Raw genomic sequence first — 55,941 nt, 5'->3', positions numbered from 1 at the left:
ATGATTTTATTGAGTTTAAGCTCACTATTTGCTTTTATTAACTCAGCAACAAGCTTGTCTGATTCACGAGAAGCGGTGCCATTACCAATCGCAATCAACTCAATTTTATGCTGACGACATAGTTGCTCTAATGTCCGAATGGATTTATCCCAATGATTTTGTGGGGCATGAGGGAATATAGTTTGAGAGGCAAGTAGTTTGCCGGTGCTATCAACAACCGCTAGTTTACAACCAGTACGTAAACCAGGATCTAGACCTAAAGTGGTACGAGGCCCCGCAGGTGCTGCCATTAATAAATCTTTAAGATTCTTAGCAAATACATCGATTGCACCCGTTTCAGCTTTTTCGCGCATTGCAGCTAAAAACTCATTCTCTAAATGCAGACCAAGTTTCACTTTCCATGCCCATTGCACAACAGTTAATAACCATGGGCTGGCAACTTGGTTTTTAATATCAAGGCGGTAATGATCTGCAATCATAATCGCACACATATGTGCCGGGTTTTCAACGCTTGGTTCAGGGTTGATACTCAGCTGCAAAATACCTTCGTTACGTGCGCGCAGCATTGCTAAAGCACGGTGCGATGGGATTTTTTTGAGTGCTTCTTGGTGCTCAAAATAATCACGGTATTTGGCACCGGTTTGTTCTTGGCCTTTGATCAAGCTTGCTTCAATTTGGCCATGTTGGCTGATATGGCGACGGAATTTTGCGAGTAATTTAGCGTCTTCGGCGAAGCGTTCCATTAAGATGAATTTTGCACCTTCAAGGGCTGATTTTGTATCTGCAATAGACGCTTGTGGATTAATAAATTGTTCGCTTTGCTGCTCTGGATCTAATGAAGCATCGTTAAAAAGTGCATCTGCGAGAGGTTCAAGCCCTGCTTCTATCGCTATTTGGCCTTTAGTGCGGCGCTTAGGTTTATAAGGAAGATATAGATCTTCAAGCTCCGTTTTGCTGTCAGCACGGTTAATGTCGGCTTCTAAACTCGCGCTTAATTTATTTTGCGTTTTAATGGTGGCTAAAATAAATGCTCGACGCTCTTCAAGCTCGCGCAAGTATGATAGGCGCTGCTCTAATAAACGTAGCTGAGTATCGTCTAGGCCACCTGTAACTTCTTTACGGTAACGCGCGATAAAAGGAACGGTCGCGCCCTCATCAAGTAACTTTGTGGCAGCGATGACTTGCTGTTCTTGAGCATTTAGCTCGGTGGCTAAACGTGCAGAGATATTGCTCATGCAAAAACCTTATTAAACAATTTTAAAACCAGAACGATAGTTTTGGCGTGATGAATTGCTTGAATAATATCACAGCGTGGCTTAATAAAAAGGCCTTAAAGCATGCTATTTATATACTTTAGGGCCTTTATAATAGGAGAGTTATTTAAATAAACAATCGTACTTAATGAGGGTGCTCAACTTGCTCTAGAACTTCACTAAAACCGTGAGCAATAGGGCTAATATGAACAGGTATATGCAATGTTTTAGCTATTTCACGCGCGGAGATCAAACCGCAAATTTCATTGTGTGCCGTTGTTACTAGTAAAAACATGATACCGTGATGCTCCATGGTTTGTAGTGCATCGCCAATGCAGGCGTAACCTAAACTTTGCATACTCACACCTGTTAAATGAGCGATCGGTGTCATCACATGGCGTAGGCTAACATCTTCGCGTGACACGTTTAGGCGTTGCGCTAGCATCATAATTTTTGAACTTTGTAGGTCTGCACTTGATACAACCCCGAGCAATTTCTCTTTATCGTCAACCACCAAGATAAAGTCAGTGTGTTGGTTGTTGGTTTGCTTTAATGCATCAACAATATTTGTTTCGTAATGCGCTCGTAGTGGATCTTTTTGGGTGAAATTATTCACCATTTTTAAAGCCGGAGACGTTAAATCGATTAAAGGTTGAGTGTCGCTGTAAGTGTGTGACAACACGCCTTTAGAGATATCTTGAGTACGTAATTCTTTGAAATTAGTCATAGTAACCACCAAAAATGTTATTAAATTTAATTAAGTTCTAAAAAATGAATTAAATAGAATAAGCTGGTGGTCCTCGCTGATAAGCGTGATTAAAAGGTTTAGCTAAATGTGCGCCCAAGTAAAACGACTGGGGAGTGTCGGGGAGTGGATGAAGTGCCCCTAGAGACAGCCCGTTGTCATGAGTATCTATGTCAACGTCAAGGTTTGCTTGGTCGGGAATATCACAAGCAATGTAGTTAGCATTGGTGTGCTGCGCTTGATTGTCAAAATCATGCGCAAGTACAGTCAAACTCACACTCATTAAGAGTGTAAATAACATGGCATGACTGCATATGCGATGTAATAAGTTTGACATGAAACGACCTTCTAATTATGAACCCAAGCGCAAAATGCATTACTTGAGTACATTTATGTATAATCTATAACTACACATTAGACAATCAATAATTAACCAAATCTGAATTGTCTGATATTTTTAATTAAATGGATGTATGATTATTTCTGAGCATCAGGGTAGCTAATTTTGTTTACATACCACTGCTTTTTTCCTTGCGGCGTTGGTACTTCAAATTCATCATCTACCTGTTTTTTTAATAATGCACGTGCCATTGGTGAATCAATAGAAATATAATCTTTACGGTCGTAAATTTCATCAGGGCCAACAATTCTAAAGGTTAGTATTTCTGCGTCATCATTCTCAATTTCAACCCACGCGCCAAAAAATACTTTACCAGCCTGTTGCACTGAGTAATCAATAATTTTTAGATCTGGCATGCGTTTACGTAAGTACCTAACTCGGCGGTCTATTTGGCGCAATAAACGCTTATTATATTGATAATCTGCATTTTCAGAGCGGTCACCTAAACTTGCAGCCCAACTCACTATTTTTGTTACTTCAGGGCGTTTTACGTTCCATAAGTGGTCGTGTTCTTGTTGTAGCTGTAAATACCCTTCGCGGGTGATTAAATTGGTTTTCACGGTTTTACTTATCCATCTTAGTGGGATCGCAGGCAAGGTATTAAAATATCACGGGCTTGTCGAGAGGATTTTTATGCTTTCGATAGGTTGTACCTTGAAACGTTCAGTAACAATCTTGTGACTTAATTAGTTTTTTATTATCACGCTTTTCCTTTATATTAACGAGTAACTGTATAAAACAACAAGAATGAAGTTATGGGACACGAAACCACAAAAGTATTGGTCGTAGATGACGATATGCGTTTACGCAGTTTATTAGAGCGTTATCTGGTAGAGCAAGGATTTATCGTACGAACTGCGGGTAACTCAGAACAAATGGATCGTTTGTTGGAACGCGAGAACTTTCATTTAATGGTGCTGGATTTAATGTTACCTGGCGAAGATGGTTTATCGATTTGTCAGCGTTTACGCCAAAAAGAAAACGAAATCCCGATTGTAATGCTTACCGCAAAAGGTGATGAAGTAGATCGTATTATTGGTTTAGAACTTGGTGCCGATGATTATATTCCAAAACCTTTTAACCCCCGTGAATTATTAGCCCGTATTAAAGCAATTTTACGTCGTCGTTCAAAAGAAGTACCGGGTGCGCCTGCCGCGGAAGAAAACGAAATTTCATTTGGTGAGTTCTCACTTAATTTAGCAACCCGAGAGATGAGTCAAGGCGATAAAACAATGTCATTGACGAGCGGTGAATTTGCGGTATTAAAAGCATTGGTGACACATCCTCGAGAGCCGCTTAGCCGTGATAAGTTAATGAACCTAGCTCGTGGGCGTGATTATAGCGCACTTGAACGTAGCATTGATGTGCAAGTGTCTCGTTTACGCCGCATGATTGAAGTAGATGCGGCTAATCCTCGCTATATCCAAACAGTATGGGGCTTAGGCTACGTATTTGTTCCTGATGGTGAAAAATAACCTGAATGAGTATGTTTCCTAAAAGCGCATTTGGGCAAACGGTATTTTTGGTAGCGGCATTATTGTTGATCAATCAAGTCGTGTCGTACATCACCGTGAGTCTGTATGTGGTTAAGCCAACCATTGAGCAAGTTAACCTGATACTTGCTAAGCAAATTAAAACCGTGTTTATTGACTGGGAAGATGGCGTTGAAATAACAGATGAAGTATCGGAAAAGTTTTTTGAAATTACCGGTATAGAAGTAATGACACAACGCCAAGCAATGCGTAGTGGGTTAGGGCAAAGCCGTGAATATCCGATGTTATCGCGCAGTATGTCAGAGCAGCTAAATGGTTCTGCGCGCGTACGAATTAGTCAAACGGGGCCGCTTGTTTATTGGGTTGAAGCTCCGCAGGCGCCCGGTTATTGGGTTAAAGTTCCGCTCACTGGGTTTAAAGATAATAATCTGGAATTCTTAACTTTCTATCTATCAAGTATTGGCTTTTTAAGTGTGCTGGGGGGGTGGTTATTTGCGCGTCATCTAAACCGGCCTTTAAAAGCACTCCAGCAAGCTGCAATCAAAGTGGGTGTTGGGGATTTTTCAACCAAGCTAGAAGAACATGGCTCAACAGAAGTAATTGAAGTAACGCGGGCATTTAATCAAATGTCGCGAGGTATCGCTGCGTTAGAGAACGATCGCCGTTTATTAATGGCGGGTGTGTCTCATGATTTACGTACACCGCTTACGCGTATTCGTTTGGCGACTGAAATGATGTCAGATGAAGAGGATTACCTGCGTGAAGGGATCATTTATGACATTGAAGATATGAACGCGATTATTGATCAGTTCATTGAGTATTTACGTCATCATAAACGTGAAGAGTTAGCGCTTGAAGATTTAAATGCATTAGTGTCTGAAGTCGTACATTCAGAGCAAAAACATCAACGTAATATTACGTTTACTGAAAATCACAGTATCAATAATGTACCATTGAGCATGGTGGCTATTAAACGTGTTATTACTAATATGATTGAGAATGCAATACGTTATTCAGATGATGATATAGATGTGGAAACCACAATCAGTCGTGATAAAAAATACGCGATGGTGGTGGTTAAAGATCACGGGCCAGGCATACCTGAAAGTGAATTAGAATCAGTATTTGAGCCATTCAAGCAAGGTGACACAGCACGCGGTAGTGAAGGCAGTGGTTTAGGGTTGGCGATCATCAAGCGTATTGTTGATATGCACGGTGGTAAGGTTGCCTTAGTGAATCGCCCTGAAGGGGGGTTAAGTGCTGAGGTTTATTTGCCTTTAAAACATGTAACTACAAAAGAAAAGCAGTGATCAGTGTATTGGCTAAGTAATGTTATTTAACCGGGGTTAATGTGGTGATTAACCCCAATTTAGTGATGGTGTTTGCTGGTGTCTACGTTGCCAAAAAGGGTGTGATGACCAACGTTGTTCTTGGTTGTAGAAATAATGTTTATGGTGTAGATAACTGTCCCATATCTGCTCAATTTGTTGCTGATAAGTTTTGATAAAGTATTGGTGTATATCGTTATCTAATGTTTCGATAACCTCAGATTTTTTTATTAATGATGCTAATTGCATAGCACTTGCCATTGCATTAAAAATCCCCTGAGATGATAAAGGGTCAAAGCTAGTTGCGGCATCACCAAGTGCAGCCCATTGTTGACCTACAAAGGTGTCTAAGCGTGTTGAATTGGCACTGGTAATACCGTGTAGATCTAACGTATGTTGATTCCCTTCGAGTAACGCGGCTAATGGTGCATGTTGTTGAGCAAGTTGACTAAATAGAGCTGTGTCACGATTTAAGCCTTTACTGAAAAGGTCAGAGTCGGTTTGAAATGCTAAAACACGGCGTTGATTTGGTAGTGGTGCACTGTACCACCAGCCATTAACGGTTGCACAAATACTCCCTAGTTGATTCTCACTGTTGTTTGCCAAGGTCGCCCAGCATGATATGAGTCGGTCGCTTTGTTGACGATCCGTATATTTTTTTGCAAAGTGAGCTTGGCGGCCTGTTGCATCAATTACAAACTGACTACAAATAGTGATTTCTTTGGGTTCGTCGGAGTTTGTGTGCTCAAGTAAAATGTGCCATGCATTATCATTATATTGACTGCCTCTGAGCCGTGCTGGCCAAATACATTCAACACCACGTTGCTGGGCTTTATTACGTAAAAACAACTCAAATTCTTTACGGTTTAATCGCCAACCAAAGCCATCTGGGTTGCTTAGGTTATCAGTAATGTGAGGCTTTTCTTTTCCCCAGCTAACTTGCATGCCTAGATTGTGTAAATGAATAGCTTGGGTGATGTTTGTGTCTATTAAAGCTTCAAATTCAGTGAGTAAATTAAGCTGTTGTAAAATGCGCTTTGCTGCAGGTGCTAAACATTCACCAATGCGCTCTTCAGGCAATACAGATTTATCAATAAGTGTTACTTGGTAAGAATCACATAACGCAAGCGCAGCAATACAGCCTGCTACGCCTGCACCAATGATCACAATATCACTCGTTAACTCTTTTTTGTTAATCATTGGCATAATGATCCTAACGTCCTTTTACGCGATGAAAGCGATTTGCTTTTTCTGTTACACCTAAATCTATGTTGTGTTGATTTGGTGGCAGATCCGCAGAAAGCGTCGCTTTACTATGTTGTATTGCTTTACTGGCAAGGTTTGTATGTGCTTCTTTATCTTGCTTGTGAGGTAGCATGCCGACTTGCATCATAGTTGGAAATTGAGGGTCACCAAGGGCGCCAACATGTGCTTGCACAATCGCGAGATCTGCAAAGTTTTCAACCATACTGTTTATTTGGTTGGTGTATGTTGCAGGCTGGTCGTGCAAAGGTAAATCATCTAACCAATCTGTTCGATACGCAAATGCCTGTTGGCGAGTGCTATTTGATAGTGATGTATCAAGCACTTGCTTATAACGATATTGGTTCATAACTTGATTAGGCACACGTGCCGGCCAAAAAGTGGGTAAGAAAGGGTCGTATTCAGAGCTGTAGCCATCACGACAGCTAGCTGTATCTGTTTGCCATGGGATAGCCATCCAACGTGTCACACCGCCTGCTACTTGCCCACCAAATAATGGTCCTTGTGCAAGGGTAAAAATATCACTATTCATGACAGGGCCGTAATAATAATGATCGCTTTGTAGATCCGATTTTGCGTGTTTTAACCTAAAAGCTGATTGATACATACCTGCAGTGCGCATAGGCCAAGTCATTTCACAGCCTGGATGAAACGCATCTGCTAGGCAAAATTCCATCGCACCACGAGTGAGTAAGTCAGGCTGTTGTGCCACGGGATAATCATCTATAGTGAGCTGCTTTGGAGCAACGGGGCAACCGGATTGCGGTGTGTAATCATTAATAAAATCGCCTTTTACCCATTGGTCTAAAAACGACAATTGTAAGTTTGAGAGTGTACTATGTTGGCGTTCAGATCCCGTTGGTGGAATACTAATTGCGTCGCCATAGAGCCAAGGCCATAGTTGAGGTGCTTGGGCACCTGGGACATCAAAACGGCGAAAATTATTAGATAACGTACGACGTAGTTCTTGATAGGCTGGAGAAGGGTTGCTTAGTTTTTCTAACCACTGAGGAGTTGTGTAATCAAATTGACCACCCCATCCAAAAGCGCCTGCAAAGCCACCATTAACCCATTGTAAGTCAGTCATTCGAGTAAAAATAGGTTGAATATCATCCGTAAATGAAGGGCGCTGTGGACGTGCAAGCATGCCACTGTTTACTGCAACATCGCGCATTAAATCCCACATGGTACGCACTGATTTTTGCATTGGCGCATAATCAGGCGGTGCACAAATGGCCCAAGCGGGTTCAACTCTTAGAGCAACGCCTTGATAAACAACCTCAGCGATAATAGGGCCATCGGATATATCATCATACCAGCCTTCATTGTTGGCGAAAGTCACCGCGATATCCCCATTCAGGTTACGCGATACGCCATGCCCACCTAGCATGATTAATCGGCCATGTTCATCACTGCGCATCTCGCCTAGATAGACTTTTTCACCCATAAATTTACCAGTAAAGGTGTCTTTATTTTTAGGGGTTATATTTTTGCCGCTTAGGCTGCGTTTACCTCCATTAATGACAAGCTTATCGCGATTTGTAACATTGTTGTTTCGCAGTAAAGATGGCGGTGCATCGGCGGCTTCTGGAATATCTAAAGCAATTTGAAATTCATACCAAGACGCTTTTTGATTCGCAAGTTGGGCGTGCCATGTTATGTCAGTATTATCTAAAGTGAGTTCCTTAATTGCTTTGCCAGCAGCGTTAAAGCCGTAAATTCTAAACTCGGCAGCTTGGCGTTTCATTGCGCCACTTTTGTCGCGGTAAGCGTACTCATCTGAATTTGGTACAGGTTGAGGATGTTGCGGGCCAATGAAATAGTCATCTTTACTGTTACCTACTCGCATCACACCAATAGGAGGGTAAATACCAGCGTACACAATGCAGTCAGAGTTAGTATCTTGTGATTGCTCAGGATTAAACTGACTAATTGCTTTTGGTTCTTGCAGCAGCTGACCATTTGCGGTGTGACGTGCATGAGCGCTGGCTGCGTATGCTGACTTGCGAGCAAGGGCAATGCTACCTAAAGGCTCATGATCAGCTAAAGTGCGCCAAATATTGAAGGCGAGGTTACGACCAAGCTCGGCTTGACCAATTGAGGTAATGTCTTGTTGTGCTAATTCTAAGTGTGCAAGGCAGATATACGGACTTTCTTGTGTGCTCCAGACTTTTTGTGCATCATCAATTGGCATTGTTTTGGGGTTAGTACGCAATTGTACTTCAAAACGAAAGCGAGCATTTCCTTCACGCAATCGTCGCTGTAAATCTAACGCAAGGTAGTCATTATCAACACTAGGTGCGCCTAAATCAGAACTCTCAGGTACTAACCGATATTTTACAATGTGTTGTTCACCAAGTTTAAATGGTAAAATTGCCCAATATTTAGCACTTAGGCAGCTCGCCTCTACTTTTTGCATTGCCTTTAAAATGTTAGATGTTTTCTTATTTTTCGGATCATTTATGTATGCGTCGTAGTCTTTATTTATTACGCCAGCCGTAGTGAATTGGCACATCTGTTGGGCATTTTTGGTAAAGAAGCGATTTATATTTTGAAAAATAAAGTCTGCTGTGTCGCTTTCTCCAACCAGTTTTGGACCCTCTACGGAAAACAGCTTCATCGCCAACCCAAGGGTACTGTGCAAATCAGGTGATGAAGGGGTTGTGTCACTTGAAAAGCGAACCGCGCATTCGTATTCTTGGCCTGCAAATATTCCCACTTTAAATTGCGGGTCAATGTCTGAGTTAATTTTAAACTTGCCGTACACAACGCCATGTTGTTTTCTAAATACGGCACGTTGAGCGGGTTGCTGCCCTTTATCTATGCGAGGAACTTGCCCAAGCCCAACAAACATCTCTGTTAGACGTTGGCAAGCTTGATCTACGCTTTCACCATCTGACCAACATGGTATGTTGTTTGCCGATGGTTTTGCGCCAGAGTGTTGTGTATCGTCTTTTTTAGTCATTACAGCATTCCTTTTTTAAGCTATTCAAATAAATTATTAACGTTGATGTGTAGAGCCAGCATTGATTTGCCTGTGACTGCTACGTAACTTTTGAAAGTTCTTAAATATATGGCTTACTTCCATCGTTGACTCACCCTTACTGGTTGCATGACAAGCAAAGCAGTTATTAGTCGAGTAGCGTTTATTTTGATTTGGATCGCCATAGGTTTGCGTATAGGTTTCCATGGTTATGTTGGCAAGCGCGAGCGAACCTCGTAATTTGTCGTTTGCATTGGGTGGGACAATATTTCCACTGATCCCTTCATTAAATTTGTAACCTTGAGTACTTAACCACACACTTCCAGCATAAAAATAATGTTGCCAACGAGAGTCATGCTTAGTTAGGCCTTGTTTGACGCTATTATTGAGTACTTGAATGTTATTAAAGTTTTCGGCGTCTCTAGTTTGCTGATCTGACGATGCAACGTTTGTATAAGGCGCGCCATTAGGTACGCCAAATTGGTATAAACGAAACGTGTTTGTGGTGGTTTGTTCTGCGGGGTAACTTAGATTTGCATTACCTGCGGTGGTATTTTTTCTGTAAAAAATAAATTTATCATCACTACTAACGATTTTATTTTTTTCATAAGGCGTTGTTACTTTTTTAAATGTACCAGGAGAGCCGTAATAATCAGGTGCTGACGTATGATGCTCAAAGGTAGCCCAAATAAATTCAGGATGGTTCTCAACTACGCCAACAACATGCATGCCTATTAAAGCAACTTCGGTATTGCTGATTGTTTTACTATCCGCTTTGATCATTGCTTTACGGGTGTAAAAGTTAGCGTGTATTTCTTTATCTGTATAAAGGGCGCGTAATTGATCTGTGGCAAGCCATGCTGCCTTTATTTCAACGGATCCCACTGCAAACTCATCACCGCTAGTGATCGGGTTTTTAGCTGCAGATTGAATAAATTCACGGTTTATATGAATTGAATAATAAGCAGGTTGATTACCATACTTAGTAAAAATTTTGCCATGGCTACTGCCTGCTTGCGTTGTGTCCTCTAGGATCAATTGAGAACTTAATTCAAAACCGGTGGGATTGAGTAGGTCATTCCAAGGCTCAAAATAAGGCATCATTTCATTATTTACTTGTCGGTAGTTATCACCAAACATAACCAGATCGTTTGTTTTTTTATCTACTTGGGTTAGATATAAAAACTTTTGCCATGACCACTGATGAAAATCACAATTGCTTGATTTATCTTCGTTATCCACAAATGCAAAATGACTATCTTTACCTTCTTTTGGTGGGACTACGGGAGATTTAAACCATTCTTTTTTTGCAACACACGCTGATGATGACGTGGTGTATTGGGCGTGTGATGGTGTGTTCTCATTGGTGCTAAGTGCCGTAAAACTTGCGAAAGTGAGCGCAAGTACTATGGGTGTTTTAATAACTGAGTGAGTATTTCTTAATACAGGTTCCATGCTCATATTCCTTGATTGTGTAGTAAATTTCTAGGAGAAATGACGGTGTTGCTATTATGTTAATGAAATGACTGTGAACAAAGATAGGTTACGCGCAGGAATAAATCTATTACAAAGTATTGCAGCAGTTTTAAGTATTTTAAATTTCAATTAGTTAAATTAATAAATGTGATGAAAGTTGATGCGAAGAAGTTTTGTTTTATAGCTTAATTAATAGCTTAATTAATTGCTTAATGCGCCAACCGGCTCGGGTTGGCGCTGGGCGTGTTTATAGTGCTTTAAATCGAATTGCAGTGCCGCCGCTGGTGGCGAGTTTTAATGAAATAGTGTCTTTAGCCGATACAATACGCTGTTCAATTTTTATATCGTATGGGTTGTTTTTCCATTCTGCGTTTTTGCCATCGCGGTATATTTGCGCTTCAAATACTTTATCGCCATCCAAAAAGTCGAGCTTAATATCAACCGTGCGGGCATGTTCATCAGTGACAGCGCCTAAATACCAGTCGTTACCAGAATAACCATCGCGTTTACGTTCTTTTCGTGCAAACACTATGTAGTCGCCAACTTCACCTGCAAGCGCAATACTGTGTTGCCAGTCGGTTGGTACATCTTGAATAAATTGAAATGCCTCAGGTTTTGCTAAATAGTTGCGCGGTAAATCTGCGGCCATTTGAATTGGGCTGTACATCACGACATACAAAGCGAGTTGTTTCGCTAGCGTGGTTTGTGGGCGGTTAGTTTTTGCGCCTAAACCATTAAAGTCCATATCAAAAATACCCGGTGTAAAATCCATTGGCCCAGCTAGCATACGTGTAAAAGCAAGCATAGGAATATGTTCAGGTGGATTAGGTGGCGTACCCCATGCGTTAAATTCTTGGCCGCGAGCTCCTTCGCGCGCTATCCAGTTAGGGTAAGTACGACGCAGACCTGTGTCTTTAATTGGCTCATGGGTGTTAATACTGATTTTATGTTTAGCTGCGAGTTTTACACTATGAAGGTATTCGTTAACCATAAACTGACCATCGTGCCACTCATGACGTGCAATGCCATTATCATCGATACGTTTTATATTGCCGCCATCAGCTACATAGCCTGTTTTTACTTGGCTCACGTTCGCTTTTTCATAGAGTGCGTAGGCATCATTCATTTGGTTGCGATAGTTACTGACGTTACCAGATGTTTCGTGATGGCCAATTAGCTGAACGCCTTTTTGTTTGCCGTAACGAGTTAGTTCATCAATATCAAAATCATTATAAGGTTTAGTAAAACTAAATACGTCACCATTGAAAAACCAGTCTCCGTCCCAGCCAATGTTCCAGCCTTCAACTAATACGCCATCAAAACCATATTTGGCAGCAAAATCCATGTAATACTTGGTATTTTGTGTTGTTGCGCCATGTTTTTCACCGCTACCCCACGTTGTTTCGTTGATGTGCATACCCCACCAAATACCAACATATTTACCCGGTTTAACCCATGAAACATCGCCGAGCTTGTTAGGTTCATTGAGGTTTAAAATTATATCTGAATTAATCAAATCAACGGCTTTTTCACCGATTTGAATTGTACGCCAAGGGGTATTAAAAGCACCGTGTTTTTTAACTGCAATACCATCAGACCAAGGGGTTAGGTCTGCCTGAAATGTCCCCGGGCGACGTTGATTAAGCACCATACCTGCATAATCAACTAAAGCCGCCTCGTGAATACTGACATGTACTCCGTCTGCATTTTTAAAAGTAAAAGGGGTATGTACAAGCCCAGCTTGTTGCAATGGTGTGGTGTTATAAACATATTCATAGCGGTTCCAGCCACGCGCAGGGATCCACCACGCGGTTGCTTTATCGGCGTTGGCAATTGCAAACTCGGTTAGCTCTTTAGTGATTTCAATGCTCTCAAAACCCGTTTGTTTGGGCACTTCGTAGCGAAATCCTACCCCGCTATTAAAGGCCTTAAAGCGGACTATGTAAGTGCCACCGTGCGGCGCAGGTTTATTAAAGGTAACCGTTAGCTCATTATGCTTATCTATAATGGTTTGACGCTCGCCCCACGGTTGCTGCCATTGACTATTTACTTGATTGTTAGATGTTTTAGTGATTTTAAAGCCTTCAGCGAAAGAGGCCTGTTGTTTAAAATTAAAACCAAGCGATGAGTTTTGAATAACTTCTTTATCGTTAAAACTGATTTTGTAGCTTGGTGTGGAGTGCGTATCTGATACCGTTATTTTTATTTTCCCATTGGGGGATTGAATTGTTGTATCTTTAGCAAAGCAAGCACTTGAAAGTGTAAGCACAAGTAGCAAAGGTAATCGCATGACTGATCCTTGAGGTTAACGCTATTTTAATCAGTTAGCATAAAGCGCGGAGGCTTTGATTACGAGATGACTGCATACGTATTCAATCTATTAAACAGACTAAATAATATTTTAATTAAGTAACATTTTGCTCATAAAATAGGTCTATAATGAATTAAATCAAATAATAAGATCTTAAGACGATGAAGCTTGTACTCGTAATTGCATTAATTTTTATGGTATTCAAAAGCCATGCAGCCACTATTACAATTTATGATCAAAATCAGCAACCGCTGCCTAATGCCGTTGTATGGTTAACGTCATCAGTGACGATGCTAGATAATGAATTACCAAACGCCCCCTTTATGATGAAGCAACAGGAACGCCAGTTTACGCCACATGTTTTAGTTGTGCCTAAAAACGCTCAGGTTGAATTTCCGAACGCGGATTCAATCATGCACCATGTGTATTCATTTTCTAAAAGCAAATCGTTTGAGCTCAAGTTGTATCGTGAGCAACCACAGGCGCCTATTACATTTGAACAAACGGGTGTGGTGGAGTTAGGTTGTAATATTCATGACTGGATGTTGGGTTATATCGTTGTAGTAGATAGCCCGTTTTATGCCATAACCGATGAGCAAGGGCGGTTATCATTAAACATTCCACAAGGCGAATACACACTCAATGTTTGGCATGAGGGGTTTAGTGATATTAGTTCAACAGAGTCACAAGCGGTGAATGTTTCGAACAAAAATTTGCGTTATCAACTTAAGCAAAAAGTAATACCACGTGTTGCAATTGGTGTAGATGAATTTGATGATTATTAAAAACTCACTAGGTGTTGTCGCTTTAGTTGGCTTATTAAGCGCCACCAATGTAAATGCGCAAATTAAAGGGCTATTACACGTTAGTGCTGTAAAAGGCGATTCGCAATCGAGTTGGCAAGAAGGTGGTGTAGGGCTTTATCGCTATGACAGTGAAAACGATGGCGTGCTACTTTCACAAGGGTTAATTGATTTTAGAGCAGACTTGAGTACTGATTGGTCAGCCCATGGAGTGATTAATGCTTACCAAGATCCTGAGCCTACTTTAGGCTTTAGCCAAGCGTATTTACAATATAAGCCGCTAACTAAAAGTAAATATAAGTGGCATGTGCGCGTAGGTGGATTTTACCCTTTATTGTCACTAGAGAATCCAGATATGGGGTGGATCTCACCTTATAACTACACTAACTCCGCCATAAATTCATGGATAGGTGAAGAAGTACGCACTGTGGGTGTTGAAGCAACCATTAAGCGCCCTGGGCGAAGCTTTAATAGTGCCCACAGCTTTGCATTTGTAGGAGCTACATTTAAAGGTAACGATCCTGCGGGCACATTATTGGCGTGGCGTGGTTTTGCCATGCACGATCGCCAAACAACGTTTAACGAAGGTGTTGCATTTGCGCCAGTGGCTTCTTTAAATACACCCCAATTACAGCATCAAGCAAATCAGGTTTTGCCTTTTGAAGAGGTGGATGGCCGTTATGGTTATTACACAGGGATTCATTGGGATTATTTAAAAAAATCACAATTTCGTTTTTATTATTACGATAACAACGGCGATCCTGCCGCGATCAATTACAGTACTGGGCAATATGCATGGGATACCCGATTCTCAAGCGCTGCATGGCTTTATAAATTTACGGCCAAAACACGTTTGATAACTCAGGCTATGTCAGGCAGTACTGCGATGGGGAAAAATAGAGGTGTTGATAACCGTTTTTATAGTCACTTTTTTTTACTAAGTCATAAAATAGCAGAGCATAGATTATCTATTCGTTATGATTATTTTAAAGTGACTGATAAAGACGATTGGGCGTTTGATCCAAATGCAAGCCATGGCGAAGGAATTACAGCAACTTGGCGTTACCAGTTAACACCACAGTGGCAGTTAGGAATTGAAGGTTCGGCTTTGCGCAGTCAAGCTGATAACCGCCAAGCGATTGGTATAGCATCAAGAATATCACAGCAGCAAGTTTTACTTAACGCACAGTGGCGTTTTTGATGTGAGCATTTTTTAGGTGTCAAAAATTAAAAAAGGGTTCATACGAACCCTTTTTTGCTATTTTATTATTGCTTACTTTTTCTCAAAAGCGCGTTTCATAAAGTTTGGGGTTGCAAGTGCGCCGTGGTGAATACCGTTATTGTAGTATTGCGTACTTTGCGCCAGCTCTGCGGCAGCATCTTCTCTAAAGCCTGCAAATGCTTCACCTTTGCGTGCAAGCGTCACAGACCATAAACCACTTGGGTAAATAGGTTGTGGGAATGGCAATGTTTGCAAATCCTTAAAGCCCACTTCAGTCATTGCGTCACGCATTTCAACAAGTAATGGCATGTGCATAAGAGGGGATTCACTTTGTTGCACCATAATGCCACCAGGGCGAAGAGCATTTAAGCAGCTAGTGTAGAACGCATGGTTAAATAGTCCTTCGCCTGGGCCTACAGGGTCTGTGCCATCAACAATAACTACGTCAATTGACTCAGCAGCAAGTTCTCGCATGTATTTAATACCATCATCAAACATGACTGTTGCGCGTGGGTCTTGGTTTGCTTCACATAACTCTGGAAAGTATTTAAGTGACATTTGTGTCACAACTTCGTCAATATCAATTTGTGTTACCGATTCTACATCTGGGTGTTTAAGTGCTTCACGTAAAGTACCACAGTCACCACCGCCGATGATCACTACATTTTTAGGGTTAGGATGAGCAAGTAGTGCAGGGTGGCTGATCATTTCATGGTAAAAAAAGTTTTCGCGGCTACTTACCATAGTACAACCATCAATAATCATTAGATTACCAAAGTCAGTCGTTTCGTACATTTCGACTTTTTGAAAAGGCGATTGCTTTTCATCTAGCTTTTTATTGATGCGAAGAGAAAACGCACTGCCGTCACGTTCACTAATTTCGGTAAACCAGTTACTTTGATCTAAATTTGCCATGATTGCTATTACACTTTTTGAGTTAAAGACGAAAAAGGGGGCAATTCTGCCAGTGCTTGGCGTTTTGCTCAATGAAATTTTACTGTTCTTGTGAATAATTTAACCTGTGCTTTGGTTAAAGGTCAATTTTTGTTAGCGTAGGGGCTACTGACGTATTAAAATACGCGATTACAGATGCATTAGTTAACACTTGGAAGAATTTGCCATGACTTGGGGTTTAGACACAGCACGCGCTACATATAATGTTGCACATTGGAGTGACGGTTATTTTGATATTAACAGTCAAGGTGAGCTGGTGGCTTTTCCTGATGGCGACCAAACAAAAACGGCGATTTCACTTACAGAATTAACAGAGCAGTTTAAAAAGCAGGGTTTAACTCTCCCTGTTTTGGTGCGCTTTACTGATATTTTACAAAATCGTGTTGATACACTCACAAGCGCTTTTAGTAAAGCGCGTGATGTGCGAGATTATCAAGGTCAATACACCTGTGTATATCCGATAAAAGTAAATCAGCAGCGCTCTGTCGTTAGCAAGTTACTGGCGCATCCAAGTGGGCTTGTTGGTCTTGAGGCTGGTTCAAAGCCCGAATTGATGGCGATTTTAGGTGTTGCAAAATCACCGATTACTATTGTGTGTAACGGTTACAAAGACAGTGAATTTTTACGTTTAGCCTGCATTGGTCAAGCAATGGGCCATAAAGTTAAAATTGTGGTTGAAAAGCTTTCAGAGCTAACAACATTGTTAGCCGAAATAGAAGATTTAGATATTGAGCCTGCCATTGGTATCCGTATTCGTTTAAATTCTGTTGGTAAAGGCAAATGGCAGAACACGGGCGGAGAAAAAGGTAAGTTTGGCTTAACTGCAGGGCAAGTTTTAAGTGCCGTTGACGTTCTTAAGCAGCATAACAAATTACACTTAATGCAAATGGTGCATTTTCATATAGGTTCACAAATTGCCAATATACGAGATATCCACCGTGCTTTACGTGAGTGTTCACGCCATTTTGCTGAATTAACACAACTGGGTGTACCATTAAATACCGTTGATGTAGGTGGTGGCTTAGGTGTGGATTACGAAGGCTCAGGCTCTCGTAGTGCATGCTCTATGAACTACACCGTTGAAGAATATGCGCGTAATGTAGTGAATGCGTTTGCTGAAGTATGTGAGCAGCATGACTTGCCGCACCCTGCAATTATCACTGAATCTGGGCGCGCATTAACGGCGCATCATGCGGTGTTGATCACCGACGTAATTGACGTAGAACAAGCACCTAATCATATTAACCCAAGTGCGCCACAACCAAATAGTGCGCTTGTGCTAGATGAAATGTGGCAGTGTTTACAACGCTTAAACCCACGTATGGCGCTGGAAATTTATCACGATGCAATGCATTTATTCAGCGAAGCTCATGATCAATACGTACATGGCTTAGTGAGTATGTTGGAATGGGCTAAAATTGAGCAATTGTACTTTACAATATTACACCGTGTTCGTGCATCGCTTAGCAATGCGCGCGCTCACCGTGAGGTACTTGATGATCTAAACGAAAAACTAGCGGATAAATTGTTCGTGAATTTCTCATTGTTCCAATCGTTACCTGATGTATGGGGAATTCAGCAATTATTTCCAGTAATGCCGATTGAAAATCTTGATAAACCATTAACGCAACGTGCCATTATTCAAGATATTACCTGTGATTCTGATGGCCAAATTCGCGAATATGTTGAAGGTGCAGGTATTGAAACAAGCTTGCCTATCCCACAGTATATACCAGGGCAGCAATATCATATTGCAATGTTTATGGTTGGTGCGTATCAAGAGATTTTAGGTGATTTACATAACCTGTTTGGCGATACAGACTCTGTGCATGTGGAACTCACAGAGCAAGGTTATCAACTTACTAATGCGATTAAAGGCGACAGCGTTAAGGATGTATTAAAGTTTGTTGACTATGATAGCGCCATTTTAGCAGATAACTTTGCCAATACAGTGCAGCAACTTGATGTCAGTGATCCTGTTAAAGAACAGTATTTAGCAGAGCTTAATGCCGGCCTTGAAGGGTATACTTATTTTGAAGATTAATTACGCCACTGAGTGTTGTGTAATGAGTTGTTGAGCAGTTTTAATGAAAGGAATTAAGTAGTAATGTCTTTGATCCGTTGTATTTTTAGTATTTTATTGTACACCTTAAATACTGTAATTTGGTTTATACCTATTTTTATCTTTGGCCTAATAAAATTACTGCCAATTAAAGCACTGCAAAAAGCAATGAGTTGGGCGGCAAAGAAATGCGCGAGTATGTGGGTTACGTGTAACTCTTTAACTCAGAATGTATTTACGCCCTATAAGTTAAACGTGACAGGTCTTGAACAAGTAAAACTAAAAGACTGGTATTTAATTATCGCTAATCACCAAAGCTGGGTCGATATATTGGTGTTACAGCGTTTACTGAATCGCCGTATACCATTTTTAAATTTCTTTTTGAAAAAAGAATTAATTTACGTGCCTATTTTAGGTTTAGCGTGGTGGGCTTTAGATTTTCCATTTATGACGCGTACCAGTAAAAGTCAGCTTAAGAAAAATCCAAAGCTGCGCGGTAAAGATTTAGAAACGACCCGCAAAGCCTGCGAAAAATTTAAAGAGATGCCTGTTAGCATTGTTAATTTTGTAGAAGGCACGCGTTATACGCCTGCAAAACATCAGCGCCAAAATAGCCCATTTCCGCATTTGCTTAAGCCTAAAGCAGGTGGTATTGCTTTTGTAATGCAGGCTATGGGAGATCAAATATCTAAAGTTGTGAATGTAACAATACAGTATCCTGATGGGATCCCAACATTTGTGGATTTTGCCAGCGGGCGGGTAAAGAGCATCAATGTTCACGTTGAAGTAATGCCTGTGAGTGAAGAGTTAATAGGTGATTATACGGGTGATAATGAATTTAGAGTACGCTTTCAATCAGAGCTAAATCGTTTGTGGCAAGATAAAGAGCAACAGCTTACTCAGCTTGAGCAGCAATCAAAGTAATCGATAAGCAGAATAGCAATTAGCATAAGTAATATAAATGTACTTTCAAGATAATATCAATCAGCTGTGGCTAACTAATAATTAGGTTAGTCGCTATAAACGCAATTTAGGATGCAGCTCATATAGCTGCACGCAGCAAGGAAATTGAATTACCATGACGACTCCAATTCATTTACAGCAGCTAGTTCAACCTTGGTTTGAAGGCATGCCAGAATCTACGTGGTTTAGCTCACTGACTGCCACATCCATAGGTGTTTTTTCCTTACTAGTGGTGTACTTGTTTACTCGTCGTTTAATGTTGCCGGGTATTCAAAAAGTAGTAACAAAGCTATCTCCTGAACGAATTGGCGTACTAGCCCCGATGCTAAACAAGCTCAACCGTCGCTTTGCTGGTATGTTGTGCTGTGTTTTATTTTTAGCAACGTTTGATAGCGTATACCCGGTTAGTGAGCTTGCAGGAGAGGTATTAAAAACTATTGGTCAGACTATTTTAATTATCCATGTGGGCTTTATTATTAGTAGTTTGGTGAGTATTGCTGGTGGTATTTATAACCAACTTGAGTTTGCGCGAGAGGTGCCAATTCAAGGCTTAATTCAGGTTGTTAAATTAATCACCTTTATGATTTGCGCTATTTTAATCGTCAGTATCGTACTAGAGAAATCACCAACATATATTCTTTCAGGCTTTGGTGCTATCGCCGCAGTTACTTTGTTAGTTTTTAAAGATACCATTTTAGGTTTTGTTGCCAGTATTCAAATTGCGGCTAATCGCTTAGTAACTTATGGGGATTGGATTCAAGTTGAAAACTATGGCGCTGATGGTGAAGTGATTGATCTGGGTTTAAATACTGTAAAAGTACGTAACTGGGATAACACGATTACCACCATTCCGACCTATATGTTAGTTGCCGGTTCGTTCAAAAACTGGCGCGGGATGCAAGAATCTGGCGGTCGTCGTATTAAGCGCTCACTTAATATTGATATGAACAGTATTCGTTTAGCTGATGACGAAATGAAGAAAGTGATTGGCCAATCAATTGTTTTAAAAGATTACATTAAATTAAGTACTTTACCCGATCCGGTTTCTAATTTGGGATTATTTCGACGCTACGCGGAAGGTTATTTAAAGCGCCATAGTAAAGTTAATACTGCGTTAACGCTTATGGTGCGTGAATTACAGCCACTGAATCATGGACTGCCAATTGAGTTTTATTGCTTTAGTGAAGATAAGCGCTGGATATCTTACGAGCATTTACAAGCAGAAATTATGGATCATCTGCTTGCAGTACTCCCTCTATTTGATTTACGCCCGTATCAAAGTGTCACGGGGCAGTTTAGCCCCCCAGCAAGTGCACCTACAAGTATCAAACCCACAATTAAAGTGGTAAATAATACTGAAGCAGACCCACGCCAATAAACCCAAGCAGTAGCCACCAAATAGGTGGCTTTGCCATTCTTAGCCATGCAAATGCAGCAATAACAAGAGCAATGTGCCATATGTTATGTACCGCGGAAGTCCAAATTGGCGAATAAAGTGCTGCCGCTAAAAATCCAACAACAGCGGCGTTAAGTACAGCTATACTGCTGGCAAATCGCGGGCGCTGTGCCAGTTGTAGCCAACTTTTTTGAAAGGCGAGCATAAGCAGTAAGCCAGGTAAAAAAATCAATACAGTCGCTATGAGTGCGCCAATGATAGGTTGCGTATCTGTCAGTTGTGCGCCTAAATAGGTGGCAATGGTAAACATAGGCCCTGGCACGGCTTGTGCACTGGCATACGCACTTAAAAATTGTTCAGTGCCTAAACTTGGTAAGCCAGTTTGTAGTAGAGGCAGCACAACATGCCCGCCGCCAAATACTAATGCTCCAGCTTGATAAAATGGCGCAAACAACCCTAACTCTTGCCCTAGAGGAATGAAGCTAATTATTAATAACAACGTAAATAAAGCTAATGCAACCCAGTTTATACCACTTTTTGTCGTGGGAGAGGAGGCAGTGTTTTTTTCTAAATTTAGTAGAGGCCAGATAGCGCCAATCACTGCTGCAATAACTAATACTGCGATTTGCGTTGTCATATTGGGTAGTAAAATTAAGGCTAAGGTGCTGAGCGCAGCAAGCGCTTTAAGTGCCCAGCTAGTACAAAAGCTTTTTGCCATACTAACAATGGCATCGGCAACAATTACAACTGCAAACAACTTTAAGCCTGCGATAATTGCAAAATAAATAGCATCAAATTGATGGGCACTAATAGCCAATAACACCATGATTAGAAATGATGGCAAAGTAAAGCCAATAAATGCAGCAATACCACCCAGTACACCACTGCGCTCTACGCCAATAGCAAAACCCACTTGGCTAGACCCTGGGCCCGGCAGTGCTTGACTTAAGCTGATCAATTGCGCGTAACGTTGATTGTCTAACCAATTTAAATTATCAACAAAGTGACGTTTAAAGTAGCCAAGGTGGGCGGCAGGCCCACCAAAACTCATACAGCCAAGTAAAAAAAACTGCTTAAAAATAGCTAACAACATGATATTTATGATCCTTTGGGTATACGCTATTGCATTATGACAAAATTTTGTGACATTTATATGGTCTTTATCGTTTGTACCTTAGTACAATGGTCATAAGTTACACTTTTGACTGGTCGTTATGCGCCTAATTGATAAAATTTTATTGCTGTCGTTATTCGCTTTATCATTTTTGATGAAGGTATCGGCTGCCCCTATCCCAAGGCTATCGTTAGCCGTTGATCATGCTCCCCCATATAGTCAGATAAGTGAAGAGGGTGATATAACAGGTGCAATAGTTGATATTGCTGAGGCGATTCAAGCACGGGTCCCTTTTAAGATTGAGTTAGTTGCTTGTCCTTTTCCTCGCTGTTTAAAAATGCTTGAGGATGGTGAGGTAAATGCTATGGGCGGACTCATCCGTACCGTAGAGCGTCAAACTCAAATGCATTTTTTAATGCCCCCGTATATGATTTTATCGTCTTCTTTTGTGTTTTACGGTCGTCACGATAGTGAGTTAGCTGTTCAAAACTACGGTGATTTATATGGCAAAAAAGTAGCGGTAATGCGTGGTGCTGCTCACTTTAAGCGTTTTGATCAGGATAAAAAGTTAGAAAAAATTGAAGCATTATCTGAAAAGAATGCAATAGATATGCTTTTAAAAGGCCGAGTCGATTTGGTTGTGGCAGTAGAGGAGACCGCTGAACACTCTATGAGCGTGTTAAATCAACCAATAAATAAATTAAAAAAAATGTCTTATCGTTATGATGATGTTATATATGGTTATTTTGTATTAAGTCGTCAATTTAAAAATACCCCTTTAGCCATCGAAATAGAGCATCATATGAAGTTGTTGGCGCAAAGTGGTGAGCTTACTGATCTTGTGGCACCTTATAACTTACCTCCTATTGAACAGCCAACCCTGGGCTTTTATTAACTCCTTCTTCATAGTTTGTTCATTGATGTGTTTGCATACTTGCTGTTATTGAAATAATTAATAGGCAGGATACATCATGACTATAATCAAACCATTAGTAACAGCCACGGCGTTAGCGCTATTACTTACAGGGTGTGAAACCACCAAAACAGGAACTGGCGCTGCAATTGGTGCTGCAACAGGAGCTGTATTGGGCAAAGCCACCGGTGATCATGATGATAAACGTATTTTTATTGGTGCTGCCATTGGTGCTTTAGCGGGTGCTGCGATTGGTGATTATATGGATAAACAAGAAGCGGCCTTTCGCGATGAGCTCGCAGGCTCTGGCGTAGAGGTTATTCGCGAAGGTGATAATCTACGTTTAGTTATGCCATCTAATATCACCTTTGCCACTGATCAATCTTATATTTCATCTGGCTTTCACAACACTTTGGACGCTATCGCTAAAGTAATGAATAAATATGAAAAAACATATTTAAGCATTGAAGGCCACACCGACAGCACAGGGAAAGACAGCTATAATATGACCTTATCGCAGCAGCGTGCGCAAAGCGTTAAGGGCTATTTAGTGAATCAACAAATTTTAGCAGCACGTATCAGTACTCGTGGCTACGGAGAAACGCGCCCTATAGCAGGTAATGATAACGCCAACGGGCGAGCTCAAAACCGTCGCGTCGAAATTCAAATAGTACCTAATACACAAAGTTAATTTACTGATGAAACTTAAAAGCTGAAAGCTATTTGGATCAATATTCATTGCGGAAGAAGAACCGCCCATTACACTTCCTGTTAATAAAAAGCGCATGATGGGTGGTGTGGGGCTGGAGGTTAGAGACCGGTGGCTACGCGATTAGGTGCAAATTTTAATACTGCCCTTTGAGCCACCTTTTAGCTGTGATTTTTTCAAGTTTTCTTCTGTACTTTTTTTGAGAAAACTCTTCTGTATTTCCATTTAGAACATCAAAGATATCTTCTGAAATTAGCGCACTAATAGCATGGATTGCTTCATGTCGATTCAAACCTTGCCTTGTAAGTTTAGCAATAGTTTCAGGTATGAATTCAACCCCCATAGCTAATTGATTTTCAACTAGGACATGGATTGTTGAATGTAAGCTTAAAGCATCATCAGCCATTTCAAGGCCTAACTCTGAGTGAAAATCACGAACCAGTTCAATTCGTATAGCTTCATCGAGTGCTAACCAATGTTTAGAGTTTACTGGTTGCTCAGGATTGTATTTATCCATAGTTGCCTCGAATGCATAAGTTTGTTTTGCACCTAACGAGCCTGTAAAATAACTCGTTTTTAATTTATTTTTCTTGATGGTTTAACCATAGCGGAGTTCATATTTTGATTCAATCGCAATAATTAGGGGCAGGCACATAAAATTTCTGCATATCCTTTTTTACTTACAACTTTTTACCTTCCAGCTTAACCCCCCCCTTTCATCCCTATTAAATTGCAGCTCACACAGCTTTTGATACAGCGGATTGCTTGTTAATAGTTGTTGGTGAGTACCTGTGGCTATAATTTCACCATGTTCCATCACTACGATTACATCAGCATGTTTTACTGTGGCCAAGCGATGGGCAATAATTAGCGTAGTGCGGTTTTGCATTAAGTGTTCTAGTGCAGCTTGAACGTGGTGTTCGCTTTGTGCATCAAGGGCACTGGTAGCTTCATCAAGTAACAGTATTTTGGGGTCTTTTAATATAGCTCGTGCTAATACAATGCGTTGTTTTTGGCCACCAGATAAACGCACACCTTGCTCACCTAAAAAGCTTTCATAACCGTTTGGTAGTTGCGCGATAAACTCATCAGCGTGGGCATGTTTAGCTGCGGCGTAGACTTGTTCGTCAGTCGCATCTGGGTTGCCATAGCGAATATTGTGCATAACATCGGAGCTAAATAAAATGGGATTTTGTGCGACCATACCCATACTGTTGCGCAGCCGATTGAGCGATAGATCTTTTATATCAATTCCGTGGAATTTAATGGCGCCGGTGGCTGGGTCGTAAAAGCGTTGTAGTAGTTCAAATAAAGTTGTTTTACCGGCTCCCGAGGGGCCAACTATCGCCACAGTTTGGCCTTGCTTAATAGTTAGCGATACATTCTTCAGTGCGCTAACATCAGGACGAGATGGGTAGTTAAACGTAATGTTGTTGAGTTCAATTGCCGCAATATCGGGTTTAGGATGTAGCTTTTCATCAAGGGGCTGGTCAGGGTTAACAATTTCGCTTTTGACGGCCAATAACTCCAGTAAGCGTGCTGCAGCACCTGCTGCGCGTTGTAGTTCACCGTATACCTCGGCAACGGTTGCCACTGACATCGCTACCATAATGGCGTAAAACACAAATGCGCCTAACTCACCACCGCTCATCGTACCTGCAAGTACATCACTGCCGCCAACCCATAGCATTACACTAATAGCGCTGAAAGTTAAAAATATCACTGCGGCGATTAAAAATGAACGCTGCTTAATACGGCTTTTAGCAACGGCAAAGGCTTTCTCGGTTTCTAAGGCGAACGCGTGTTGTTCTCGTTGTTCGTGGCTATAACTTTGCACCACTTTAATATTTTGAATGATCTCACCGGCGTACGTGCTTATATCAGCAATCGCATCTTGGCTAGAGCTGGCTAATTTACGCACCTTTTTACCAAACACCATCATTGGCACTAACACCAAAGGTACACAGGCAACCACGACTAAAGTGAGCTTTAAATTAGTAAATAACAGCATGGCTAGGCCACCAACCAGCATGAGGGCGCTTCGTAGTGCCATTGAAAATGACGAACCAATAATTGATTGCAGCAAGGTGGTGTCGGTTGTTAAGCGTGACATTAGCTCGCCACTGCGGTTTTCTTCAAAGTAGCTAGGGTGCAAAGTCACTATGCGGTTAAACACCGCTTTGCGAATGTCGTTACTAACGCGCTCCCCAATCCACGACATTAAATAAAAGCGGCTAAAGGTGCCAATGGCTAATAGGCTGATCAGCCCTATTAGCACTAAAACAGCCTGCTTTAATTGCTCTTGTGAGCCTGCAATAAAGCCGTGGTCGATTACAAATTTAACTCCTTGGCCAAGAGATAAATTAACTCCCGCGGTAACGAGCAACGCCATAAGCGCCGAAAAAACTACCCATTTATAAGGTTTAATAAACTGAAAAATCGGAATTAAACTACTAAAAGCAGCCTTGTCTTTTTGCTCGGTTTTGCTATTACTCATGCTGGATTCTTTTATGTGAATAGGGTATAGATATGGTTACTTTAATCATAATTTCAATAACCAATTAAAATAACAAATAAGGGACTAGTATGGTAACTCATAACGTAACGGGTCAATTCAATGTAAAACTTAATCCAATTGAGGGCTACGCCAAAGGGATTGACGGCGTAAATTTAGGGCGTATGTCGATTGATAAAACATTTACCGGCGATCTTGATGCAACGAGTACAGGTGAAATGCTTAGCGCAATGACCACGACTCAAGGCAGTGCTGGTTATGTGGCAATTGAACAAGTTGTTGGGTTGCTTGTTGGCAAGCAGGGCAGTTTTGTATTGCAACACTTTGGTACGATGGATAAAGGCCAAGATTCATTAATTTTAAATGTAGTCCCCGACTCTGGTAGTAATGAACTAGCAGGTCTTAGCGGTAAAATGGTGATTCGTATTGAAAGTGGCGTACATTTTTATGATTTTGAATTTCAGTTATAAAAGGTGAAAAAGTGGTTGTGCAAAAAATAATTGAATTTAAAAAGACCCGTTTTTTTGGTGGAATAGATACAGAAGCCCTTAATCAGCGAATATACAAACTAAACCTAGATGGTTGGAAAGTGGTAAATGTAGGGCCAATTACAAATTTTTTTGGTCAAGTTTCCGGTTATGTATTACTTATTGAAAATGATGAGCCGTAAATGTCGCTCGTATTTTGATAAGTTAAGTATTTAATTATAAGGTGTTTTATGTCTGATTTTACTTTAAAAAGCGCATCGTTCGATCCAAAAATTAAATCTTATTGGTTAGTGTTCGCTTTATGTGTAAGCACATTAGGAATTGTTACTATTCCTTTAATTCCCGTCATTGTCTTAATAGTGTGGCTAGTTAGTAGCAGTATTTTAGCCGCAATGTCAGCGGAACTACTTGAGCGCAAGTTAGTCGTTAAACGCGGGATATTTTTTAAAGAAGAAAAATCGATTCCGCTTGAAAAAATAACCGACGTTGGATTAAGCCAAGGTCCACTGATGCGATTGTTTGGTTTATATAGGTTAAGTTTTGAAACCGCAGGGCAGTCAAGCCAAGGTGCATTAGTCTCATTACTAGGAGTGGTTGATGCCAGCGAGTTTCGCGAAGCAATTTTAGCCCAAAAAGATAACCTAGCTGGGGCACAGCCAACGAAAGCTAAAAGTGATGAGCCACAAAACCAAGTGGAGTTACTGCGTGCACTGACTTACAGCGTGAAGAACATTGAACAAATGCTAGTGACGCTGATGGATGAGAAGAAGTAATAACTGACTTATCTATTATCTGCACTTAAATATGGCAACCATAAGTTTTGATAGCATGCGTAAATTTTAGATTTACTTTGTTCAAATGGGCTACCTAAGGAGATTACTCCATTTTTATCCTGAAAGGTCAACATGACTTAATGTAAATTTATAACTCAAAAGTTGTTTAAGTTGGGTTTCGTTGTACTCAACCCAACCCAACTTAAATAACAATTAAAACACTTGGCAAACTTGCTCTGCGTTACAGGTGATCACAGTAACATTTTTGTAGCCAACTCGTGTTAGCGCTTCTGCACCTAGGGTTGCGCGCGCGCCGCTGGCACAGTGTAAATAAATTGGCCGTGCTGGGTCTTTTTCAATTTCCATTAATTTCATTTCGAGTAAACCACGGGGGATATTAATTGCACCGATGGCTGCTTTTGTCGCATGCTCAGCAGGTTCACGTACGTCAATTAATAAGCCGTGATTATCTGCCAGTTCTAGCTTGGCTTGCTCTGCATCAATACGGCGTTGATTTGGAGTGATTATTTTCATTAGATCTGGAATTGAAGTAAGCATTAGTCTGTAAATCCTCGTTTGCGAAAAAAATTTATAAGTGGGCACCACTTAGTAAACGCTGTTTGGATCAGGTTTACGCCTATCAATAGTGTTAACAACATAAACCGACTATCTACAAAGTAGCTCAAAAGCACAGAAATTGTCACCATTGATCCTGCAAGTAGTAAGATCCCATCACTTATTTTCATTATGACCTCTGCATTTAATATTAGTGTTTTCTAATGTTAAATTATATTAGAACTTACTAATGTAAAAGTCTATACTTAAAACATATTTTATTATCGGTTATTAAAATGAATATTGAGCAGCTAGCAAGCAATGCTGAACAAGCCGAGCAGTTTTTAAAATTAATGGCGAACAAAAATCGTCTAATGGTTTTATGCAGCTTGTTACAAGGTGAGTTAAGTGTAGGGCAGTTAAATGAACGTGTACCATTGGCACAATCTGCATTGTCTCAGCATTTAGCGAGTTTAAGAAAAGCAAATTTAGTAGCAACACGTCGTGATGGGCATACTATTTATTATTATTTGATCGACCCTAAAGTTGAGTCGATCATTGGGCTGTTGTATCAATGGTTTTGTGTAACCGATAATAACGCTAAATAAATGTGGCTATTTCATCGAGAGATTTTTTCACAAGTGCGTGGTTCGGCACAGTGGCATCTTCACTTGGGTAACCAGCAATGAGCAGCATATAGGGGCGTTCGTTGTCTTTATCTCGGCCACAAATATCGGTTAAAAAGCTCATTGGCTTAGGGGTATGAGTTAGCGTTGCAAGGCCTGCTCTGTGTAGTGCTTGAATTAAAAAGCCGGTTGCCAGTCCTACAGATTCATGTACATAGTAGTTCGTGTTTTTATCATCAGTACTTAAGCCGCCTTTCTTTTGGCTAAATACCGCAATAAGCCAAGGGGCATGCTCTAGGTAGGGTTTACTAGCATCAGTACCTAATGGTTTTAGTGCATCTAGCCATTCCTCGCCAGCACGGCCTTCATAGAATGAACGTTCTAGTTTTTCAGCTGCTTCACGAATTTGTTTTTTTATATCACTTGAGTGAATAGCAACAAAATGCCAAGGCTGGTGGTTTGCGCCACTTGGCGCCGTGCCTGCTGCCTTGATACAGGTTTCGATAATTTCTTTAGGCACAGGGCGATCGCTAAAGCTGCGAATACTATGGCGGCGCTGGCTGGTGGTTAAAAATTCTGTGGCGCGCTCCAGCATTTGATCATGTGGGTATTCGGTAAAGTCGGTTAGAGGGATGCTTGCATGATCTTTCATAATGATCCTTTATTGTTGTTTATTTGCAAAATGTTTCAAGAGTGTTTCAGTGTTTACACTTGTTTGCAAATGAAACTTTAATGTTAATTGTCCCTAATTCTATTCAGTGTTATAAACATGGCAACAATTAAAAAGTAAAGGACATATAAATGCTTAAAATATCGGAACTATCTAAAACCTATGACAATGGTGTACATGCCTTGCAAGGTGTTAATTTAACAATACCTAAAGGGATGTTTGGTTTACTGGGTCCAAATGGGGCTGGTAAATCTTCACTTATGCGTACAATTGCAACGTTGCAATCAGCAGACAGCGGCAGCATAGAGTTTGATGGGGTTGATGTTTTAGCACAGCCTAAAAACTTGCGTGAGCGTTTAGGTTATTTACCACAAGACTTTGGTGTTTATCAGCGTGTTAGTGCTTATGACTTACTTGATCATATGGCTATTTTAAAAGGCTTAAACAACAAAGCTGAACGTAAAGAGGCCGTTGAAGGGTTGTTAGCGCAAACTAATTTATATGACCACAGAAAAAATGCGGTGAGTGGTTTTTCGGGGGGGATGCGTCAGCGTTTTGGTATTGCACAAGCTTTATTAGGCGATCCTGATTTATTGATTGTTGATGAACCAACGGCAGGACTTGATCCTGAAGAGCGCAATCGTTTTCATAATTTATTGGTTGGTTTAGGTGAAAGTAAAGTAGTGATCTTATCAACGCACATAGTTGAAGATGTATCTGAGCTTTGCCCGAATATGGCTGTGTTAGCAAGTGGACAAATTTTACTAGAAGGTAATCCAATTGAGCTGACTAATACGCTACAGGGCAAAATATGGCACAAGTCGATGAGCCAAGCTGAAGCTGTCGAACTCGAACAGTCGTTACCTGTGATCGCGAAACGTTTGTTTGCAGGAAAAACATTACTTAGTGTATTTGCTGACGACGCCCCGCAAGGTTTTGAGTCAAAACCAGCTGATTTAGAAGACGTCTATTTTTCAACATTGCATAAACATCGCAATAAAGCAGCATAAGGATACTGATTATGTTGTTTAACATGGTACGATTTGAGCTGCGCTATTTTATGCGTCAGCCCTCATTCTATATTACGTCACTTATTTTGTTTTTCCTTACTTTTATGGCGTCGGTGTCTGACTCGGTGCAAATAGGTGGAAGCAGCAATGTAAATATAAATTCTCCTTACGCAATTTTGCAAGTTATCGCGATTATGTCGGTGTTTGCTATTTTTTTAGTGGTCAACTTTGTAGGTAGCTCCGCTATTCGTGATGACGTGAGTAAGCTCAACGAGTTAGTCTTGAGTAAGCCATTAAATATCGCTCAGTATAGAGCGGGTCGATTTATCGGGGCTTATTTGGTCACGCTATTAGTGTTTTCAACTACTATGTTGGGTGTGTGGGTTGGCAGCGGTTTTGGTAGCTTAATGGGCTGGTTAGATAGTGAAATGGTTGGTGAAAATAAACTAAGTTATTATTTAGTGCCTTTCTTTTATATTGCTGTTCCTTCTTTATTTGTTATCTCGTCATTAATCAATGCTGTTGCAATGCGCTTTCGCAGCATGGTGACGCTCTATCTAGTCGCCGTTGCCTTACTTATTAGTTATTTGGTTGGATCGAATATCTTCTCTGATATTCAATATCGCGAAATCTCAGCTTATTTAGATATGTTTGGTATGTCTGCAATGAGAATGCAAATGGAATATTGGACAATAGCACAGCGCAATGTGATGGAAATTACATTAACTGATCAGCTATTACACAATAGGTTAATTTGGGTCGGTATTGCCTTGGTGGCATTAGTAACTGCAGCGCTCAATACATCCCATCACTTAGTGCAAAAGCAAAAAGTGAAAGGCAAAGCTAATAAGGATAATAATACCAATTCTGCAGCCGCTCTTAGTTTTAATATAAAGGCAAAGGCGACGGGAAGTAATGCATGGTCACAGTTTTCTACGCGAACTGTTTTTGAAGTCAAACAAGTTATAAAAAGCTATTCGTTTGGTATTTTACTTATTTTATCTTTAGCGACATTAATTCCTGCGTTAGTAGGTTCAATGGGTGCATACGGAACGGATGTTTGGCCTGTCACCTTTAGAATGGTTGAGCTTATTCAAGGTAGCTTTGGCATATTGATGATGATTGTACTCGTTTATTATTGTGGTGAACTTGTATGGCATGATCGTGAATCACGAATGGCCGAAATTGTTGACGCTTACCCCGTTGCGAATTGGGTGTTCTGGGGCTCTAAATATGTAGCGTTGAGTGCAGTTTTATTATTGTTATGCGCATTTGGTTCTGTGGTGACATTGTTTTATCAAATGATCATGGGCATGGCGAACTTTGATATTGCACAGTATGTAATAAGGCTCGGTTATTTATTTGTACTTGTGCTTGTTTTCCAAGGTGGCTTTGCTTTTTTATTACAGGTAATTAGCCCTAATAAATACGTAGGTATGGGTTTGTATGTGCTTTACTTTATCGCTACTTTGGTGATGAGTAACTATGGTTTTGAGCATAACATGTTTGCTATTGGTAGCACGCCAGATGCGCCTTATTCAGATATCAATGGTTATGGCCATTTTTTAACTGCTGTACATTGGTACAATTTGTACTGGTTAGGTTTTAGTATGATCATTGCCGCACTTAGCTATGCACTTTGGCCGCGTGGGGCTGGGCAAGATTTAAAAGCGCGGGTTAAGTTATTAGGCTATCAGCTTGGCAACTCGGGTAAAGTGGTTATGGTATGTGGAACACTTATTTTTGTTGGTACGGGTAGCTATATTTACTACAACACAAAGGTGCTTAACCCATTTATAACCAGTGATCAGTATGAAGACTTGCAAGAGCAATATGAGCGTGAGTTTGGTCAATTTGTTGATGCAGCCGTGCCTATTCCAACTGATGTTGTTGTTACTGCAAATATCTATCCTCAAGAGCGCCGTATTACAGCAACCGTGGTAATGCAGGTAGAGAATAAATCGCAACAACCTATTACGCGATTATTGGTAAATAAGCCTGATCATACTCATAACTGGAGTGTTGAAGTTGATGGCGGGCAACTAGGCGAGTTGAACGAACTTTACCGTCATGCTTGGTTGGATTTTGCACAGCCAATGCAACCAAACGAAAGCCGTGAAATTGTGATGAGCGTAGAGCGTTATACTAAAGGGTTTGTAGATAGAGGCAGTGATGAACGACTTGTGTATAACGGTACATTCATTGATAACACGGCTTTGTTCCCAAGTTTTGGTTATTCCTTTGGTAAGCAAATACAAGATAAAAATGAGCGTCGTCAAAGAGGTTTACCAGAATTAAAGCGTGGCAATAAAATTGAAGAAACGCAGTATCACAACCAACCTTTGTTTGCGGATAATTATGTAAGTTTTGCAGCAACAATTACCACCGATGAGTCGCAAATTGCGATGGTGCCAGGTTACTTGCAATCACAAAGTACTAAAGACGGTCGCACAACTTTTGTATATGAAATGGATGCACCTATGTTGCATTTCTATAATTTGCTATCGATGGAACTTGAGGTCAAAAAAGAGCTACATAATGGCGTAAACATAGAGGTGTACCATCATAAAGATCATGCTTGGAATGTAGATACGATGATTCAATCTACCAAAGATTCTTTAGATTATTTTTCCAAAGAGTTTGGCCCCTATCAGCATAAGCAAATGCGTATTATTGAGTTTCCTCGCTATCGTAGTTTTGCACAGAGTTTTGCTAATACAGTACCGTATTCTGAAAATATGGGGTTTATTACCGATACGCGTGATCCAGATAATATTAATTTTCCTTACTATGTAACATCGCATGAATTGGCGCACCAGTGGTGGGCGCATCAGGTGATAGGCGCGAACGTTGAGGGCTCTAATATTTTATCTGAAATGCTATCGCAATATGCAGCGATCATGGTGATGAAAGAAAAGTATGGTGAAAACAATCTGCGTAAATTCTTAAAGTACGAACTTGATCGCTACTTATTCGGGCGCACGACAGAACCTTATGAGGAACGTACACTTGCACGCGCCGCAGGGCAGCAATATATCCACTATAACAAAGGTGCCGTGGTAATGATGGCCATACATGATTTGTTAGGTGAGCAGCGCGTAAATGCCGCTTTGCGAGCATTTTTACAAGATTACCAATATGCGCAAGAACGTTACCCAACCACGTTAGACTTTATTGCCTATCTAAAGCGAGGAACGAGTGAGCAAGAGCGGGCATTTATTGAAGATCAGTTTAATGCCATTACGTTATATGATTTAAAAATCAGTGATGTTGATGTACAAGAGGCTGAATCAGCAGGTGAGGAGCACACCATTACATTGACCATTTCTGCAGCGAAGAAACATGCCGATGGTGAAGGTAATGAAGTGGATGTCCCGCTTATACAAATGATAGATGTTGCTTTATTTAGCGCAGATCCTAATGAGATACATGACACAGATACTGTTATCTATATGCAAAAACATGAGATTAAAACGGGTGAAAACACCCTTATATTAAAAGTAACTGAGTTGCCTAAATATGCCGGAGTAGACCCATTTATCAAATTAATAGATAAGAAAAGCGGAGATAACATCAAAGCATTATAAATACAAAAGGCCTCCCAGGAGGCCTTTCTCTTAGGTGTGGGAGCCTATACCAAACTACCTCAATATGCAGGCTTCAGCGTTTCACCGGGGCTTAATATCAAGGCGTTACTTTATAATAATGGTAGTCCCTTTTTAAAAGTAATCTCTTTTAAAAAAGTAATCCCGCAGAGAGTAAGTACGTGTGAATTGCCCAACGACGCTCACATCGTGAGGTGGTTTGGGTATTTAAATCGAGCATGAGTAATCTCTAGTTTACATTATGGGAATGTTAAGCTTTTTTGATTGTTATTAAATCATTGTGTTAGCTAAATATTAGGCTATATTAATTTTATAGTGTGACTTTAAAGTAGTGCAGTTAGCAGTAGTCAAGCTTGTAAAATATACAGAATACCTGTTCACCTCTCCTAAGAGTGAAATCGAAGCCGCATTTACTGCGGCTTTTCTGTTTCTCTAAATTGCGTCAATTCAACAGTCAACCAGTCGTTAGCTGTCAGCTTAGTGCCATCAGTTAGGGTAACTGTGTAGACCTTACCGCTCCATGAGCTTTTACTGGCTAAGTTTTCGATAAAATCATCCGCTGTTTTTGCGTACCGCTGTGCTTTTTTGTATTTCATGGCTAGGTGGTCTGCTGCCTCTTGGCTGGTGTGCTTATCACCATTTCGGATAAAAACAGCATTACTTTTTGCGATGAAGCTAATTAGGTGTTCAACTTCTTGTTCAGGGGTTGCTGCAAAACTTAAATGGCTAAACATTATTAAAATGCAGGCAAAAGGCGCGAGTGTGTTTTTGATTAATTGTTTCATCGTTCATCTCGTTCATGTATTGAAGTGGTTTGGGTATAACAATTTAAATAACGCATGATTATGTAAGTATGGTGCGTTAGGTTCATGATATTGGCAAAAGTTCAGTCCAATAATGAGCAGCCCTAAAGCTTACAGGAGTCTACATTTTTACAACAGTTTCTTACTTATTTTACAGTAAAGGCGAATGTATAATGATGACTTTCCAAACCAACACACAAGGACAAGGCCATGAAGGCTTTTCTAACTACATTATTATTGCTGATACTCTCTGGGTGCTCAGCAGTTACGATTCAGCCACAAAAGATGGCAAAAGTAAGTACCTCGCCAACATATCAAGATAGTCGCCCATTTTTTATGTGGGGACTGGTTGGTGATCAACGTGTTGATGTAAAAAAAGTATGTGGTGAGCAAGCTGTTGTACAGATGCAGTCGCAGCAAACTTTTACAGATGGGGCACTGGGGTTAGTTACCTTGGGCATCTATTCACCTCATACAATTAAAGTGTGGTGTGATGAACAGAAAAACAAAGGAGCGGGGATATGAAAAATATAGCACAATTAATGCTGGGTGTAGCATTTATAGCACTGACGGGTTGTACTAACATCCATTTTGATAACGGTCAGTATGATGACTTGGCTACCAATCATAAAAGTGAGCAATGGCATCATAACTTTGCAGCTGCACTTTATGAAGGATCAGATACTGTTGATTTATCAGATGTTTGCCCTGATTCGCAATGGCAAAGTGTACATACCTATAAATCATTTTCCAATGGCGTGGCTGAGCTCGTTGTGAATGAAGTAGGCCCTGCTTGGTACCCTAAAACAGTAGAAGTAAGCTGCGCTAAGGTACCTTATAAAGTGCAATGATCATTCGTAGCGTAATGCATCTATTGGGTTTAGCCTTGCAGCTTTTATCGCGGGGGCTAATCCAAACACGATCCCAATTAACGAAGTAAAACCGAACGACAGCATAACGGCCCAAGCCGGTATATACGCATCCGGCATACTGGGCATTGATAATGAGATCAATGTTGCAGCCCCATAACCAATAGCAAGACCAATTAAACCACCAAATAACGACAATACTACAGCTTCAACTAAAAACTGGAGCATAATAAACCCTGGGGTTGCGCCAAGTGCTTTGAGTGTACCAATAACACGCGTGCGCTCTGTTACTGATACTAGCATAATATTCATAACACCAATGCCGCCAACAATGAGACTAATCCCGACTATCCCAGCTGTTATAGCGGTGGCACTGCCTGTAAATTTATCAACATTCGCGCGGGCTTTTTCAGCGGTTTCAAATTCAAAGTCATTTTCATCATCATCTTTAAGTTTGTGTAATTGACGTAAAATTCGAGTGATTTTGGCCAGTACCAACTCTTCATCGCTGCCTTCTTTAAGCCTAAACATTATTTGTACATTACTACTGCTGTTCGCGCCTTCTAGTGCGCTCATTGTACTGATAGGAATATTTATATAATCATCTTGATCAAAGCCTAGCAAGCTGCCTTGTTTTTCGGCTACACCGATAATTCTAAACCATTCACCACCGAGCTTAATATACTCGCCAACAGGGTTCTCTGGTAAATTAAGTTTTTCGATGATGGAGGGGCCAATAAAAGCGACGCGACGGCGTTTTTCATCGTCTTCCGCACGAATGAAACGACCAAGTTCAGGGAACGTTCTATAGGCTTTTTGATAATCTTGCTCTGTTCCCATAACACGTGATGAGTGGCTTTTGTTACCATATTCAGCACCACCAGAAAAGCGCCAAGTAAACATTAAAGCGGTAAATGTTTCAGCTTCCTTTACTCGGGCTTTTAAGGTTAAAAAGTCTGTGTAAGTTAGCTTGGCGTTTTTGCCAACCATTTCTTGTTCAATACTGGTAAATGGCTTAATAGAAGTTACATCTGGTGCCATGTCGGCTAATTGATCGTTAATCTGTTTGGTAAAACCCTGCATAACAGCAACCACAGTTATAACTGCGGCCACCCCAATGATGATCCCTAAGCAGGTTAAGGCACTGCGCATTGCGTTGGCCTTAATGGCCATTAATGCAGCTTTAGTGCCTTCTATGATAGCAATGGCGGATTTAAACATTTTGTTTTTCTCCCGTACCTTTGCGTACATCGCTGACAACTTTACCATCGACTAAGCGAATGACACGTTGGCAGTGATCAGCAATCTCTTGTTCGTGAGTTACCAATATAATGGTATGGCCTTCGTTATGTAGCTCATCGAATAAAGCCATAATCTCGGTGGTGGTTTTACTATCTAGGTTGCCAGTTGGTTCATCGCCAAGCAAAATATGTGGCTTAGTCACTAAGGCACGGGCAATGGCAACACGTTGGCGCTGGCCACCCGAAAGCTGGTTTGATAGGTGATTTACTTTATCGCCAAGGCCTACTCGTTGTAATGCTTCGAGTGCTTTTTCTTTACGTTGCTTAGCAGGAATAAACCGATAAACCAAAGGTTGCATAACATTTTCGAGTGCGGACGCACGAGGCAACAGATTGAAGCTTTGAAAAATAAAGCCCACACTTTCATTGCGCTGATGAGCAAGTTCGGTTTCAGTCATGCTTTTTACGAGCTTATCTTTTAAAAAGTAGTCACCGCTGGTTGGTGTATCTAAACAGCCAAGTAAGTTCATTAGCGTTGATTTGCCAGAACCCGAAGGGCCAATAATAGCAACGTATTCGTTTTCTTCAATTACAACGTTTACATCATCAAGGGCCTTAAATATTTGATCACCCATTTTGTATTGCTTGTTAATGTACTCAAGCTTAATGACCGCAGACATTATTTAGCATCCTTGGCGATAGATTGTTTAATTTTTACTGTATCGTTTTCTTTTAACTTACTAACAGGGCGAGCAGGGCCAATCACTATACGCTGACCTTTATCCAAACCACTAGTGACCGCTTGTTCAATATCAGATGAAATACCAACTTTTACGTACGTTTTAGTAACGGTGTTGTCATCATTTAAGCGCCACACAAAATATTTGTCATCTTCTTTTTGTATTGCTTCAATAGGTAGTTTTAAGCCATCAACCGCGATACTTGTCGCAATTTCAGCGCGACAGCTCATACCTGCATATAATTGTCGATCAGTGTTATCCAGCAATACTTTTACTCTGAATGAGAGCCCTTGCGAACCAACTTGGTTTTTAGCCGAAGTACCAATGTTAATGACTTTGCCAGTAAAAGGTTGATTTGGGTAAGCGGCTGCGTATATATCAGTATGTTGGTCGAGTTTAATACCAGCAATATCGGTTTCATCAACTCTTAACTCAGCTAAAATAGCACTAGGATCAGCAACAAGCATAAGATCTGAGCCAATAATATTGGTTGTACCAGCAATCACAGTTTCGCCTTCTTTAATATTTACTGAGGCTAACAAACCGCTCATTGGGGCACGAAATACACTTTTACTGAGTCTATCTTCAGCAATAGATAGTGAAGCTTTAGCTTGATTATAGGCCTCACCTCGCGCTTCAATGTCTATTTTTGCAAGATCTCTTGCGTTTTTCAGATTTTCATACACTTCTTGACCAGCGAGGCCTACATCATAAAGCTCTTTTTGACGCTTTAATTGGCGTTCAATATTCAGCAGGCGAGTTTTACTGTGTTTAATCTCTATTTCGCTGGCACGTAAAACAGCTTTGTTACGTGTTACTTCTGATTCAAATGCGGTGGTATCAAGGCGCATTAGAATATCGCCTTGTTGTACACTCTGTCCTTCCTCAACAAATACTTTGTCTACACGGCCTGTTACCTCAGAGCGCAGCTGTACTTGCGTGTTAAAAACCAAGTTACCAGAGGCCATAATAGAATCTGCAATACTGCCTTGTTCCACGGTTGCAATGTTAACCTCGGCTAGATCTTCATTGCCGGTGATTTGCTTAGATACAATAAGAGCAATAAAAGCGCTGATCGCAAGGGTAACTATAATTGCTTTTTTCATTTTACTTCCTGTTAATACGCAATAGGCAGGCTATTACACCTGCCTTTATTTTTATACTAGAGAGATGATCGCCCAAATACCAAATATGATTACATTTGGTAAAGCAGCAAACAAAATAGCTTTATTCAAACTAAAATTAGTCCAGCACTTTAAACCAATGGCTGCCAGTGCAATGCCCCAAACAGTAAATATACTAATGGCTTCTGTTAGCGAATAGAGAGAGTGACCAAGTGGTAGCCCTAAAATCAATTGATTAATCGAAGCGTAGTTAAAAATACTCATTGAAAGCTGATCCGTACTGGCTGTAAGTACTAAAGCTAATATACCCAAGCTTGAGATAACTGCTGGCATCATGGTCCAAACACCAAAACCATACCAAGCCCCATAGCTATGCTGAGCATCTGGATCTTGTTTGGAAACTAATAAATAGTAGCCGGCAATGAGCGCATTCATGATGATTATGGCAAAAAGGCCACCGCCAATTGCAAACCATACTTGGCTATCAATACTTTGCTCCATACTTTGGCGGATCATTTTTTGCTCACCAATCGTGGCATCAATACTGGCTGCGGCTACTTGCTCTTCTAGAATAAACTGTGAGTCCGCATTGGTATAAAATACGTATGTACTAATAGCAAGTGCTGTAGCTATTAATGTAAAGGCAAGCCAAGACCAGCCTTTTGCGTCTTTTAAGCCATTAAAGGTTTTGCTTGGGCTGATAAAAATATCAACACATGCAGATAGGGCGTTTGATGAGCTCATTGTTATTATTCCTTTATTAATCATTTATAGGTACAAATATTATTGCTATTAATACCTTATTAAGAGGGTAGAATAAAGCATAACTCATGTGTGATGAGAGTTAAATTGTAACGGCTTATTAACACAGGCTTAACGGCAAGGAAGTAAGCAATAACAGTAAGGTAAATTATGACTAACACAGAACGAAAAATAGATGAATTGGTACTTGGTTTTTGGCGGTTATTAGATTGGAAAATCTCTGCGCAGCAATGCTTAAGCTTTCTAGAGCAAGCTATAGATGCAGGTGTAAAGCACACTGATCATGCTGATATTTATGGCGAGTATGGCTGTGAAGCGCAGTTTGGTAAGGCGTTGTTATTAAAGCCAAGCATTCGTGATGATATTAAAATTATTACCAAGTGCGGTATTAAGCCCGCATTTCCAAGCTTGGGGTTGGCGGGTCAGGCAAACCATTATGATTCAAGTGCGCGGCATATTATAGCTTCAGCGCAGCAATCCCTTAAGCATTTTAATACAGATCGTTTAGATGTATTACTTATTCATCGTCCCGATTATTTAATGAATGCCGACGAAATGGCCAAAGCATTTACTACCCTAAAGCAAAGTGGCGATGTGTTGGAATTTGGCGTATCTAACTTTACGCCATCGCAATTAAGCTTATTACAATCACGCTTGGATTTTGAACTAGTCACTAATCAAATTGAGTTTTCACCCTATGAAATGAAAGCGCTGGATGATGGCAGTTTGGATCAATGCCAGCTACTTGATATCAAGCCTATGTGTTGGTCACCATTAGCAGGCGGGCGCATCTTTGCGGATAGCGATGATAAAGCCATTCGCTTGCGCCACGTACTTGAGCAAGTTGGCAGAGAAATTGGTGCAAGTTCAATAGATCAAGTTGTTTATGCGTGGTTATTAATGCATCCAAGCTCACCATCAGTGGTACTGGGCACGGGCAATATCAAACGTGTTGAGTCTGCGGTTGCAGCTAAACAATTAAAACTCAGCCGTGAGCAATGGTATCGGATTTGGCAAGGTTCAACAGGGCATAGTGTGCCGTGAGCATCGCTCACGATGCGTGCTATTTATTCCATCGCAAGAGTTAATTGGCTAGGGTCTTCAGTTGCAATATATAAAGCTTTTAATTTTTTATCGCCATTCTCTGTTTCAGTAAATTCCTGAAAAGAATAGCTTTTTGAAAAACTAGAAATAGTATCAATAGATTTTTGATTACTGCTTTGTGTGTAAGTAAGTTCTAACGCGCAAACCTTTCCTGCACACTCTAGGTCTTGCTGTAAAATGGTAACGTCTTTTAATTCATTTATAATAAATTCGTTTAGCTTATCTTTACGGATCTGGGCAACTTCAGAGTATTCAATATCAGACATGCGTTGCAGCAATAGTGAAGTATCATTTTTAAATACGTCATCTAATGCTTTTTTTGAAACAAATTCTTGGCCATCTTTGGTAGAGACAAACTCATCAGAGAAAACGTTATGGCTTGAAATAGGCGGTTTAGATATCGCTGTCACTTTTTGCTCTATAATTTTGTGTTGATTGACTTCGGCATGAGAAGCTTTATTTAATAGAGTTTTTTTCTCAATTTTGGGCTTAGCATCCTCATTACTTAGGCTGGTTTCATCAGTTGGTTGTGTGTCGTTTAGTGGAAGTTTTGAGGGCTGCCCAGTGCTTAAAATACCAATACCTAAAATGGAGACGATACCAAGAGCAATTAAAATTTTATAATTCATTTTACTATCCTTAGAAAAGAAAGGTATATGCCTTTCTAAATAACCCTTAATTTTACTTTATAACGCAAGTGATACGACCGCCATCAGAGCAAGAGTAGCTAACAGTGTTGCCATCATGCACAACGGTCATACTACCTGACGTGCAGCCACATGTCATGCTTGCATAACTTAATGAGCTCATTGTAATTAGAGTAAGCGCTAAAATAGAGGAAACTTTCTTTGACAAATTCATAATAATCCTTAATAGTGATTTGGAGTTTAAATGTTATCATATTGTTTTTTTTGTAAATATTCTTTTTGCTGGCTGGTTCATATAAAAAAAAGGGCCTTGCGGCCCTTAGTGTTGCAGCAAGTAACACATTCTTTTTTATAAATTAAAATCGACAGAGTAAGCAACGTAAGCTTTTAAATCTGAGCCATCGATATCGTTATCAGACAGGCCAAGTGTAAAGCCATCTTTAGAGATTGAAATACCGTAGTCGATGATGTTGTCATCGCCTATAAAGTCACCTGAGTAATGGCCAACATGCAATGCCATTTCAGTCCCGTTACTACCAATAGCGAAGCCATAATCAGCGGTTAGGTATAAAGAGTCACCGAAGTCAGATCCATCACCACTTGCCGCGGACGTTGCCAAAATAGATGCACCAAAGCTGAAACCGCCCATGCTGAGGCTACCGTAAATTTCAGAAAAATCAGCGTCAGCAGATGATGCCGCATCAGGGTATGCGTAATAAATATAACCGACGTCATAACTGATATTTTCGTTAATATCGCCACCAAAGCCTGCATAAAAATCAAGTTCATAGGTCATTTCATCGGCCCAAGATGCATTGGATACCCAAGTACCTGCGTAAAAACCAGACTCGTTTACATAATCAATACCACCAGATATTGCAGCATCACCATTAGTTTGCTCTTGTCCACGCCATAAGTAGTTTGAAGTTGCTGCTACGTTAGCTGTTACTTCTGCATAAGCTGTTGTTGATGTTGTTCCCATTAATGCAAGCGCGCTTATAGCAATCACTGTTTTTAGTCTAATCATGTTTGGTATCCTGTTGTTATGCTGATTTATTGACTCGTAATTATTTTAGTTGGTTGCAGCCTATTAATTGGCGAGCCCTTTTTAGTTGTCTAATAAGATATTAGCAGTGCTTGTGCCAAGTTGAATTGAAATTGCACATTTATATTTTTATCACTTTAAAAACAAAGAGGTGAATTTTTAGAGGGAAGAGGGTGGGTTGTATTAGGTAAGTATTACGCACTTTCTTGGTGCATAAAAAAACCCGCATGCACAAAACGATTGCAGCGGGTTTTTATCAATTTTAATGTAAATTAGCCAAAGATTGTGCGCATTAGGCTAATTGTTTCATTAACTCCACGGCCTTTTTGCACTTCGCTAATAATAGAATCACGTTTGGCACGAATATGCTCAGGCATATCCTCAGCAGCTAGAGCGCGATCAACTAATATTTCAGCTGATTCTTTACCGCGACGAACCTTTTTTGTGCCAGTGCTAGTTGCACGTTTAGGTTTGTTTAGTAGCTTAATGTAGTTAGAGTTCTCTGGTGTGTTTTTATCAGCATAATAAAATAAACAAGGCAGCAGTGCTTTAATCGCAACAAGCTGTTGGTCTAATTCACTTTCGCCATTTGCCATTTTAAACCAAGACATATTATTAATTGTTTGCACAATATCTTGCCAATAGCGTGCAAAGTCACGGTTATTTAATTTGGTAATAGCCAGAGCTGAACAAAGTGCATCTAAGCGAGTGTTATTAATTGGTGTAAATACATCAGGGCGACGCATTGCTAATAGGCGTGTTGCAGGTGCGAGAGTTGGTTTTTCATTACTTTCGTTAAACGCGAGTAAATATTTAACAACAAATTCTTGATAATCAGCTTCAGTTACTTCGCCTTCAAGCGGTATATGCGCGAGTGCATCATCAAATAATGCAGGCAGATCACCCAGCATCAAATGAAAACCTTTTGCGCTTTTTGTTGAACTAAACCATTCTACATCAAAATTGTAGTTACTAGGATCAAGAGACGAAGTGTGTTTACCGCTAAAAGCGAGTAAATCTTCAGGGATCATATCTTTTAATGTTTGTTCACGAATGCTAGCAATATAAGTTGTAAGGCGTAATTGCTCATCAAGCGCTAATACATCTTTATGTTGCTCTATAAAAACACTCACTACAGGCCAAGGGGCTACACGTAGAGTTTTTAACTGCAAAAAGCTAATCGCTGAAATTAATAAGTCATGGAGCTTTTTTAATACAGGTAATTGGGCGCTTTCAAGTAAGTCATAATTAATACGATCGCGACTAGCGTTGAGCAGTTCGTAACACCAACCTAAAAAGTCTTCAGGATGATTTTCTATTTTCACCGCCATTAGATTAAGGCTGAGCTCTGAAGCCTGCTTTAAGATATTTTGATAAATATGACCTTCTTGATCGCCTAATGCCATTTGTGAAGGTGAAATAAGCAGTTTTTTCATGCCGGACGGTACTCCAAGTATATACATTTTTTAGTTGTTTAATTTTAGCGCAAAAAGCCTAAAAACAACAGGGCTATGCATCATACCTAAGAATAAAGGGGATGCAATCTTGCTAATGCAAATCTACACAAGATTGCGTTTAAAGTGTTTAATCACCATCGTCAAGCGTAAAAAGATGCTCAACAGAGGTATTAAAGTGTTGTGCTATCTTCAATGCAATGATCACTGACGGTGTAAAGCGTGATGTTTCGATTGTGCTAATGGTTTTACGAGACACACTAATCGCATCGGCTAGTTCTTGTTGCGACAGTCCTGCAGCTTTGCGAAATTCAGCTATATGGTTGTGCACATTGACTCCTAATCACGACTTTGCCAAAGGGTTGATATGCCATACACCAAAAGTATAATACCTAGGTAAAATATAGCCATATTTGCATGCGAAACCTCGCTAGGTATTGCATCGTTATTATACAAAACACCAAGAAGGCAAACTCCAAATGCACAACTTGTATGTTTGTAGGCATTAGTGTCAATGGTGTTTAGAAACTCATCATTATAGGCATATTTAAAATACATTTTTAACGGGAAGCCTGCTTTAATTATAAAAATAGCAATTACAACCATATAAAATAAAACGCTAATTCCAAGAATTGTCATCTCTTCTATATCATGGTTAGTTAGTGAGTAAACACTGAGAAGTAAACAAACTATGCCAGCGCTTGTACAAAACCATGCATTATGACTCATAAATTTTTCTTCTGTTTTTATATCCTGTTGTTTCATAATATCCATCCTGTGAAAGTTATACTTTTATATATTTTGTAACCTGTAGGTATCAATGTAACCTAAGGGTATCAGCGGGTCAAGTTTTTTTGTAACCTAAAGGTATCAAAATGTTTCAGTGACTATTCATGTCATTAATATAGACTGAGGAAAATTCATTTTTTACAGGCGGAGCAATGCTTTTGGGTCTTACTCCCGCTATTATAAGAACATCATTTGCACATTCGAAGGATCATCATGAAAACCCTACTCAAAGTAATTGGTGTAATAATCTTGCTGTTCGTAGCTTTAATCGTCGCGGCACCTTTTTTAATACCAACAGACGCAATCTTTAATAAAGTCTCGCTGCAGGTTGAACAAACCACAGGACGTACATTAACGATTAAAGGGGATAAAACATTATCGGTTTTTCCTTCATTAAAGCTTGAACTTGAAGATGTGCATTTTGCCAATATGAAAAGCGGCTCACGTGCAAATATGGCAAGTATGCAGCAACTTGCGATTCACATCCCATGGTTTTCATTATTTGGTGGTGAGCTGAAACTAGAGAAGTTTGTGATCAATGAGCCAGATATTCTACTTGAAACGGATAAAAACGGTAAAGCTAATTGGCAACTATTTGATGCGGTAGCAAAACCTGCTGAGCAACAGCAAAATGGTGATGCAGTTAAATTACCTGAAAATTTTGATATTTCGTTAGGGGAAGTGGCTATCTATGGTGGAAAGTTTGTTTACTTAGATGGAAAAACAGGGGGGAAGCAAGAAATAAACGACCTCGAACTAGCTATATTATTACCTTCACTTCATAAAACACTAGAAGTGAAAGGTGCCATTACCTACATGCAAGAACGTTTTGAGCTTGATGTGACGGTTGATAATCCGGCCAAAGTAATTGAAGGGGATACATTTAATGTAACCAAAAATATTACATCAAAGTTAGTAGATGTCGAATTTAAAGGTTCTATTGCAGGTCAAGGTAAGGATATTCAAGGTCAATTGGCACTTAGTGGTGACTCAGTTAAAGATATCGCCAAATGGCAAGGTGTTGACCTTAATGCGAAAGACAATGCCTTTAACGCATTTAGTGTTAGCGGTAAAATGCGTATGAAAGATGATAGGTTTAATTTATCTGAATTGATTGCTACATTGGATGAATTAGAGGTTAAAGGTAAAAGCGAGCTTAGCTTAGGTAAGCGTTTAGCTGTTAATGCTGATATAGATTTAGGCATGCTTGATTTAAACCCTTACTTACCTGAAGCGGTTGCTCAAACCGAAACTCCAGAATCTTCAAGTGATGCACCAGCACAGCCTATAGTTTGGGATACTACCAAAATAGATTTAAGTGGCTTAAATGCCCTTGATGCAAATATCGTGATCCGTTCAAGTGGTTTAAAAGCAAATGAGATAAAACTTGGTGCAAACCAATTCACAGTAAACCTTAAAAATGCAGTAGCAAAAATTAGTCTTGATAAATTTGCAGCGTATAAAGGTAATGGCAAAGGCATAATAACGGTTAATGCAAAGCAAACGCCTTATAAAATCAGCACTAACTTTTCATTAGCTAAAATAGATGCACAACCTTTACTAACTGATGCCGCAGGTTTTGATAAATTGATCGGTAAAGGCTCACTTAATTGGGATTTATCGACGTCAGGGCAAAGTCAAAAAGACTTTATGGGGGCACTACAAGGTAAGTTAGCCTTTGAGTTTGCTGACGGGGCAATAAAAGGCGCAAATATTGCTGAAATGGTACGCAAAGGCAAAGAGCTTATAAAAGGCAACTTCGGCGCTGTCTCTGAAGGACTCGATACGGGCTTTGATAATTCACAGCAGACTGACTTTTCGGCGTTAACGGGTAGCTTTAATTTTACGAATGGCGTGGGTAAAAATACAGACTTGAGCTTATTGAGTCCATTGGTGCGCATTAGTGGTGAAGGGGATGTCAATTTGCCTGCTGCTACTGTTAACTATCGGTTAGTCACAGGTATCGTCGATTCACTTGAAGGTCAGGGCACGACTGATAATAGCACTGGCTTTAAAGTACCACTGCGTATCAAGGGGCCATTTCACGATGTTAGTATTAGTTTAGATGTGAGTAAAGCAGCTAAAGATGAAGTCAAAGAAAAAGCAAAAGATAAAATCAAAGATAAACTAAAAGGTTTATTTGGCTAACCTTTACTGTATTTATTCGTAGAAAAAACAATCAGGGTATAAAAATACCCTGATTGTTTTATAAACAGCTGTTAAATAGCAAAATATACTCCCCTCCAAGATTACCTAGTGCTGTAATTCTAAATTAATTAAAAAATAACCTATCGCTACCCCTTCAATGCTGGTACAATTGCCCGCCCTTAAGAGACAACACTGTTGTTTTTTGAGTGGTTTTTAATCTAAATGTCTTGATTTTAAACAAATTTAAGACAATTTGTTATAACTACACCGGAGGTCATTAACATGATCCAAATGCAAACTCAGCTGGAAGTTGCTGATAACAGCGGCGCTCGCAAAGTGCAGTGTATAAAAGTCCTTGGTGGTTCACACCGTCGCTACGCAGCGATTGGCGATATCATTAAAGTTTCTGTAAAAGAAGCTATTCCTCGCGGTAAAGTGAAGAAAGGTGATGTTAAAAACGCGGTAGTTGTGCGTACCAGAAAAGGTGTTCGCCGTCCAGATGGTTCTTTGATCCGTTTTGACAGCAACGCGGCTGTTATCTTAAATGATAACTTGCAGCCAATTGGTACACGTATTTTCGGCCCTGTGACTCGCGAGCTTCGTAATGATAAGTTCATGAAAATCGTTTCACTAGCCCCAGAAGTACTGTAAGGAGCCAATCATGGCAGCAAAAATCCGTCGTGATGACGAAGTAATCGTACTAGCAGGTAAAGACAAAGGTAAGCGCGGCAAAGTGCTTTCAGTTGTTACTGAATCTGGTCGAATCTTTGTCGAAGGCATAAACTTGATCAAGAAACACCAAAAGCCGGTTCCACAATTGAACCAAGCTGGCGGCATTGTTGAGAAAGAAGCGTCTATGGATGCATCAAACGTTGCGATCTTCAACTCGGAAACGGGTAAAGCAGATCGTGTAGGTTTCAAGATTGAAGATGGTAAGAAATTACGTATCTTTAAATCTACTGGTAAAACTATCTAATAGTTGGAGTAGAATGATGGCGAAACTGCATGAAGTATATAAAGACACAGTAGTTGCTGAACTTCAAGAGAAGTTTGGTTTCAGCTCTGTCATGCAAGTCCCTCAGATCGAAAAGATCACATTGAATATGGGCGTGGGCGAAGCCCTAGCTGACAAGAAGATTTTAGATCACGCTGTTGCTGATCTAGCTGCAATCTCTGGTCAGAAACCTTTAATCACTAAAGCACGCAAATCTGTTGCTGGCTTTAAAGTGCGTGAAGGCTACCCGATTGGTTGTAAAGTAACCCTACGCGGCGAGCGTATGTGGGACTTTTTTGAGCGTTTGGTTTCAATCGCTATCCCACGTATCCGTGACTTCCGTGGTGTGAGTGCTAAGTCTTTTGATGGACGTGGTAACTACAGCATGGGCGTACGTGAACAAATCATCTTCCCAGAAATTGATTATGATAAAGTAGACCGTGTACGCGGTATGGATATCACAATCACTACATCTGCGAAAACAGATGAGGAAGGCCGTGCGTTGTTAGAAGCGTTTAACTTCCCATTTAAGAAATAAGGGTAGGGTTATGGCAAAGAATTCTATGAAAGCGCGCGAAGCAAAGCGCACTAAATTAGTTGCTCAGTTCGCTGAAAAGCGCGCAGCACTAAAAACTATCATCAGTGATGTGAAAACATCTGACGATGATCGTTGGGACGCAGTACTTAAGCTACAAGCTTTACCGCGTGATTCTAGCCCTGCACGTCAACGTAATCGTTGTAACATTACGGGCCGCCCACATGGTTACCTTCGCAAATTCGGCATGAGCCGTATTAAAGTTCGCGAAGCAGCTATGCGCGGTGAAATTCCTGGCCTTAAAAAGGCTAGCTGGTAATAGAATCACGGGAGTAAGACTATGAGCTTGCAAGATCCTATCGCGGATTTGTTCACACGAATTCGTAACGGTCAGTCAGCGAAGAAAGTATCTGTAACGATGCCTAATTCAAAGCTGAAAGTAGCATTAGCTAAAGTATTAAAAGATGAAGGTTATATCACTGATTTCGAAATCAATGGTGATGTTAAACCTGAGCTTTCTATCGAGTTGAAATACTTCGAAGGCAAAGCTGTTATTGAAAATATCCAGCGTGTTAGCCGCCCTGGTTTACGTATCTATAAGAGACGTGACGAATTACCAAAGGTAATGGGTGGTCTAGGTATCGCTATCGTATCAACTTCTAAAGGCCTAATGACAGACCGCGCCGCACGTAGTGCTGGTGTTGGTGGTGAAATCATTGGTTTTGTAGCTTAATCGGAGGGGAACTATGTCTCGCATAGCAAAGGCACCAATTAATGTTCCTGCCGGTGTAGAAGTTACATTAAAAGGCCAGGACATCACAGTTAAAGGCAAAAACGGCGAATTAACGCGTACTATCAACTCAGCTGTTGAAGTACAACTTAACGACAACGTTATTACAACTTTACCTCGTGAAGGCGTAGCCAATGCATGGGCACAAGCAGGTACTGCTCGCGCTCTTATCAACAACATGGTTGTTGGTACGCATGAAGGTTACGAGAAGAAACTTCAGTTAGTAGGCGTTGGTTACCGTGCAGCAGCAAAGGGTAAAGTTTTAGACTTAACTCTTGGTTTCTCACATCCAGTTAATTTCGCAGTTCCTGAAGGAATTACGATTGAAACTCCAAGCCAAACAGAAGTTCTAGTTAAGGGCGTAGATAAGCAGTTAGTTGGTCAAACAGCTGCTAACATTCGTGCATACCGTAAACCTGAGCCTTATAAAGGTAAGGGTGTTCGTTATTCAGATGAGAATGTACGCCGTAAAGAGGCTAAGAAGAAGTAAGGTAAGACGATGGATAAAAAAACAGCTCGTCTACGTCGTGCTAAACGCACTCGTAGAAATTATATTGAACAAGGCACAACGCGTCTTGTTATCCACCGCACGCCACGTCACATATACGCTCAAGTAGTTACTGCTGAGGGTAATGTACTGGCTGCTGCTTCTACTGTTGAAAAAGCTATTAGCGAAACAGTTAAAGGCACAGGCAACCTAGCAGCTGCGCAAGCAGTTGGTAAAGCGGTTGCAGAACGTGCGGCTGACAAAGGCATCGAAAAGATTGCTTTTGATCGCAGTGGCTTTAAATATCACGGCCGTGTGAAGGCGCTAGCTGATGCTGCGCGTGAAGCCGGTTTGCAATTCTAGGAGTAGACAATGGCTAACGTAGAAGCAAAGCAACAACAGCCTGATCTAGCTGAAAAGCTAATCGCGGTAAACCGTGTGTCTAAAGTAGTTAAAGGTGGTCGTATCTTTAGCTTCACTGCACTAACAGTAGTTGGTGACGGCGCAGGTAAAGTAGGTTTCGGTTATGGTAAAGCTCGTGAAGTTCCAGCTGCTATTCAAAAAGCAATGGAAAAAGCACGTCGCAACATGATCAACGTAGACCTAAATGGCAACACATTACAGCACCCTGTTAAAGGGCGTCATGCTGGTTCACTAGTGTTCATGAAACCAGCCTCTGAAGGTACTGGTATCATCGCAGGTGGCGCTATGCGTGCAGTACTTGAAGTGACTGGTGTGCAGAACGTACTTTCTAAATGTTACGGTTCTACTAACCCGATCAACGTTGTACGTGCAACGATCTCAGCTCTTGAGAATATGAATTCTCCTCAGTCGATCGCTGCTAAACGTGGTCTTCGAGTAGACGAGATTCTGGGGTAAACCATGGCTAATAAAACTGTAAAAGTAACACAAGTAAAGAGCTCTATCGGTCGTTTACCGAAGCATAAAGCTACATTACGCGGTCTTGGTTTACGTCGTATCAATCACACTGTTGAGTTAGAAGACACAGCATGTGTGCGTGGTATGATTAACCGAGTTTCATACATGGTTAAGGTTGAGGGGTAATTCGAATGCATTTGAATACACTTTCTCCTGCTGCAGGTTCTAAATCTGCTCCAAAACGTGTTGGTCGTGGTATCGGTTCTGGTCTAGGTAAGACTGGTGGTCGTGGTCACAAAGGTCAAAAGTCACGTTCTGGCGGTAAAGTACGCGTTGGTTTTGAAGGCGGTCAAATGCCTATGCAACGTCGTCTACCTAAGTTTGGTTTCACTTCTCGCAAATCTTTAGTATCTGCAGAAATAAACCTATACGAAATCGCTAAAGTAGAAGGCGATGTGGTAGACCTAAGTACGTTACAAGCAGCTGGTCTAGTTAAAAAGAACGTTCTGTTCGTTAAAGTTGTTAAATCTGGCGAAGTTTCACGCGCAGTTACTGTAAAAGGCCTTAAAGCCTCTAAAGGTGCTCGCGAAGCTATTGAAGCTGCCGGAGGCAAGGTAGAAGACTAAGGAAGTACTAATGGCTAAACCAGGTCAAGATATACAAAGTGCACAAAGTGGGCTTTCGGAATTGAAACGTCGATTACTATTCGTATTGGGCGCTATCATTATTTACCGTCTAGGTTCATTTGTGCCGATCCCTGGGATTGACGCCGCTGTACTTGCCGATTTCTTCGAGCAACAAAAGGGCACCATTGTTGAAATGTTTAACATGTTCAGCGGTGGTGCGCTTGAGCGCGCTTCAGTGTTAGCACTGGGTATTATGCCTTACATCACAGCTTCAATTATTACGCAACTATTAACGCATATGTATCCTCCGTTTATAGAGCTTAAGAAAGAAGGTGAACAAGGGCGTAAGAAAATAAGCCAGTACACACGCTATGGCACGCTTTTGCTTGCTACTATCCAATCAATCGGTATTGCCACAAGTTTACCGGGTATGATGGACGGGTTAGTTGTTAACCCTGGTATGGGTTTCTATTTCACCGCAGTGGTGAGTTTAGTAACAGGTACCATGTTCCTGATGTGGTTGGGCGAGCAAATTACTGAACGAGGTATCGGTAACGGTATTTCAGTTCTAATATTTGTTGGTATTGTAGCTAACCTGCCGTCTGCTATCGGTTCGACAGCCGAAATGGCGCGCCAAGGTGACATACATGTTTTAGCATTGTTATTGATTGCGGTAATCGTATTCGCTGTAACTTATCTTGTAGTATTCTTTGAACGTGGGCAACGTCGTATCGTCGTTAACTACGCAAAGCGTCAACAAGGTCGTCAAGTATTTGCTGCCCAAAGCACGCATTTACCACTGAAAGTTAATATGGCGGGTGTTATTCCACCAATCTTTGCTAGCAGTATAATACTGTTCCCTGGTACTATTGCCAGCTGGTTCGGTCAGGGTGAAGGTCCTGTCGCTGATGTGTTACAAGCTATTGCTTCAACGTTGACTCCAGGTCAGCCATTGTATGCATTAGTTTTAGCCGCAGCCATTATCTTCTTTTGCTTTTTCTATACAGCGTTGGTGTTTAACCCACGTGAAACAGCAGATAACCTGAAAAAATCTGGCGCATTTATCCCAGGTATTCGTCCAGGCGAGCAGACATCGAAATACATTGATAAAGTGATGACACGCCTGACATTGGCAGGTGCTTTGTATATAACCTTTATCTGTCTGGTGCCCGAATTCATGACGATGGCATGGCAAACGCCATTCTACTTCGGCGGTACATCAATTTTGATTATCGTTGTTGTCATCATGGACTTTATGGCACAAGTACAAACTCATATGATGTCTCATCAATATGATTCTGTGCTGAAAAAAGCGAACCTTAAAGGCTACGGTCGATAAGGTCAGTTTACGGAGTTGAGCAATGAAAGTACGTGCTTCCGTTAAGAAAATATGCCGTAACTGTAAAGTTATTAAACGTGCCGGTGTTGTACGTGTAATTTGCAGTGAGCCTAAGCATAAGCAAAGGCAAGGTTAATTAATAAGTCGTACAGGCTGAGGTTACTCGGCCTGTGTTTTCAGTAGTGATTTGGTCTTCGTTTGAGTATCCTTACGGGCTCTTCAAACAGATGATAACCGAATTCAAATATAGGAGATGTGTTAGTGGCCCGTATTGCTGGCATTAACGTCCCTGATCATAAACATGCAGTTATTGGTTTAACAGCTATTTATGGCATAGGTAAGACTCGCTCTAAGGCTATCTTAGTAGCGACTGGTATCGCCGAAACCACAAAAATCGGTGAACTTTCAGACGAAACACTTGATGTATTGCGTGAAGCAGTAAGCAAGTACACTGTAGAAGGTGACCTTCGTCGTGAAGTTACTTTGAATATCAAGCGCCTTATGGACCTTGGTTGTTACCGTGGCCTACGTCACCGTCGCTCTTTACCACTTCGTGGTCAAAGAACTAAGACTAACGCGCGTACCCGTAAGGGTCCTCGTAAGCCTATTAAGCGATAAGGGGATAGTATTATGGCTAAGACACCAATTCGTCGTAAAAAGGTTAAAAAGCAAGTTGCTGATGGTATGGCTCATGTTCATGCGTCTTTCAACAACACTATTGTTACAATTACCGACCGTCAAGGTAATGCACTATCATGGGCTACTGCCGGTGGTTCAGGTTTCCGTGGTTCACGTAAATCTACACCATTCGCTGCTCAGGTTGCTGCAGAGCGTGCAGGTACTGCTGCTCAAGAATACGGTTTAAAAAATCTAGAAGTTTTCATCAAAGGTCCAGGTCCAGGTCGTGAATCTGCTGTTCGTGCTTTGAATGCTGCTGGTTACCGTATTACCAACATTACTGACGTGACGCCTATACCACACAATGGTTGTCGTCCACCGAAGAAACGTCGCGTTTAACAATAGGTTAGGAGAAATAACATGGCAAGATATTTGGGCCCTAAGCTCAAGCTGAGTCGTCGTGAAGGCACTGACCTGTTCCTTAAGAGCGGCGTAAGAGCTATCGACTCTAAGTGTAAACTTGAGACTGCACCTGGTCAGCACGGCGCTCGTAAAGGTCGCTTATCTGATTACGGTTTACAATTACGTGAAAAGCAAAAAGTACGTCGTATCTACGGTGTATTAGAAAAGCAATTCCGTAACTATTATAAAGAAGCTGCTCGCCTTAAGGGCAACACAGGTGAAAACTTGTTACAGCTTTTAGAGCAACGTTTAGACAATGTTGTATACCGCATGGGTTTTGCAAGCACACGTGCTGAAGCACGTCAGCTAGTAAGCCACAAAGCGGTTTTAGTTAATGGTCGTGTTGTGAACATTCCTTCATTTGTAATTACTCCAGAAGATGTAGTAGTTATCCGTGAAAAGTCTAAGACACAAGCTCGTATCATCGCTGCTCTAGAACTAGCCGAGCAACGTGAAAAACCGACTTGGGTTGAAGTTGACGGTAAGAAAATGGAAGGTAATTTTAAACGCCTACCTGAGCGTTCAGATCTGTCTGCGGACATTAATGAACAACTAATCGTCGAACTTTACTCTAAGTAAAGTTAAGAGTTAAGAGAGGATAAAATGCAGGGTTCTGTTACAGAATTTCTAAAACCAAGGTTAGTCGATATCGACGCTATAAACCCAACACGTTCTAAAGTTGTTTTAGAACCATTAGAGCGTGGCTTCGGTCATACGTTGGGTAATGCCTTACGCCGTATACTTCTTTCGTCTATGCCTGGTTGTGCAGTTACCGAAGTTGAAATCGACGGTGTGTTGCATGAGTACAGCGCGAAAGAAGGCGTACAAGAAGACATCATTGAAATTCTGTTAAATCTTAAAGGTCTAGCAGTAACTTTAGAAGGTAAAGATGAAGTTTTTCTTACCCTGACTAAGTCTGGTGTAGGCCCTGTGACTGCGGCAGATATTCAGCACGATGGCGATGTAACAATTGCTAACCCAGATCACGTTATTTGTCATTTAACGACAGATAGCAGCGCGATCAGCATGCGAATTCGTGTTGAACGCGGTCGTGGTTATGTGCCGGCATCTAGCCGTTTATCCTCTGATGACGATGAGCGTCCAATTGGTCGATTGTTGCTTGATGCATCATTTAGTCCAGTTGAACGTATTGCGTACTCGGTTGAATCAGCACGTGTTGAACAACGTACAGACTTAGACAAGTTAATCATTGATATGGAAACAAACGGCACTTTAGATCCTGAAGAAGCGATCCGCCGTGCGTCTACTATCTTAGCTGAGCAATTAGAAGCATTCGTAGATTTACGTGATGTTACTGAGCCAGAAGAGAAAGAAGAGAAGCCAGAATTCGATCCTATTCTACTTCGTCCAGTCGATGATCTTGAATTAACAGTACGTTCTGCAAACTGTTTGAAAGCCGAGCAAATTCAATATATCGGTGATTTAGTTCAGCGCACAGAAGTAGAGCTTCTTAAAACGCCTAACTTAGGTAAGAAGTCTCTAACTGAAATTAAAGACGTGCTAGCTTCACGTGGTCTTTCTCTAGGTATGCGCCTAGAAAATTGGCCACCTGCAAGCCTAGCTGAATAATCTAAATCACTATATTAGTTTAGTTAGAAGGATAGGGTCATGCGCCATCGTAAGAGTGGTCGTCAATTAAACCGTAACAGCAGCCATCGTAAAGCGATGTTCAGCAATATGGCAGGTTCTTTGGTGAAACACGAAATCATCAAAACTACATTGCCTAAAGCGAAAGAGTTACGTCGTGTAATTGAACCTTTAATCACACTGGCTAAGACTGACAGTGTAGCAAATCGCCGTTTAGCGTTTGCTCGCACGCGTGATAATGAAGTAGTTGGTAAATTGTTCAGTGAAATCGGTCCTCGTAACGCGGATCGCCCAGGTGGTTACACTCGTATTCTTAAGTGTGGCTTCCGTACTGGTGACAAAGCACCAATGGCTTATATTGAACTAGTAGGTCGCACATCTGCTACCGAAGAAGTTCAAGATGACGCGCAGTCTGCTGAGTAAGTCTTAAAGACACCAAAAAGCCGAGCTTATGCTCGGCTTTTTAATGCCTATAATTATATTCCTAATCTACTCCACCTATATTCACCATTTGTTTTTAACGTGTCTTCATGCCACATACTTATTTAACCACGTAGCATTTACTAATATATGAGATCCAACTAATGATCTAGCTCCATTAAGATCATGCTATAAGGTTTATTCATTTATTCTCGTATTTAAAGCACTGCAAATAGACCTTATTTCCCAAGATTAGTGCTGTTTTTATACGTTTCGTTCAAATACTCAGCGAATAGCTAGTTTATTTAAGTTTTCATCAAAAAAGGGTTGATCTGTTTTTGGATCTCCCTATAATGCGACCCCACTGAGAAGGCAGACAGCAACGCTTAGCGGGGCAAGAGTGAATCAGTGAGTCGAGTAAAACTTGAGTTTGAATTTTTATAAAGTTTAAATTTAAGTATTGACAAAAAAATGGAAAGCGTAGTATGCGCAGCCCTAGCGAGATAAAGTTTAACTTTAATCGCAATGTTCTTTAACAATATAAAGCAATCATCTGTGTGGGCACTCGTACAGATTGAGTTCTAACAGCCGAGCTTAACTTTCTTTTTAGATAGGTAAGCAAGGCAAAAAATTTAGAGTCTCAATGTGATTTCTCGAAAGAGAAACTGAGTGACCAACAGCAATAAATTTATTTATTGCAGCACAGTCAATTCAATATCGAAAGATATTAAATAAATTCAGAATTCATTGAGCAGGTTCTTCATTCTTTATTGGATGAGAACAGAAAAAACTTTTAATTGAAGAGTTTGATCATGGCTCAGATTGAA

Annotated in this window: 62 protein-coding genes (1 of these 62 only partly in view); 36 read left to right on the top strand and 26 right to left on the bottom strand. The window is 40.7% G+C overall.

All coding sequences use genetic code 11. The features are described 5' to 3' along the window. The 4 genes from A7967_RS18015 to greB form a co-directional block, all read right to left on the bottom strand. Positions 1 to 1,235 carry the 5' portion of a Tex family protein gene (locus A7967_RS18015; protein ID WP_054206375.1) on the bottom strand. It extends 1,099 nt beyond the left edge of the window, so only the first 1,235 of its 2,334 coding nucleotides appear in the window; the start codon lies at positions 1,233 to 1,235; the stop codon falls past the left edge of the window. A gap of 163 nt (positions 1,236 to 1,398) precedes the next feature. Beyond that, positions 1,399 to 1,980, bottom strand: coding sequence for a CBS domain-containing protein (locus A7967_RS18010; protein WP_054206376.1), 582 nt, complete (start codon positions 1,978 to 1,980; stop codon positions 1,399 to 1,401). Between the two features lie 49 nt (positions 1,981 to 2,029). Then, positions 2,030 to 2,335, bottom strand: coding sequence for a hypothetical protein (locus A7967_RS18005; protein WP_054206377.1), 306 nt, complete (start codon positions 2,333 to 2,335; stop codon positions 2,030 to 2,032). A gap of 140 nt (positions 2,336 to 2,475) precedes the next feature. After that, on the bottom strand, positions 2,476 to 2,958 hold the full coding sequence (gene greB / locus A7967_RS18000) for a transcription elongation factor GreB (RefSeq protein ID WP_054206378.1): 483 nt from the start codon (positions 2,956 to 2,958) through the stop codon (positions 2,476 to 2,478). A 195-nt stretch (positions 2,959 to 3,153) separates the two neighbouring features. Here greB and ompR point away from each other — a divergent pair, with 195 nt between their 5' ends. Further along, positions 3,154 to 3,873, top strand: a complete 720-nt coding sequence (ompR, locus tag A7967_RS17995) for an osmolarity response regulator transcription factor OmpR (RefSeq protein WP_054206379.1) — start codon at positions 3,154 to 3,156, stop codon at positions 3,871 to 3,873. A 5-nt stretch (positions 3,874 to 3,878) separates the two neighbouring features. Further along, complete coding sequence (gene envZ, locus A7967_RS17990) at positions 3,879 to 5,201, top strand: two-component system sensor histidine kinase EnvZ (protein ID WP_054206380.1); 1,323 nt, start codon at positions 3,879 to 3,881, stop codon at positions 5,199 to 5,201. 48 nt (positions 5,202 to 5,249) lie between these two features. On the opposite strand, the gene A7967_RS17985 is transcribed toward envZ, so the two are convergent. The 4 genes from A7967_RS17985 to A7967_RS17970 form a co-directional block, all read right to left on the bottom strand. Then, positions 5,250 to 6,425 (bottom strand): tryptophan 7-halogenase, encoded by a 1,176-nt coding sequence (locus A7967_RS17985; protein ID WP_054206381.1) that lies wholly within the window; start codon positions 6,423 to 6,425, stop codon positions 5,250 to 5,252. 7 nt (positions 6,426 to 6,432) lie between these two features. After that, complete coding sequence (locus A7967_RS17980; protein WP_064435945.1) at positions 6,433 to 9,447, bottom strand: LodA/GoxA family CTQ-dependent oxidase; 3,015 nt, start codon at positions 9,445 to 9,447, stop codon at positions 6,433 to 6,435. A 36-nt stretch (positions 9,448 to 9,483) separates the two neighbouring features. Further along, positions 9,484 to 10,920 (bottom strand): hypothetical protein, encoded by a 1,437-nt coding sequence (locus A7967_RS17975; protein WP_054206383.1) that lies wholly within the window; start codon positions 10,918 to 10,920, stop codon positions 9,484 to 9,486. A 268-nt stretch (positions 10,921 to 11,188) separates the two neighbouring features. Continuing rightward, entirely contained in the window at positions 11,189 to 13,231 is a 2,043-nt protein-coding gene (locus tag A7967_RS17970; protein WP_054206384.1) for a glycoside hydrolase family 97 protein, read from the bottom strand. A 182-nt stretch (positions 13,232 to 13,413) separates the two neighbouring features. Between A7967_RS17970 and A7967_RS17965 the strand changes: the two genes are divergently transcribed. Next, complete coding sequence (locus tag A7967_RS17965) at positions 13,414 to 14,037, top strand: cupredoxin domain-containing protein (protein ID WP_054206385.1); 624 nt, start codon at positions 13,414 to 13,416, stop codon at positions 14,035 to 14,037. Further along, positions 14,027 to 15,256, top strand: a complete 1,230-nt coding sequence (locus A7967_RS17960) for a hypothetical protein (RefSeq protein WP_054206427.1) — start codon at positions 14,027 to 14,029, stop codon at positions 15,254 to 15,256. The genes A7967_RS17965 and A7967_RS17960 overlap by 11 nt, the downstream gene beginning before the upstream one ends. A 72-nt stretch (positions 15,257 to 15,328) precedes the next feature. Here A7967_RS17960 and speE read toward each other — a convergent pair whose 3' ends face one another. Further along, the gene (gene speE / locus A7967_RS17955) at positions 15,329 to 16,192 is read right to left on the bottom strand and encodes a polyamine aminopropyltransferase (RefSeq protein WP_054206386.1); all 864 of its coding nucleotides are present in this window, start codon (positions 16,190 to 16,192) and stop codon (positions 15,329 to 15,331) included. 205 nt (positions 16,193 to 16,397) lie between these two features. On the opposite strand from speE, the gene speA reads away from it, so the two are divergent. The 3 genes from speA to A7967_RS17940 all read left to right on the top strand — a co-directional run bounded on the left by speA (position 16,398) and on the right by A7967_RS17940 (position 20,634). Beyond that, a complete protein-coding gene (gene speA / locus A7967_RS17950) occupies positions 16,398 to 18,275 on the top strand; it encodes a biosynthetic arginine decarboxylase (protein WP_054206387.1) in 1,878 nt (625 codons plus the stop codon). A gap of 63 nt (positions 18,276 to 18,338) precedes the next feature. Further along, complete coding sequence (yihG, locus tag A7967_RS17945) at positions 18,339 to 19,217, top strand: 1-acylglycerol-3-phosphate O-acyltransferase, YihG family (RefSeq protein ID WP_054206388.1); 879 nt, start codon at positions 18,339 to 18,341, stop codon at positions 19,215 to 19,217. Between the two features lie 154 nt (positions 19,218 to 19,371). Further along, the gene (locus tag A7967_RS17940; protein WP_054206389.1) at positions 19,372 to 20,634 is read left to right on the top strand and encodes a mechanosensitive ion channel family protein; all 1,263 of its coding nucleotides are present in this window, start codon (positions 19,372 to 19,374) and stop codon (positions 20,632 to 20,634) included. Here A7967_RS17940 and chrA read toward each other — a convergent pair. Beyond that, the gene (chrA, locus tag A7967_RS17935) at positions 20,594 to 21,745 is read right to left on the bottom strand and encodes a chromate efflux transporter (protein ID WP_054206390.1); all 1,152 of its coding nucleotides are present in this window, start codon (positions 21,743 to 21,745) and stop codon (positions 20,594 to 20,596) included. The genes A7967_RS17940 and chrA overlap by 41 nt on opposite strands. Positions 21,746 to 21,866: 121 nt before the next feature. On the opposite strand from chrA, the gene A7967_RS17930 reads away from it, so the two are divergent. Both A7967_RS17930 and A7967_RS17925 read left to right on the top strand, forming a co-directional pair. Next, complete coding sequence (locus tag A7967_RS17930) at positions 21,867 to 22,661, top strand: substrate-binding periplasmic protein (RefSeq protein WP_231659096.1); 795 nt, start codon at positions 21,867 to 21,869, stop codon at positions 22,659 to 22,661. A 76-nt stretch (positions 22,662 to 22,737) separates the two neighbouring features. Continuing rightward, the gene (locus A7967_RS17925) at positions 22,738 to 23,370 is read left to right on the top strand and encodes a YiaD family glycine zipper/OmpA-like lipoprotein (protein ID WP_054206391.1); all 633 of its coding nucleotides are present in this window, start codon (positions 22,738 to 22,740) and stop codon (positions 23,368 to 23,370) included. A gap of 154 nt (positions 23,371 to 23,524) precedes the next feature. On the opposite strand, the gene A7967_RS17920 is transcribed toward A7967_RS17925, so the two are convergent. Continuing rightward, positions 23,525 to 23,905, bottom strand: coding sequence for a hypothetical protein (locus A7967_RS17920; RefSeq protein ID WP_054206392.1), 381 nt, complete (start codon positions 23,903 to 23,905; stop codon positions 23,525 to 23,527). Between the two features lie 159 nt (positions 23,906 to 24,064). Continuing rightward, entirely contained in the window at positions 24,065 to 25,885 is a 1,821-nt protein-coding gene (locus tag A7967_RS17915; protein ID WP_064435944.1) for an ABC transporter transmembrane domain-containing protein, read from the bottom strand. A gap of 89 nt (positions 25,886 to 25,974) precedes the next feature. Between A7967_RS17915 and A7967_RS17910 the strand changes: the two genes are divergently transcribed. From A7967_RS17910 to A7967_RS17900, 3 genes are read left to right on the top strand one after another with little or no spacing between them, the layout of a single operon-like run. Next, a complete protein-coding gene (locus tag A7967_RS17910; protein WP_054206394.1) occupies positions 25,975 to 26,373 on the top strand; it encodes a DUF3224 domain-containing protein in 399 nt (132 codons plus the stop codon). Positions 26,374 to 26,384: 11 nt separating this feature from the next. Further along, positions 26,385 to 26,573 carry a hypothetical protein gene (locus A7967_RS17905; protein ID WP_231659098.1) on the top strand — a complete coding sequence of 63 codons (189 nt, stop codon included), beginning with the start codon at positions 26,385 to 26,387 and terminating at the stop codon, positions 26,571 to 26,573. Between the two features lie 48 nt (positions 26,574 to 26,621). Next, complete coding sequence (locus A7967_RS17900; protein ID WP_054206395.1) at positions 26,622 to 27,164, top strand: PH domain-containing protein; 543 nt, start codon at positions 26,622 to 26,624, stop codon at positions 27,162 to 27,164. Between the two features lie 213 nt (positions 27,165 to 27,377). Here A7967_RS17900 and A7967_RS17895 read toward each other — a convergent pair whose 3' ends face one another. Next, a complete protein-coding gene (locus A7967_RS17895) occupies positions 27,378 to 27,722 on the bottom strand; it encodes a rhodanese-like domain-containing protein (RefSeq protein WP_054206396.1) in 345 nt (114 codons plus the stop codon). Continuing rightward, on the bottom strand, positions 27,722 to 27,910 hold the full coding sequence (locus A7967_RS22545) for a YgaP family membrane protein (protein WP_082355714.1): 189 nt from the start codon (positions 27,908 to 27,910) through the stop codon (positions 27,722 to 27,724). The genes A7967_RS17895 and A7967_RS22545 overlap by 1 nt, the downstream gene beginning before the upstream one ends. Positions 27,911 to 28,015: 105 nt before the next feature. On the opposite strand from A7967_RS22545, the gene A7967_RS17890 reads away from it, so the two are divergent. Further along, positions 28,016 to 28,327 (top strand): ArsR/SmtB family transcription factor, encoded by a 312-nt coding sequence (locus tag A7967_RS17890; protein WP_054206397.1) that lies wholly within the window; start codon positions 28,016 to 28,018, stop codon positions 28,325 to 28,327. On the opposite strand, the gene A7967_RS17885 is transcribed toward A7967_RS17890, so the two are convergent. After that, the gene (locus A7967_RS17885; RefSeq protein ID WP_054206398.1) at positions 28,320 to 28,997 is read right to left on the bottom strand and encodes a nitroreductase family protein; all 678 of its coding nucleotides are present in this window, start codon (positions 28,995 to 28,997) and stop codon (positions 28,320 to 28,322) included. The genes A7967_RS17890 and A7967_RS17885 overlap by 8 nt on opposite strands. Positions 28,998 to 29,146: 149 nt before the next feature. On the opposite strand from A7967_RS17885, the gene A7967_RS17880 reads away from it, so the two are divergent. Together A7967_RS17880 and A7967_RS17875 are read left to right on the top strand one after the other, a co-directional pair. Next, positions 29,147 to 30,025, top strand: coding sequence for an ABC transporter ATP-binding protein (locus A7967_RS17880; RefSeq protein WP_054206399.1), 879 nt, complete (start codon positions 29,147 to 29,149; stop codon positions 30,023 to 30,025). Positions 30,026 to 30,036: 11 nt separating this feature from the next. Further along, positions 30,037 to 33,612, top strand: a complete 3,576-nt coding sequence (locus A7967_RS17875) for an ABC transporter permease/M1 family aminopeptidase (protein ID WP_054206400.1) — start codon at positions 30,037 to 30,039, stop codon at positions 33,610 to 33,612. Between the two features lie 428 nt (positions 33,613 to 34,040). Here A7967_RS17875 and A7967_RS17870 read toward each other — a convergent pair whose 3' ends face one another. Continuing rightward, positions 34,041 to 34,415, bottom strand: coding sequence for a DUF5329 family protein (locus A7967_RS17870; RefSeq protein WP_054206401.1), 375 nt, complete (start codon positions 34,413 to 34,415; stop codon positions 34,041 to 34,043). 228 nt (positions 34,416 to 34,643) lie between these two features. Between A7967_RS17870 and A7967_RS17865 the strand changes: the two genes are divergently transcribed. Together A7967_RS17865 and A7967_RS17860 are read left to right on the top strand one after the other, a co-directional pair. Then, a complete protein-coding gene (locus A7967_RS17865) occupies positions 34,644 to 34,958 on the top strand; it encodes a Bor family protein (protein ID WP_054206402.1) in 315 nt (104 codons plus the stop codon). After that, positions 34,955 to 35,284, top strand: a complete 330-nt coding sequence (locus A7967_RS17860) for a Bor/Iss family lipoprotein (RefSeq protein ID WP_054206403.1) — start codon at positions 34,955 to 34,957, stop codon at positions 35,282 to 35,284. The genes A7967_RS17865 and A7967_RS17860 overlap by 4 nt, the downstream gene beginning before the upstream one ends. Here the strand turns inward: A7967_RS17860 and A7967_RS17855 are convergent, their stop codons facing one another. From A7967_RS17855 to A7967_RS17840, 4 genes are read right to left on the bottom strand one after another with little or no spacing between them, the layout of a single operon-like run. Then, the gene (locus A7967_RS17855) at positions 35,285 to 36,523 is read right to left on the bottom strand and encodes an ABC transporter permease (RefSeq protein ID WP_054206404.1); all 1,239 of its coding nucleotides are present in this window, start codon (positions 36,521 to 36,523) and stop codon (positions 35,285 to 35,287) included. It abuts the gene before it with no gap. After that, positions 36,516 to 37,223 (bottom strand): ABC transporter ATP-binding protein, encoded by a 708-nt coding sequence (locus tag A7967_RS17850; protein WP_054206405.1) that lies wholly within the window; start codon positions 37,221 to 37,223, stop codon positions 36,516 to 36,518. The genes A7967_RS17855 and A7967_RS17850 overlap by 8 nt, the downstream gene beginning before the upstream one ends. Continuing rightward, on the bottom strand, positions 37,223 to 38,389 hold the full coding sequence (locus A7967_RS17845) for an efflux RND transporter periplasmic adaptor subunit (RefSeq protein ID WP_054206406.1): 1,167 nt from the start codon (positions 38,387 to 38,389) through the stop codon (positions 37,223 to 37,225). Before A7967_RS17845 ends, A7967_RS17850 begins: the two co-directional genes overlap by 1 nt. A 51-nt stretch (positions 38,390 to 38,440) precedes the next feature. Next, positions 38,441 to 39,151: a YIP1 family protein gene (locus tag A7967_RS17840; protein WP_054206407.1), complete on the bottom strand. Its 711-nt coding sequence runs from the start codon at positions 39,149 to 39,151 to the stop codon at positions 38,441 to 38,443. Positions 39,152 to 39,319: 168 nt separating this feature from the next. On the opposite strand from A7967_RS17840, the gene A7967_RS17835 reads away from it, so the two are divergent. Then, on the top strand, positions 39,320 to 40,213 hold the full coding sequence (locus A7967_RS17835) for an aldo/keto reductase (protein WP_054206408.1): 894 nt from the start codon (positions 39,320 to 39,322) through the stop codon (positions 40,211 to 40,213). A 23-nt stretch (positions 40,214 to 40,236) separates the two neighbouring features. On the opposite strand, the gene A7967_RS17830 is transcribed toward A7967_RS17835, so the two are convergent. From A7967_RS17830 to A7967_RS17805, 6 genes are all read right to left on the bottom strand, one after another. After that, positions 40,237 to 40,902, bottom strand: coding sequence for a hypothetical protein (locus tag A7967_RS17830; protein ID WP_054206409.1), 666 nt, complete (start codon positions 40,900 to 40,902; stop codon positions 40,237 to 40,239). Between the two features lie 52 nt (positions 40,903 to 40,954). Next, positions 40,955 to 41,134 (bottom strand): hypothetical protein, encoded by a 180-nt coding sequence (locus tag A7967_RS23050; RefSeq protein WP_157601512.1) that lies wholly within the window; start codon positions 41,132 to 41,134, stop codon positions 40,955 to 40,957. A gap of 135 nt (positions 41,135 to 41,269) precedes the next feature. After that, a complete protein-coding gene (locus tag A7967_RS17820; RefSeq protein WP_054206411.1) occupies positions 41,270 to 41,947 on the bottom strand; it encodes a TorF family putative porin in 678 nt (225 codons plus the stop codon). A 290-nt stretch (positions 41,948 to 42,237) separates the two neighbouring features. After that, the gene (locus A7967_RS17815) at positions 42,238 to 43,401 is read right to left on the bottom strand and encodes a hypothetical protein (RefSeq protein ID WP_054206412.1); all 1,164 of its coding nucleotides are present in this window, start codon (positions 43,399 to 43,401) and stop codon (positions 42,238 to 42,240) included. 148 nt (positions 43,402 to 43,549) lie between these two features. Beyond that, positions 43,550 to 43,750, bottom strand: coding sequence for a helix-turn-helix transcriptional regulator (locus A7967_RS17810; RefSeq protein WP_054206413.1), 201 nt, complete (start codon positions 43,748 to 43,750; stop codon positions 43,550 to 43,552). Positions 43,751 to 43,758: 8 nt separating this feature from the next. Next, on the bottom strand, positions 43,759 to 44,184 hold the full coding sequence (locus A7967_RS17805; RefSeq protein ID WP_054206414.1) for a hypothetical protein: 426 nt from the start codon (positions 44,182 to 44,184) through the stop codon (positions 43,759 to 43,761). A 237-nt stretch (positions 44,185 to 44,421) separates the two neighbouring features. Between A7967_RS17805 and A7967_RS17800 the strand changes: the two genes are divergently transcribed. The 18 genes from A7967_RS17800 (at position 44,422) to rplQ (ending at position 55,117) form a co-directional block, all read left to right on the top strand. After that, a complete protein-coding gene (locus A7967_RS17800) occupies positions 44,422 to 46,356 on the top strand; it encodes an AsmA family protein (RefSeq protein ID WP_054206415.1) in 1,935 nt (644 codons plus the stop codon). A gap of 282 nt (positions 46,357 to 46,638) precedes the next feature. After that, entirely contained in the window at positions 46,639 to 47,007 is a 369-nt protein-coding gene (rplN, locus tag A7967_RS17795) for a 50S ribosomal protein L14 (RefSeq protein WP_002959498.1), read from the top strand. Between the two features lie 10 nt (positions 47,008 to 47,017). Beyond that, complete coding sequence (rplX, locus tag A7967_RS17790) at positions 47,018 to 47,332, top strand: 50S ribosomal protein L24 (protein WP_054206416.1); 315 nt, start codon at positions 47,018 to 47,020, stop codon at positions 47,330 to 47,332. Between the two features lie 16 nt (positions 47,333 to 47,348). Further along, positions 47,349 to 47,888, top strand: a complete 540-nt coding sequence (rplE, locus tag A7967_RS17785; RefSeq protein WP_054206417.1) for a 50S ribosomal protein L5 — start codon at positions 47,349 to 47,351, stop codon at positions 47,886 to 47,888. Between the two features lie 10 nt (positions 47,889 to 47,898). Then, positions 47,899 to 48,204: a 30S ribosomal protein S14 gene (rpsN, locus tag A7967_RS17780; RefSeq protein WP_054206418.1), complete on the top strand. Its 306-nt coding sequence runs from the start codon at positions 47,899 to 47,901 to the stop codon at positions 48,202 to 48,204. A gap of 21 nt (positions 48,205 to 48,225) precedes the next feature. Beyond that, entirely contained in the window at positions 48,226 to 48,618 is a 393-nt protein-coding gene (gene rpsH / locus A7967_RS17775) for a 30S ribosomal protein S8 (protein WP_054206419.1), read from the top strand. Positions 48,619 to 48,631: 13 nt separating this feature from the next. Continuing rightward, positions 48,632 to 49,165: a 50S ribosomal protein L6 gene (gene rplF, locus A7967_RS17770; protein ID WP_054206420.1), complete on the top strand. Its 534-nt coding sequence runs from the start codon at positions 48,632 to 48,634 to the stop codon at positions 49,163 to 49,165. A gap of 9 nt (positions 49,166 to 49,174) precedes the next feature. Beyond that, positions 49,175 to 49,525: a 50S ribosomal protein L18 gene (gene rplR / locus A7967_RS17765; protein WP_054206421.1), complete on the top strand. Its 351-nt coding sequence runs from the start codon at positions 49,175 to 49,177 to the stop codon at positions 49,523 to 49,525. 9 nt (positions 49,526 to 49,534) lie between these two features. Further along, the gene (gene rpsE / locus A7967_RS17760) at positions 49,535 to 50,041 is read left to right on the top strand and encodes a 30S ribosomal protein S5 (RefSeq protein ID WP_002959485.1); all 507 of its coding nucleotides are present in this window, start codon (positions 49,535 to 49,537) and stop codon (positions 50,039 to 50,041) included. 3 nt (positions 50,042 to 50,044) lie between these two features. Then, on the top strand, positions 50,045 to 50,227 hold the full coding sequence (rpmD, locus tag A7967_RS17755; protein ID WP_004589203.1) for a 50S ribosomal protein L30: 183 nt from the start codon (positions 50,045 to 50,047) through the stop codon (positions 50,225 to 50,227). 5 nt (positions 50,228 to 50,232) lie between these two features. Further along, complete coding sequence (rplO, locus tag A7967_RS17750; protein WP_054206422.1) at positions 50,233 to 50,667, top strand: 50S ribosomal protein L15; 435 nt, start codon at positions 50,233 to 50,235, stop codon at positions 50,665 to 50,667. A 10-nt stretch (positions 50,668 to 50,677) separates the two neighbouring features. Continuing rightward, positions 50,678 to 52,006, top strand: a complete 1,329-nt coding sequence (gene secY / locus A7967_RS17745) for a preprotein translocase subunit SecY (protein WP_054206423.1) — start codon at positions 50,678 to 50,680, stop codon at positions 52,004 to 52,006. Positions 52,007 to 52,028: 22 nt separating this feature from the next. Next, positions 52,029 to 52,142 (top strand): 50S ribosomal protein L36, encoded by a 114-nt coding sequence (gene rpmJ / locus A7967_RS17740; protein ID WP_002959476.1) that lies wholly within the window; start codon positions 52,029 to 52,031, stop codon positions 52,140 to 52,142. A 125-nt stretch (positions 52,143 to 52,267) separates the two neighbouring features. Then, positions 52,268 to 52,624: a 30S ribosomal protein S13 gene (rpsM, locus tag A7967_RS17735; RefSeq protein ID WP_054206424.1), complete on the top strand. Its 357-nt coding sequence runs from the start codon at positions 52,268 to 52,270 to the stop codon at positions 52,622 to 52,624. A 12-nt stretch (positions 52,625 to 52,636) separates the two neighbouring features. Further along, positions 52,637 to 53,023: a 30S ribosomal protein S11 gene (gene rpsK, locus A7967_RS17730; protein ID WP_002959471.1), complete on the top strand. Its 387-nt coding sequence runs from the start codon at positions 52,637 to 52,639 to the stop codon at positions 53,021 to 53,023. A gap of 21 nt (positions 53,024 to 53,044) precedes the next feature. Further along, entirely contained in the window at positions 53,045 to 53,665 is a 621-nt protein-coding gene (gene rpsD, locus A7967_RS17725) for a 30S ribosomal protein S4 (RefSeq protein ID WP_016710205.1), read from the top strand. Between the two features lie 24 nt (positions 53,666 to 53,689). Continuing rightward, positions 53,690 to 54,676 carry a DNA-directed RNA polymerase subunit alpha gene (locus tag A7967_RS17720; protein ID WP_054206425.1) on the top strand — a complete coding sequence of 329 codons (987 nt, stop codon included), beginning with the start codon at positions 53,690 to 53,692 and terminating at the stop codon, positions 54,674 to 54,676. A 39-nt stretch (positions 54,677 to 54,715) separates the two neighbouring features. Next, positions 54,716 to 55,117 (top strand): 50S ribosomal protein L17, encoded by a 402-nt coding sequence (gene rplQ / locus A7967_RS17715; protein ID WP_054206426.1) that lies wholly within the window; start codon positions 54,716 to 54,718, stop codon positions 55,115 to 55,117. The last annotated feature ends 824 nt before the right edge of the window (positions 55,118 to 55,941 follow it).

The sequence above is a fragment of the Pseudoalteromonas neustonica genome (assembly GCF_001653135.1).
Lineage (GTDB): Bacteria > Pseudomonadota > Gammaproteobacteria > Enterobacterales > Alteromonadaceae > Pseudoalteromonas > Pseudoalteromonas neustonica.
Note: the sequence above shows the minus strand (reverse complement) of the source record. Positions and strands in the feature narration are given on the sequence as shown.

What these genes read in the sequence shown, in the direction of transcription:
- rplO (WP_054206422.1), top strand. Translation starts at nt 50,233, where the DNA reads ATGCATTTGAATACACTTTCTCCTGCTGCAGGTTCTAAATCTGCTCCA.
- A7967_RS17900 (WP_054206395.1), top strand. Translation starts at nt 26,622, where the DNA reads ATGTCTGATTTTACTTTAAAAAGCGCATCGTTCGATCCAAAAATTAAA.
- A7967_RS17720 (WP_054206425.1), top strand. Translation starts at nt 53,690, where the DNA reads ATGCAGGGTTCTGTTACAGAATTTCTAAAACCAAGGTTAGTCGATATC.
- A7967_RS17880 (WP_054206399.1), top strand. Translation starts at nt 29,147, where the DNA reads ATGCTTAAAATATCGGAACTATCTAAAACCTATGACAATGGTGTACAT.
- rplX (WP_054206416.1), top strand. Translation starts at nt 47,018, where the DNA reads ATGGCAGCAAAAATCCGTCGTGATGACGAAGTAATCGTACTAGCAGGT.
- rplF (WP_054206420.1), top strand. Translation starts at nt 48,632, where the DNA reads ATGTCTCGCATAGCAAAGGCACCAATTAATGTTCCTGCCGGTGTAGAA.
- A7967_RS17930 (WP_231659096.1), top strand. Translation starts at nt 21,867, where the DNA reads ATGCGCCTAATTGATAAAATTTTATTGCTGTCGTTATTCGCTTTATCA.
- rplE (WP_054206417.1), top strand. Translation starts at nt 47,349, where the DNA reads ATGGCGAAACTGCATGAAGTATATAAAGACACAGTAGTTGCTGAACTT.
- A7967_RS17975 (WP_054206383.1), bottom strand. Translation starts at nt 10,920, where the DNA reads ATGGAACCTGTATTAAGAAATACTCACTCAGTTATTAAAACACCCATA.
- A7967_RS17835 (WP_054206408.1), top strand. Translation starts at nt 39,320, where the DNA reads ATGACTAACACAGAACGAAAAATAGATGAATTGGTACTTGGTTTTTGG.
- A7967_RS17830 (WP_054206409.1), bottom strand. Translation starts at nt 40,902, where the DNA reads ATGAATTATAAAATTTTAATTGCTCTTGGTATCGTCTCCATTTTAGGT.
- A7967_RS17860 (WP_054206403.1), top strand. Translation starts at nt 34,955, where the DNA reads ATGAAAAATATAGCACAATTAATGCTGGGTGTAGCATTTATAGCACTG.
- rpsE (WP_002959485.1), top strand. Translation starts at nt 49,535, where the DNA reads ATGGCTAACGTAGAAGCAAAGCAACAACAGCCTGATCTAGCTGAAAAG.
- A7967_RS17820 (WP_054206411.1), bottom strand. Translation starts at nt 41,947, where the DNA reads ATGATTAGACTAAAAACAGTGATTGCTATAAGCGCGCTTGCATTAATG.
- A7967_RS17805 (WP_054206414.1), bottom strand. Translation starts at nt 44,184, where the DNA reads ATGAAACAACAGGATATAAAAACAGAAGAAAAATTTATGAGTCATAAT.
- A7967_RS17845 (WP_054206406.1), bottom strand. Translation starts at nt 38,389, where the DNA reads ATGAAAAAAGCAATTATAGTTACCCTTGCGATCAGCGCTTTTATTGCT.
- A7967_RS17980 (WP_064435945.1), bottom strand. Translation starts at nt 9,447, where the DNA reads ATGACTAAAAAAGACGATACACAACACTCTGGCGCAAAACCATCGGCA.
- yihG (WP_054206388.1), top strand. Translation starts at nt 18,339, where the DNA reads ATGTCTTTGATCCGTTGTATTTTTAGTATTTTATTGTACACCTTAAAT.
- A7967_RS17815 (WP_054206412.1), bottom strand. Translation starts at nt 43,401, where the DNA reads ATGAAAAAACTGCTTATTTCACCTTCACAAATGGCATTAGGCGATCAA.
- rpmD (WP_004589203.1), top strand. Translation starts at nt 50,045, where the DNA reads ATGGCTAATAAAACTGTAAAAGTAACACAAGTAAAGAGCTCTATCGGT.
- A7967_RS17855 (WP_054206404.1), bottom strand. Translation starts at nt 36,523, where the DNA reads ATGTTTAAATCCGCCATTGCTATCATAGAAGGCACTAAAGCTGCATTA.
- A7967_RS17890 (WP_054206397.1), top strand. Translation starts at nt 28,016, where the DNA reads ATGAATATTGAGCAGCTAGCAAGCAATGCTGAACAAGCCGAGCAGTTT.
- A7967_RS17870 (WP_054206401.1), bottom strand. Translation starts at nt 34,415, where the DNA reads ATGAAACAATTAATCAAAAACACACTCGCGCCTTTTGCCTGCATTTTA.
- A7967_RS17940 (WP_054206389.1), top strand. Translation starts at nt 19,372, where the DNA reads ATGACGACTCCAATTCATTTACAGCAGCTAGTTCAACCTTGGTTTGAA.
- A7967_RS17915 (WP_064435944.1), bottom strand. Translation starts at nt 25,885, where the DNA reads ATGAGTAATAGCAAAACCGAGCAAAAAGACAAGGCTGCTTTTAGTAGT.
- A7967_RS17910 (WP_054206394.1), top strand. Translation starts at nt 25,975, where the DNA reads ATGGTAACTCATAACGTAACGGGTCAATTCAATGTAAAACTTAATCCA.
- A7967_RS17840 (WP_054206407.1), bottom strand. Translation starts at nt 39,151, where the DNA reads ATGAGCTCATCAAACGCCCTATCTGCATGTGTTGATATTTTTATCAGC.
- A7967_RS17800 (WP_054206415.1), top strand. Translation starts at nt 44,422, where the DNA reads ATGAAAACCCTACTCAAAGTAATTGGTGTAATAATCTTGCTGTTCGTA.
- rpsK (WP_002959471.1), top strand. Translation starts at nt 52,637, where the DNA reads ATGGCTAAGACACCAATTCGTCGTAAAAAGGTTAAAAAGCAAGTTGCT.
- A7967_RS17985 (WP_054206381.1), bottom strand. Translation starts at nt 6,425, where the DNA reads ATGCCAATGATTAACAAAAAAGAGTTAACGAGTGATATTGTGATCATT.
- speE (WP_054206386.1), bottom strand. Translation starts at nt 16,192, where the DNA reads ATGGCAAATTTAGATCAAAGTAACTGGTTTACCGAAATTAGTGAACGT.
- rplN (WP_002959498.1), top strand. Translation starts at nt 46,639, where the DNA reads ATGATCCAAATGCAAACTCAGCTGGAAGTTGCTGATAACAGCGGCGCT.
- A7967_RS17965 (WP_054206385.1), top strand. Translation starts at nt 13,414, where the DNA reads ATGAAGCTTGTACTCGTAATTGCATTAATTTTTATGGTATTCAAAAGC.
- A7967_RS17875 (WP_054206400.1), top strand. Translation starts at nt 30,037, where the DNA reads ATGTTGTTTAACATGGTACGATTTGAGCTGCGCTATTTTATGCGTCAG.
- A7967_RS17925 (WP_054206391.1), top strand. Translation starts at nt 22,738, where the DNA reads ATGACTATAATCAAACCATTAGTAACAGCCACGGCGTTAGCGCTATTA.
- rpsH (WP_054206419.1), top strand. Translation starts at nt 48,226, where the DNA reads ATGAGCTTGCAAGATCCTATCGCGGATTTGTTCACACGAATTCGTAAC.
- A7967_RS18010 (WP_054206376.1), bottom strand. Translation starts at nt 1,980, where the DNA reads ATGACTAATTTCAAAGAATTACGTACTCAAGATATCTCTAAAGGCGTG.
- ompR (WP_054206379.1), top strand. Translation starts at nt 3,154, where the DNA reads ATGGGACACGAAACCACAAAAGTATTGGTCGTAGATGACGATATGCGT.
- rplR (WP_054206421.1), top strand. Translation starts at nt 49,175, where the DNA reads ATGGATAAAAAAACAGCTCGTCTACGTCGTGCTAAACGCACTCGTAGA.
- A7967_RS22545 (WP_082355714.1), bottom strand. Translation starts at nt 27,910, where the DNA reads ATGAAAATAAGTGATGGGATCTTACTACTTGCAGGATCAATGGTGACA.
- A7967_RS17885 (WP_054206398.1), bottom strand. Translation starts at nt 28,997, where the DNA reads ATGAAAGATCATGCAAGCATCCCTCTAACCGACTTTACCGAATACCCA.
- rplQ (WP_054206426.1), top strand. Translation starts at nt 54,716, where the DNA reads ATGCGCCATCGTAAGAGTGGTCGTCAATTAAACCGTAACAGCAGCCAT.
- secY (WP_054206423.1), top strand. Translation starts at nt 50,678, where the DNA reads ATGGCTAAACCAGGTCAAGATATACAAAGTGCACAAAGTGGGCTTTCG.
- envZ (WP_054206380.1), top strand. Translation starts at nt 3,879, where the DNA reads ATGAGTATGTTTCCTAAAAGCGCATTTGGGCAAACGGTATTTTTGGTA.
- A7967_RS18005 (WP_054206377.1), bottom strand. Translation starts at nt 2,335, where the DNA reads ATGTCAAACTTATTACATCGCATATGCAGTCATGCCATGTTATTTACA.
- A7967_RS17920 (WP_054206392.1), bottom strand. Translation starts at nt 23,905, where the DNA reads ATGGATAAATACAATCCTGAGCAACCAGTAAACTCTAAACATTGGTTA.
- A7967_RS17850 (WP_054206405.1), bottom strand. Translation starts at nt 37,223, where the DNA reads ATGTCTGCGGTCATTAAGCTTGAGTACATTAACAAGCAATACAAAATG.
- rpmJ (WP_002959476.1), top strand. Translation starts at nt 52,029, where the DNA reads ATGAAAGTACGTGCTTCCGTTAAGAAAATATGCCGTAACTGTAAAGTT.
- A7967_RS23050 (WP_157601512.1), bottom strand. Translation starts at nt 41,134, where the DNA reads ATGAATTTGTCAAAGAAAGTTTCCTCTATTTTAGCGCTTACTCTAATT.
- A7967_RS17960 (WP_054206427.1), top strand. Translation starts at nt 14,027, where the DNA reads ATGATTATTAAAAACTCACTAGGTGTTGTCGCTTTAGTTGGCTTATTA.
- A7967_RS17865 (WP_054206402.1), top strand. Translation starts at nt 34,644, where the DNA reads ATGAAGGCTTTTCTAACTACATTATTATTGCTGATACTCTCTGGGTGC.
- rpsN (WP_054206418.1), top strand. Translation starts at nt 47,899, where the DNA reads ATGGCAAAGAATTCTATGAAAGCGCGCGAAGCAAAGCGCACTAAATTA.
- A7967_RS17970 (WP_054206384.1), bottom strand. Translation starts at nt 13,231, where the DNA reads ATGCGATTACCTTTGCTACTTGTGCTTACACTTTCAAGTGCTTGCTTT.
- chrA (WP_054206390.1), bottom strand. Translation starts at nt 21,745, where the DNA reads ATGTTGTTAGCTATTTTTAAGCAGTTTTTTTTACTTGGCTGTATGAGT.
- A7967_RS17895 (WP_054206396.1), bottom strand. Translation starts at nt 27,722, where the DNA reads ATGCTTACTTCAATTCCAGATCTAATGAAAATAATCACTCCAAATCAA.
- rpsD (WP_016710205.1), top strand. Translation starts at nt 53,045, where the DNA reads ATGGCAAGATATTTGGGCCCTAAGCTCAAGCTGAGTCGTCGTGAAGGC.
- speA (WP_054206387.1), top strand. Translation starts at nt 16,398, where the DNA reads ATGACTTGGGGTTTAGACACAGCACGCGCTACATATAATGTTGCACAT.